Here is a 42393-nt window from a genome sequence, read left to right as displayed (position 1 = left end):
CAGGGCGGGATCGCACTTTGTTAACAAATATGATCTAATAGTGCTAAATCCACAATCACACAGCCATTTTGAACTTAATCGAACACTTATCAGTCGTCCAAGACACTCGGTCAGACATTAATCAGAAGCATGATCTTATCGATGTCATGTTCCTTGTAATTAGCGCCATCGCATCTGGATGTGAAGGATGGCAAGATATTGAATTGTTTGGGAAAGACAAACTAGATTGGCTGAGAAAATACAGAACATTTGAACATGGTATTCCACGTCGGCATACAATAGCCCGTATTTTACGTTCAGTTGTCGCAGAATCTTTGCTAGAGGCATTAGCCCTGTGGATTAACGAGCAACGCACTAGTCAACACAAGCCGATAATCGCATTCGATGGAAAAGTGCTGCGTGGCTCATACCGAAATGACAAAAAAACAGCGTTACAATTGGTTACCGCCTACGACACTGAACGTGGCCTCGTTTTGAGTCAAAAGCCGACTGAGAGCAAAAATGGCGAGATCAACGTTGTACGCCAAATGCTTGATGTTATTAACGTAAAAGGCAGTGTCATCACCATTGATGCCCTGCATTGTCAGCGCGATACGCTCGAGAAAATTGCAGAGAAAAAGGCTCACGTTGTTGTTCAAGTGAAGAACAACCAGCCCAAATTGAGAGTGGCTATTGTGGAGCAATTTCAAGCTGTCTTTGAAGCAGGTAAAGAGAAAATAGTTACCGAAATCAAAGAGAAGCACCATGGCCGCAGTGAAGAAAGATATGTATTTCAGTTAAAGGCTAAGTTACCTAAAGAGCTTGCGGAGAAATGGCCGACAGTACGAAGCATCATTGCGGTGGAGCGGCATCGAGTGATCAACGGAAAAGGAAGTGTAGACACCTCATATTACATAAGCTCTATGTCGCCGAATCACAAAATGCTAGGCCACTACATTCGTCAGCATTGGCGTATTGAAAACAGCCAGCATTACGTATTAGATGTTGTTTTTAAAGAGGATTACTCACGGATCACGCTAGATGGTGCTGTAGAAAATATAGCGTTGTTTAGACGCTTTGTGATGAACATGCTGAAGCAATGCGAATGTGGTGCACCAAGCCAAAAAGTGAAGTTGAAGAAGGCTGCTTGGAACGATGATTATCGGGCACGAGTCTTCTTTGGGTTATAAATTGAACAAAGTGTGCTCGCGCCCTGGGTTGCAGACAATGAGATTGAACACTTTCTATCACATAAGGCGCTGAATTTCAGGGCGACAACAGATAAAGCGGCTTACAAAGATGCTGAGTTTGTCATCATTGCTACACCAACCGATTATGATCCAAAAAATAATTACTTTGATACCAGCTCTGTAGAATCTGTCATCAAAGACGTCATGGAGATCAATCCTGATGCGGTGATGGTTATTAAATCAACGGTGCCGGTTGGCTATACCGAGCGTATTAAGCAAGAGCTGAACTGCGAAAACGTCATGTTCTCACCGGAGTTTTTGCGTGAAGGCAAGGCCCTGTACGATAATCTACACCCATCACGTATTATCGTTGGTGAATGTTCTGAACGCGCTAAAGTGTTTGCGAATCTTCTTGTGGAAGGTGCGGAAAAAGAAAACATCGACGTACTGTTTACTCACTCAACGGAAGCAGAAGCAGTAAAGTTATTCTCAAATACTTATCTAGCGATGCGAGTTTCTTATTTCAATGAGCTTGATTTTTACGCGGAAGCGCATGGCTTGGATTCTCGTCAGATCATAGAAGGTGTTGGCTTAGACCCTCGTATCGGCAATCATTACAACAACCCTTCATTTGGTTACGGTGGTTACTGCTTACCAAAAGACACCAAGCAACTATTAGCAAACTATCAAGATGTACCAAACAACATTGTGGGTGCGATTGTTGATGCAAACCGTACCCGAAAAGACTTCATTGCGGATTCAATTATTAAGCGCTCGCCTAAAATTGTCGGTATTTATCGTTTGATCATGAAGGCGGGCTCTGACAATTTCCGTGCTTCTTCCATCCAAGGGATCATGAAGCGTTTAAAAGCCAAAGGCATCGAAGTCGTCGTGTATGAACCGGTATTGGAAGAAGAGCATTTCTTTAACTCGAAGGTTTATTCTGACCTAGAAGAGTTCAAAGCTGTATCGGATGTGATTGTATCTAACAGAATGGTAGAAGAAATCGCAGACGTTGCAGATAAGGTGTACACACGAGATCTGTTTGGCAGTGATTGATTCGGCTCTATTTTAGCTAATGCTAATTAGACCAGATGTTAACAGCTCGATCTATCCGTTTAGTGGCGATATACTGAACCCCTAAACGGATAGGGATACTAATAACTAATGAAAACACGTGACAAGATTGTTTACGCTGCTCTAGAGCTTTTTAATGAGCACGGTGAGCGTAGTATTACGACCAATCATATTGCTGAGCATATCGAGATTAGCCCTGGTAACCTCTACTACCATTTCCGCAACAAGCAAGAAATTGTCCGTGACATCTTTACTCTCTATTCGACAGAGTTACTTGAAAGGTTCACACCGATTCAAGGCCAACAAGAAAGCCTGACGTTACTAAAGACTTACTTAGATTCTATCTTCACACTGATGTGGAAGTACCGATTCTTCTATGCGAATCTGCCTGAAATATTGTCACGTGATGAAAAACTCCACCTTGATTACATGGCCGTACAAGAAAAGCTGCAAACGAATCTTGTCGATATCATGCGAGCCTTCGTTGAGTTGAACCTGCTCAAAGCAACGGATACGGAAATGAAATCGATGGTCACTTCTCTTCACTTGATCGCATCGGGTTGGTTGGCGTATCAGTCTGCGATGTCTCCAAAAGCCCAAATTACCGAGCAAGTCGTTCATCAAGGAATGCTGCAGATGATAGCGACCGTTAAACCAATTGCGACCGCGCAAGGTTTTGAACAGCTGACATTATTAGAAGATGGTGTAAGGGCGTTGAACTCTAAATAGAAAGAGACGAGTAAGCGGTATACGGGATTCGAAGAAAGATACTCGCATCCCGTATCTGCTCTTTATCGAACTAACCAACTCTTCGGGTTTTGGGCTTGGCTGTTTCTGCGAATCTCAAAGTACAGTGAAGGGCGCGTTTGGCCGCCAGTGTCACCAGCAAGCGCAATCGCTTCGCCAGCTTTAACCTTGTCACCTTCTTTCTTTAAAAGTGCTTGGTTAAAGCCGTAGAGCGTCATATCACCTTTACCGTGGTCAAGTAGCACCACTAATCCATAGCCACGCAGATACTCTGCAAATACCACCGTGCCAGAGTAAACCGATTTTACCTGCTGACCGTACTTGGCGTTTATCACCATGCCTTTCCAGTTAATTTGACCCGTTTGGCGTGAGCCGTAGTTATGCAGAACTTTGTCTTTGATTGGCCAAGGCAGTTTACCTTTGCGTTTGGCTAACCCATCCATAGGGACGGCATTACGTCGTTCTCGAGCCGCTTTTTCTGCTTTCGCTATTTCAGCTTTGAGGCGTGTTTCATTTCGCTGAAGCTCTGCTAGGTAATTCTTGTCACCCGAGATGTTTTTCTTGATGCTGCCAACCGTTTTCTTACGCTGCGTTTGAGTTTTGGCTAACGTATCGCGCTTGGTGGTTTGCTGTTTTAGCAGTGTTGCTATCTGTTCTTGCTCAAGTTGACGCTGTTTGTGGCTTTCTTCTAATTCAAGTTGCGTCTGTTCAATCGTTTTAATGGTTGCGGAGCGAGCTTTGGCAAGGTGCTGGTAATAATGACTGATGCGATCTTCTTCTACACCGGTGTTGAGAATGTGAGAAGAAGCCTTAGCTCGACTCGTCATGTAGTAAGTCTGAATGAGCTGCTCTAACTTGTCTGTCTGGACTTTTTTCTGTGCAGTGAGCGCTTTAATCTTTGTGTCTAAATTAGCAATATTAGCATTAGCAGTATTGAGCTGCTTTTTACTGTCTAGAATCGCTTTTTCAAGTGAAGCGATGGACAGCTCCTGCTTCTTGAGGTTTGCCTGTAGGCTATCGAGTTTCTTTTGCTGGGAAGAGAGCGCTTTCTGTTGACGAGAGATTTCGCTTGATACGCCTTTCAGTTCACCTTGAGATGCAGCAAATGATGATGAAGACAAAAGAGCAACACCAAGGCTGGCAGATATCAAAAGAACAGTGCTCATTGATTGAACGGGTTTCATCATTATCGTCATTTTGCTCTTATTAATAATCAGCATCTGCTGCGAGTCTTTTCGCATCTCGGCTATCGGCTATTCGTCGGATCCCGAATCTGCTCTTAAATCCCATCACCATGGATGAAGTTCTGAGAGCGACCGTTAAACCCCTGATCCATGTCTAAAGATGGCTTATCAGTTTTCGGCTTTCCAACAATTTTTGCAGGAACACCAGCGACAGTCGTATGAGGCGGAACGGCTTGAAGAACCACTGAGCAAGAACCAATTTTCGCGCCTTCACCCACTTCAATATTGCCAAGTATTTTAGCGCCGGCACCGATCATTACACCTTCTCGGATTTTAGGGTGACGATCGCCACCTTCTTTACCCGTACCACCTAAAGTCACGTCTTGAAGGATAGATACATCATTTTCAACTACGGCTGTTTCACCAATCACGATACCGGTGGCGTGGTCGAGCATGATCGCTTTACCGATACGAGCGGCTGGGTGAATATCCACTTGGCAAGCAACCGAAATTTGGTTCTGTAGGTAAGTAGCAAGTGCAATACGCCCTTGCTTCCATAGCCAGTTAGCCACTCGGTAACCTTGCAAAGCGTGGTAGCCTTTCAGATAAAGCAGAGGCATCGAGTACATTTCTACAGCCGGATCTCGAGTAACTGTCGCGCAGATATCACAAGCGGCCGCATCAATGATTGAGTCATCTTCTTCAAACGCTTGCTCAACCACTTCACGTACAGCCATGGCTGGCATCGAAGCCGTCTTTAACTTGTTAGCAAGAATGTAACTGAGTGCAGCCCCTAGGCTTTCATGGTTGATAATCGTGGCATGGTAAAAACTCGCAAGCATAGGTTCCTGCTCAGACTGCTGTCGAGCTTCTTTTACGATGCATTGCCAAACTTTTTGTTGTTCACAGTGTTTCATTTTTCCATCCATTTTATCTATTTCATTCCACGACTTAATAAGCGATGTTATCGCTCTGACTTCTTGTCTCGAGCAAGCAGATCTTGCGCAGCTAAGTGTGCATCCTTTCCTTGATACAGCACTTGATAGATTTGTTCAACAATTGGCATCTCAACACCCATACGTTCGGATAGTAACCAAACTTCTTTAGTGTTGCGATAGCCTTCGACCACTTGGCCGATCTCTTCTTGTGCAGTATCGACGTCTTTACCTGAACCTAAAGCCAATCCAAAACGACGGTTACGTGATTGGTTATCAGTACAGGTTAGTACTAGATCGCCCAGCCCTGCCATACCCATGAAGGTTTCTGGTTGCGCGCCAAGAGCAGCACCTAATCGGCTCATTTCAGCCAAGCCGCGAGTGATGAGTGCGGTACGTGCATTAGCACCAAAGCCAATACCATCCGACATGCCTGCGCCAATTGCGATAACATTCTTCACTGCGCCGCCAAGCTGCATACCAATGAAATCTGAGTTTGCGTACACGCGGAATGTTTTACCGCAGTGAATTTTTTCTTGAAGCTCTTCTAGGAAAACTTCATCAGGTGAAGCTACAGAGATAGCCGTTGGCATGCCCATCGCTAACTCTTTGGCGAAGGTCGGCCCGGATAGAACCGCTAAAGAGTAGCCATCACCCAGCACATCGTGCGCGACATCTTTAAGCAGGCGACCTGTTTCAGGTTCTAACCCTTTCGTTGCCCAGCAGATACGAGAGTTATCAGATAAATGAGGCTTTAAACTATTTAAAACGATGCCAAACACGTGACTAGGGACAACGACTAGGAGGTCACGACTGGCTGTTACTGCTTTCTCAAGGTCTGATTCGATGATCAGGCTTTCTGGAAAGTCGATATTAGGAAGAAACTCATTATTTGCACGCTCTGAGTCAAGACGTGCCATGTGGATAGGATCGTGCCCCCAAAGAACAACGTTTGCACCGTTACGCGCTAGAGATATGGCTAAAGAGGTTCCGTAAGAACCAGCGCCAATGACAGTCATGGCAATTTCTTTGCCGTAAGCGCTGTCTATACCGTAATCGTCTGCCGTGTTAGTCGGGCGAGTTGTATCTGTCATGCTTCCACCTAAAAATAATGAGGGAAATCGAAGAATTCTGGAAAAGCTTCCTAATAATCAGAAGGCTTTCTATCTTAGTACAGTGTAAAGAAAAAATGCACATCGCAGAAGTTACGATGTGCATTTAAGAGTTAACTAGCGTTTGAAACGTTAGGATTAAGTTCTACTTTGAGACTTAAGCCTGCTCGCCTTCAGCTTGTTGAGCTTGGTTCTGTAGGTAGTTCATGAACAAAGCATCGAAGTTTACAGGTGCTAGGTTCAGTTGTGGGAACGTACCTTTAACCACTAGGCTAGAAATCGTTTCACGAGCGTATGGGAACAGGATGTTTGGGCAGAATGCACCTAGGCAATGAGCCAGTTGGCCAGCTTCCATTTCGCTTGCAGAGAAGATGCCACCTTGTTGAACTTCACAAAGGAATGCTGTGTCATCTGCGTTCTTAACAGTGACCGTTAGACGTAGGATTACTTCGTACACACCTTGGCCAAGTTCACGGCTCTGAGTGTCTAGGTCCAGTTTTACATCTGGGTTCCACTCTTTTTGAAACATGTCTGGAGAGTTTGGCGCTTCGAAAGATACGTCTTTTAGGAAGATACGTTGGATTGCGAAGTTTTGTTGTGCGTCTTGTTGTGCTGCTTCAGCCATTTTCTTGTCCTTAAAAATTTAAATTGGGCTTGGTTCGTCATATTTGTCGAACAAAACCCGAAAGTTAGTTTATTAGGTCAGCTTACTTTTTACCTTTTACTAAAGGTAGATTAGCTTCGCTCCAAGCCACTAGGCCACTTTTCAGCACGCTTACGTTTTCGAAGCCTGCTTTAACCAGTAAGTTAGCGCTTTCTTGAGCGGTTTGACCTGTCTTGCATACTACGATGATTGGGTCAGCTTTACGGCTTTCAAGGCTTCCCAAGTTATTTGATTTGATGTCCGACGGCAAAATGTGAAGTGCGTCAGTAATATGGCCCTTTTTGAACTCATCTTTAGTACGAATATCAACCACAACGCCGTTCTCACGGTTAATCAGTTGTGTTGTTTGTGCTGCAGTGATCTCTTTGTACGCTGCGTTTGATGTCTTGATAACGTTCGCAATGATGGCAACAACCAAGCCGATCCATACGATGGCTAAAATCATATTCTCTTGAACAAATGGAACTAACTCTTGCATGTCTTGAACTCTTATTCATTATTGGGCGAAAAATTATAAGGTAGGAGTATAGCGAGGTTTGGAGTTTGGTGTACATAGAGAACTGAATCTTTAAACAGCATCAGGAGCAAAGTTTAACGATTTTTTTTGATTATATTTTCCGTTAGATAGATAATAGCCCTATTTACATTTTTAAATTTTAACGCGTAGTGTGGTTTTCGCTTTGTTACCAAAGGGCGGTAGCGTGTTTGGTAAAGATGCCTACACTATGCACAGTTCATGAATCAAAATAAGTTAGGTTAGGGGTTTTTTGTGAAGATATTAGTCACTGGCGGTGCTGGTTTTATCGGTTCTGCAGTTGTTCGCCACATTATCAGCAATACATCGAACAGCGTTATAAACGTTGATAAACTCACTTATGCGGGGAACTTGGAGTCACTTGTCGATGTTGATTCAAATGAACGTTATGCATTCGAACAGGTAGATATTTGTAATCGTTCAGAACTTGACCGTGTTTTTGCAGAGCATAAACCGGATGCAGTAATGCACTTAGCCGCTGAGTCGCATGTTGACCGCTCTATCACCGGTCCAGCTGCATTCATTGAAACGAACGTAGTTGGAACATATACGCTACTAGAAGCGACACGTGAGTACTGGAATACACTTGAAGATCAAGCGAAAGCAGAGTTTCGCTTCCACCATATTTCTACAGACGAAGTTTATGGTGACCTTCCTCACCCAGATGAGGTTCCAGAAGGTGCTGAGCTACCAATGTTCTTGGAGACGACATCTTATGAACCCTCTAGCCCTTACTCTGCTTCAAAAGCATCAAGTGACCATTTGGTACGTGCGTGGCTTCGTACTTATGGCTTGCCGACTATTGTCACTAATTGCTCAAATAACTATGGGCCATACCATTTTCCTGAAAAATTGATACCACTTGTCATCTTGAATGCTCTAGAAGGAAAAGATCTTCCTATCTACGGTAAAGGTGACCAGATTCGTGACTGGTTGTTTGTAGAAGATCACGCTCGAGCGCTCTACAAAGTCGTGACCGAGGGTAAAGTCGGTGAGACCTATAATATTGGTGGTCATAACGAAAAGCAGAATCTTGAAGTGGTTAATACTATTTGTGACATCCTTGATACGCTAGTACCGAAAGAGAGCAAATACGCAGAGCAAATCACCTACGTTCAAGACCGCCCAGGTCATGACCGTCGCTATGCTATTGACTCATCTAAAATGCAACGTGAATTGGGTTGGACACCGGAGGAGACTTTCGAAACGGGTCTTCGTAAAACAGTACAATGGTACCTAGATAATGCTAAGTGGTGTCAAAATGTACAAGATGGTAGTTACCAACGTGAGCGCCTAGGTGTAGTAGCAGGAGATATGAAGTAATGAAAGGTATCGTATTAGCTGGTGGCTCTGGTACTCGCCTATACCCACTTACACGTGGTGTTTCGAAACAACTCTTGCCGATTTATGACAAGCCAATGGTGTTCTATCCAATATCGACATTAATGCTTGCTGGTATTAAAGATATTTTGATCATCACGACACCTGAAGATAACGCTGGCTTTCAGCGTTTGCTTGGAGATGGCTCTGATTTCGGTATTAATCTTGAGTATGCAATTCAACCAAGTCCTGATGGTTTGGCTCAAGCTTTCATTATTGGTGAAGAGTTTATTGGTGATGACAGTGTGTGTTTGGTCTTGGGTGACAATATCTACTATGGCCAATCGTTTAGTGAGCAGCTGAAGCATGCCTGTGAACTCACAGAGCAAGGCTTGGCAACGGTATTCGGTTATCAAGTCAAAGACCCAGAGCGCTTTGGTGTCGTTGAATTTGATGAGAATATGAAAGCCGTTTCAATTGAAGAAAAACCAACACATCCTAAGTCAAACTATGCAGTAACCGGTCTCTACTTCTACGATAACCGTGTAGTCGAAATGGCTAAGCAAGTTAAGCCATCTCATCGTGGTGAACTAGAAATTACCACTCTTAACGAAATGTATCTAAATGACGGTTCTTTAAACGTAGAATTACTAGGTCGTGGTTTTGCGTGGCTAGACACAGGTACTCATGAGAGCTTACATGAAGCATCTTCTTTCGTGCAAACTATTGAGCATGTACAAGGGCTAAAAGTCGCGTGTCTAGAAGAAATCGCATGGCGCAACGGTTGGTTAAATGATGAGCAAGTTCTGACTTTAGCTAAACCAATGATGAAAAATGAGTACGGCCAGTATTTAACGCGTTTGGTTAATGAAGCAAAGAAAAAGGCTGAGGCTTAATGCGAGTATTAATCACCGGTTGTCACGGTCAAGTTGGTTCTTGCCTCACTGAACAGTTGGCCAACAATGAAAATATAACAGTGTTAGCGCTTGATAGACAGCACCTTGACATTAGCAATCAAGATGCTGTAAATGCAGTCGTTACTGAATTTCAACCTAGCGTTATTATTAACGCAGCTGCACACACTGCGGTTGATAAGGCTGAGGAGGAAGTTGCTCTCTCTTATGCGATAAATCGTGATGGTCCCAAATATCTAGCACAAGCCGCACAAACCATTGGTGCGGCAATTCTGCATATATCCACAGACTATGTCTTTGAAGGTAATAAAGTCGGGGACTATATCGAGACAGATCCGACGAACCCTCAGGGTGTTTACGGTGAAAGTAAACTGGCTGGGGAAATTGCTGTTGCACAATCATGTGAAAAGCACATCATTCTTCGTACCGCGTGGGTTTTTGGTGAAAACGGCAATAATTTCGTGAAAACGATGCTCAGATTAGGTGAGACTCGAGATGCATTAAGCATTGTCGGAGACCAGTTTGGTGGGCCTACATTTGCCGGTGATATTGCAAGTACATTGATTCAAATCGCGAAACGCATTACTCAAGGGAGTGAGGTTGAATATGGTATTTACCATTATTCGGGTTTGCCTCATGTCAGCTGGTTTGATTTTGCTGAAGCTATTTTTGATATTGCTGTTGAGCGAGGTGTTCTTGATAGCAAACCGAACTTGTCGAGTATTACGACTGAACAATACCCAACACCGGCAAAGCGTCCAAGTAACTCGAGACTCAATACTGAGAAAATTTCGCAATACTTCTTTGTTCAAGCGAGTGATTGGAGAAAAGTATTAAAAGTTATTCTAGGAGATGATAATGGACGTCATTAAAAGTAATAAATCACTATTACTTCTTTTTACTTTCTATGGGGCTTTATATGGAATTTGTGTCTTTGCTAATATAAATTCAAAAGAGTTTATGACTATCGATGAGAACTCAATTGTAAGTTCTCTCGAACAACTAACGACAAGTGCATTCTACAACATGAATGCAACTTATCATTCTCAATTTTATGGTTGGACATATTTCTCACTCAATTTTGTTTTAATTTCAATATTGAATGTTATCGGAGTCGATTCAGAAATAGGAGTGAATTTTTCGATAAGAGCTGTTGGTTTTATTATAGGACTAATTGTAATTACACTATTTTATAAGCTAACAATTCGGAGTGTGACGAGGACCAAAGCTTGTATACTAACTGCTTTCTTTATAGTAAATCCTGTAACCGCACATTTTTTTAATGAAATACACCCAGAAATGTTAGGTGTTTTATTTCAGTTAGCCGCTGTGGGATTGTTTTATAGTATTTATGTAGATAAAAAAAATATAAAAGGTGATTTTTACCTTGCTATATTGTTTTTATCTCTTTCTTGTCTAAGTAAGCAAGCATTCGTCGTTGCGAACACATTTATAGCTCTTTCTTTTTTCATATTGTACCATCTTGAAGTGAAAAAATTGCAGTTAGGGGAATTTATAAAAATAATATTTTTCTGCCTTATAGTATTCTTTTCTATATTTTTTATCATTCATCCCTATGCTTTTATCGAATTTGATAAGTTTTTCGAAGCTCAAAGATTTATATCTGAAGAGCACTCTTCGAAAAGCTTTGATATGGTGGCTGATCGATGGGTGCAAGAAATAATAGGCAACCCTCTTGTATTGATTAATTTTTTGCTACTTTTCTCTTTGTTGTGGTGGAGGAAACTTCCGTTATCGTATAATTTGAGTGTGGTATTTTGTTGTTTGGTCACTTCGATATATGCTTATAAATCTAGGCTATGGGTTACCGATAATTATTTTTTCCCAATCTATGTTTTTTACTTCTTTAATATATTTTATTTTATAAATTCAGTATATTTTAAAACTTATAAAAAAGTTAGATATATCATACTTTTTACACTGTCTTTGGTGTTTATTTCAAACCTCAGTGTGTCGATTAACGAACAACAAAAACGCTTCTTTTTACAGTCAACAAAAACTAAAAACATAGCGTGGGAATATTTAAAAGATCTACCTGATAATAAAAAAGTAGCGTATTCACCAAATATAGCAATGCCAGATAACTTGAAGGGTAATGGTTGTCATGCATGGCAAGGGTGTAACTATGCTAAGGATCTTGAAAAATATGATCCGGACATGATTGTTTATAGCCCGTCATATCCTCACTTTAATAGTCAGGAATTTCAACGCTATATAGACGATAACGATATGAAGCTTGTTAAAGAAATAAGTAGCCACAAAGATACTTTAAAACACACCTGTCAAAACCCAAGTTACAATAAATTATATATATTTGATTATTTCTTATTATTTGAGAATATCTCTAGTTGTATTAATTCATATGTAAGTATGGTTAATAACTATATGACTCGAAGCGAAATAACTGGTCTTGACATTAAAATATACGAGAATGATTGATATATGAAAGTAACTGTTTCTATTGTTGTCCCGGTATATGCTGGAAAAGAATATCTCGAAAATCTAGCTTCAAGAGTTTCAAGAGTAAAGGATGAGTGGGAAAAGAACGCTTTTCCTATCGAAATTCAAGAGCTCATTTTTGTCGATGATGATTCAAAAGATGGCTCTAAAGAGGTGCTTAAAAAGCTATCTTCACTGAGTTGGGTTCATATTGTCACGCTATCAAAAAATTACGGACAACATCCGGCAACTGTAGCTGGAATATCTCACTCTTCGGGCGATTGGATCGTGACTATGGATGAGGATCTACAGCATCAACCTGAAGAAATACTAAACATGCTAGAAGTCTGTGTTAAACAGGAAGCCGACATATTATACGTCAACTCTGATACGCCGGTTCACCAGTCTTACTTTCGAGATCTAAGTTCTAAATACTATAAAAAGATAATTCAAAAACTGACTGGAAACCCACATATTTCGAGTTTTAACAGCTTTAGGTTGATTAGAGGTTCCATTGCAAGAAGCGCAGCTGCGGTCGTTGGTCATGAAAGCTACTTAGATGTAGTACTTTCTTGGTTTTCAGATAAAGTTGCGATCCATAAAACGTCATTGGAAGACAAACGTTATATTGAAACTGGCAAGTCAGGGTATAGCCTTCGGAAGTTGCTGTCTCACGCAAGACGTATGCTCATGACGTCAGATGCAAAGCTATTGCGTGGAGCTTCATACTTAGGTTTTATAGTCTTTAATTTATGTATAATGCTATCGGTATACTTATCACTTAAAAAATGGCTTGTTCCTGAAAGCATAACTATAGTTGGATGGGCATCTCAAGTTGTTTTGCTCCTGATGACAATATCGGTAGTCCTTATCATATTAGGTGTAATTTCTGAATATCTATCTACTTTGGTTCAAGAGTCGAATGGGAAACCACCTTATTCAACGGTTAATAGAGAAAAAGACTTATTGATAAAATACTTTTTAGAGGGTGAGGGCATTGTATCTTCTAAGAAAGGAAAATAACCGCTCTATTATCGTTGTTGGTTTGGGCTTAATTGGGCAATCTATTGTTAATGAACTTATTCGTAAGGGCTATAGAATAGATAGGAAACAGAGAGTTAACTGGAAAGAGTCCGTAGACCATATTGTCATAGATATTTTGAATTTCATTAATGAAGCTATTCATGAAAACGTATCTATAATATGGTGTGCTGGTAAGTGTGGCTTTAATAGTGAGGACAGCGAGACCAATATAGAAGACGCTTTCTTTTTAAAGATCATACGAGCTATTTATAATTTGTTAGAAACTAAAGGTGAAATTTTATCATTTTATCTTATTAGTTCAATCGGAGGCTTATTTGAAGGGCAGGTTTCTATTCATGATAAGATGAAGCCCTGCCCTCAAAGAGCATATGGAAGATTAAAGCTCTCACAAGAAAAGACTTTGTTGAAAAGTAGTTTTAGACTTCGCCCTTTCATATTTAGGTTGAGCTCTGTATACGGTTCTATAAACACCAATAATAGAATGGGGCTTGTCCAAGTTCTTATCAAAAATGGTATAGAGAATAAAATAACAAAAATTTATGGAAATGCCGATACGTTGAGAGACTATACGTCTGTAGATGATATTTCAAAGTTTATATGTGGTGTGGTTATAACTTCTTATGATGATGGAAGTAATATCTACCACTTAGCAAATGGAAAAGCCTCATCGATAGGTGAAATAAAAAGCTTAGTTGAAAGGAAAATACGTAAGAGATTATTGTTATCATATGAGAAAAACGCGACTAATAATTTGAATATAGTGTGCTGCACTAATACCTACGGTGGTATTTGGTCCCCATCGTTCATGAATGAGAATATTAGAAAGTTATATGAACAAGCAATTAATAAATAGAGTTATTGGGAACCGGTTGATCAAGTTTTTGACTGTTGGCGCGGTGAATACCATAGTCTCATATGTGACTTTCATGATGCTAATAGAGTTTGTCAATTATAATGTTTCCTATTCAGTATCATACTGTATAGGTATCGTTACATCGTATATATTAAATGGGTCATGGACATTTAATAAATCGCTATCAATCAGAGGATTGATCACCTACCCAGTTGTGTATTTAGCTCAATTTTTTAGTGGTTGGGTTATTTTAAAGGTTGCGGTTGAGGTCTATAAGTTTACTGAGAGCGAAGCTTATATCGCTTCTATGCTTGTATCTATACCCGTTGGTTTTTTAGCTTCTAAACTATATTTTAAAGATAGAAATTGAATAATATTATGAAAATAATTAATACTAGTATTCCAGATGTGAAAATTATAGAGCCAAGTGTGTTTGGTGATGAACGTGGTTTCTTTATGGAAACCTGGAATCAAAAGCAATTTGAAGAGCTCGTAACAGGTAAACCAACGCAGTTTGTTCAAGATAACCATTCCAAATCAAAAAAAGGTATCTTACGCGGCCTGCATTACCAAACCGAAAACACTCAAGGCAAGTTAGTTCGCGTGGTTTCTGGTGAAGTGTTTGATGTTGCCGTCGATATTCGACAAGGTTCGCCAACCTTTGGTCAATGGGTTGGCGAGTATTTATCTTCAGAAAATAAGCGTCAACTTTGGATCCCTGAGGGGTTTGCACATGGGTTCTATGTGACTAGCGATGAAGCTGAGTTTGTTTATAAATGCACAGATTACTATAACCCGAACGCTGAGCATTGTTTGATCTGGAACGAACAAACTGTAAATATTGATTGGCCGATTACTGATTGCGTTACTCTATCTGAAAAGGATAGGAAGGGTCAAACACTCCATGAGCTATTATCTGTAGTTGATTTTTCGAAGTAAACTGGATTTATGGACTCAACACACTGTTAGATGCAATTGCAAGGTAGTAAAATGTACAAATTACCCTTTAAATTTATTCAGGACATTTATGGTAGCCGCGAATTATTAATTTCGATGGCAAAACGTGATATCCAGAATCGATATCTTGGCTCTTTGTTTGGTGGTATTTGGGCTTTCGTTCAGCCACTTGTTACGATTACGATAATATGGTTTGTTTTTCAAGTTGGTTTTAAAGCGCAGCCGACATCTAACGGGGTTCCATTCACCCTTTGGTTAGTATCTGCAATGATCCCATGGTTTTTTATTGCGGAGATGTTGTCAAATGCAACTAACTCAATTATCGAACAAGCTAGTATTGTAAAGAAGATAGTATTTAAAGTTAGCTTGCTTCCAATAGTAAAAATAATATCAGCATTAATAATTCATTTATTCTTCATTCTTATACTTTTTTTTATAGCAACTATATATGGCTATTATCCAAGTATTAATTGGTTGCAAATACCATATTACGTGTTTTGCTCACTATTACTGATGCTAGGTGTTTCATGGATTACATCTTCTATCGTAATTTTCTTTAGAGATATAGGTCAACTTATTGCAGTAACTATACAGTTAGGCTTTTGGGGCACTCCTATTTTTTGGGATATCGCTATGATACCACAAGAGTATCAATGGGTGCTCAAGCTAAATCCTGTATTCTATATCACTGAAGGTTATAGGAATACGCTAACAACCGAGTTATGGTTTTGGGAATCGATGAGTTGGACCGCTTATTTTTGGTTGGTGACTTTGATTACTTTACTACTTGGGACTGTTTGTTTTAAAAGATTAAAACCGCACTTTGCGGATGTGTTATAAAAGGTTTAAATGATGAACGAACTTGCCATAAGTTGTAGAAATTTAACTAAAACTTATCCAATGTACCACAACCCTAAGGATCGTTTTAAAGAAGCTCTTCACCCATTCAGAAAAATCTATCACGAGGACTTTTATGCCCTAAGAGATGTAAGTTTTGATATAAGACGAGGTGAAACTGTTGGAATAATTGGACAAAATGGTGCAGGCAAGTCAACGCTTCTTAAGATAATTACCGGAGTTTTGACCCCAACATCAGGTACTTCCGAAGTTAATGGGGTTGTTTCGTCGATTCTAGAGTTAGGCACTGGATTTAATAATGAGTTAACAGGAATAGAAAACATATACGTTAACAGCTCTTTGATGGGAGTGTCTAAAGAAAACGTTGACAAAAAACTAGATCAGATTATTTCATTTGCAGATATCGGTGATCATATCAATCAGCCTGTACGTGGTTATTCTTCAGGTATGTTTGCGAGATTAGCATTCTCTATAGCTATCAGTATCGAGCCCGACATACTTATTGTGGATGAGGCATTAGCCGTTGGTGACATGAACTTTCAAGCTAAATGTATGACAGCGATGAAGCGAATTCAAGAGAATGGCACCACAGTTCTTTTCGTAAGTCATGATATTAGCAGTGTGAAGAGTTTGTGTGAGAGGGCAATTTACATCAAAAATGGAGTTCTTCATGCTGAAGGTCACGCTGGAGAAATCGCTGAATTATATATGAGAGAGATGCGTGAGGAACAAAGCGATAGTATTTCTAAAGACCTTGCTGTGATTGATCAGCCCGAACTGAATTCTAATATATTACCAAGTACTGATGCAAAAGAGACAAGAGATTTAAAGAGTTTAAAAGTGTTTAAGGACCGCGTTGCAGAATTTCGATATGGTTCAGGCGGCGCAAACATAACTTTAGTTGAACTTTTAGACAAGAATGGCGAGTTAGTGGATGAGGCTGATTTCAATGAAGAAGTTAGACTAAGAATACATATTGAAAGTGATATAGAAGACAATGTGAGTGTTAATTTTCAGGTCTTTGATGATAAGAAAATCAACATTATATCAGGAGGTTGCCTTCTTTCTGAGGGGGAGTTAATTGATATAAAGAAAGGAAGTCGTCATATTGTAGATTATGACTTTAGAGTTCCATTACAATATAACCATTACTCAATCCAAGCCACAATTACGTCAACACTAGTGGAAAATGTGTCCTATAATTTTATAGATGCAATACCTAATGCCTACTTGTTTAAAGTTAAAGTTAGGCCAGAAATAACATTATGGTCCAAGGTTCATGTTTTTCCTAAATTGACGGTAAAAGAGATTGACCAAAATTAGAGGCTACTTGAATTTTAAAGTGGATATATAAATGAGTGCAATTAACAGTAATACAAAGTATTTTTGTATAGGGTTCAATAAAACAGGTACAACTTCATTAGAAAATGCCTTTCGGTTATTTGGTTTTACTTTAGGGGACCAAGCTACAGCAGAAATGCTAATATTTGATTGGAACAATAATCAATTTGAAAAAATACTCAGATTTTGTGAAATGGCTGATGCTTTTCAAGATATTCCTTTTTCTCTGCCTGGAACATATAAAAAAATCTTTGAACAATACCCGAATGCCAAGTTTATTTTGACGTTGAGAGATTCAGCAGAGCAGTGGTATGACTCTCTTACTCGATTTCATACCAAAGTCTTTTCAACTGATGAGACTACCTTGCCCTCTAAGCATGATCTAGATAAATCTATGTATCGCTATAAGGGATATAGTTTGGATGCAATGAAAATTATGTATGATTATCCAAGCGTACCGCTTTATGATAAAAAGCATTACATAGATTTATATGAAAAGCACGAGAAAGACGTAAAGGAATTCTTTAAAGATAAGCCTGAACAATTATTGGTTTTAAATGTTGCGGAGACAAAATCCTATCAAAAGCTTGCAGCTTTTGTTGGGGTTCGTGTTGAGAGCGATGACTCTTTTCCTTGGGAGAATAAGACATGACAATTAAAGTAACACAGCCCTCATTTCCGCCTCTTAGTGAATTTAACCAAATGTTAGAGGATATCTGGGATAGAAAATGGCTTACTAATGGCGGGCACTATCACCAAGAATTAGAAAGAGCCTTAGCTAATCATCTTGGCGTCAAGTATGTTTCTTTGTTTTGTAATGGTACTATTGCTTTATTGACTGGTCTCAAAGCTTTAGGCATAACTGGAGAGGTTATTACCACTCCTTTTACGTTTGTAGCAACTTCTCATGCAATTGAATGGAATGGTTGTACCCCTGTGTTTTGTGATATAGATCCTGATAGCTATAATTTGGATCCCTCTAAGATAGAGTGCTTAATCTCTGAAAAAACACAAGCTATAATGCCTGTTCATGTTTATGGAAACCCATGTGATGTAAAAGCTCTAAAATCTATTGCTGATAAATATAATTTGAAAGTTTTTTATGATGCAGCTCATTCCTTTGGCGTTGAAGTTGATGGTGAGTCTATTTTGAATTTCGGTGACTTATCAATGATGAGTTTTCATGCTACAAAGGTATTCAATACGATTGAAGGTGGAGCTCTAATAACAAACTGTCCTGATATGAAGAAAAAGATCGACTTTTTGAAAAACTTTGGCTTTGCTGGAGAAGAATCAGTGGTTGATATCGGGATTAATGGGAAAATGAATGAAGTACAGGCTGCTTTTGGCTTAGCTCAGTTAAAGTATGTTGAGGAGCAAATCACTTATTGCAAGAGCATTTCTGATTTTTACCGTAAAAAGCTATCTGACGTGCCTGGTATCGAAATTCTGAAGGAATCTGATAAGGTAAAATATAATTACTCATACTTTCCAATAGTAGTTAATGAACACGAATTTGGCATTGATCGTGATATGCTTTATGAAATATTAAAAGATAACAATATCTTATCAAGAAAATACTTTTATCCGCTAGTATCTGATTTTGATGTTTATAAAAATAATCGAGAGATTTTTAGACAAGGCAGTCTTAGTGTTGCAAAGAATATAAGTGCTAGAGTTCTATGCCTCCCAATATACTCTGACCTTTCTATAAATGAGGCGAGTAATGTAATTGATGTTATTAGGGCTTCTCGATGAAAGTAGCAATAATGCAACCCTACTTTTTCCCATACTTCGGTTATTTTGAGTTAATTAAGTCAGTCGACAAATTTGTAATTTATGATGATGTCAACTATATAAAAAAAGGATGGATTAATAGGAATCGTATATTAATATCCGGAGAGCCTAAAATGTTTACAATGCCTCTGGTTAACGCTAGCCAGAATAGACGTATAAATGAAATATTGCTCTCTCCTCAAATATCATTATGGAAGACCAAGTTTCTTAAAACAATAGAGTTAAATTATAAACGAGCCCCTCATTTTGATGAAACTTACGCTTTGGTAAGTAAAATTATTGATTATAAAGCAGAGAGTTTATCCGAATTTATAACCAATAGCATAGTTAATGTTGCTAAACACTTAGATATTAATTCAGAATTCGTTATAAGCTCGTCTAGCTACAATAACTCCCAGTTAAAAGGGCAAGATAGAATTATCGATATATGTAAAAAAGAATGTGCTAGTGTATATATAAATGCCGTTGGAGGGAGAGAGCTCTATACACGAGATGTATTCTTAAATAATAATGTTGAATTAAGATTCATGGAGAATAAATCTTTGGGTTATGAGCAATTTTCTAATGAGTTCGTCAGTAATCTTTCTATCATAGATGTTCTTATGTTCAATGGAAAGACGTACCTGTAATAATTTATTCATGGAGTTATAATGAGTGATTCTCCTTTAGTAATCGTATGGATGTGTACTTATAACCATGCAGATTATATTGAACAAGCTGTTGAATCAGTCATGAGTCAAAAGACAACATTTACATTTAAACTGATTCTTTTAGATGATTGTTCGAGTGATGGTACGAGAGAGAAGTGTTATGATCTTCGACGCAGGCATGGCTCTGAATTGGAGTTGATTCTTCCTGAAAAAAATACAAGGGGAAAATCTGTTATTGATGAGCTTTATCCTAGATGCCTTAATAGTGGTGCTAAGTATATTGCTCTTTGTGAAGGTGATGATTATTGGACTGATGTAAATAAGCTACAAAAACAGTTCGAAATTTTGGAAAAACTACCTGACTACTCCGGTTGTTCACACAATACTAAAGTTATTAAAAAACAGAGTAAAGGCGAATACGAATATATTGTTAATCAAAGCATAAAGAACACTTTTACGATTGATGATTTTACAAAGGGATTAGCATATTTTCATACATCATCGATGTTATATCGAATAAGTATGATGAAAAAAATAGATTTTGACTTCTTTAGGAAAAATCCTGGCGACTGGCTCTTGTTAACATTGATGTCGGAGCTTGGTCCGATTCGCTATATTGATGAATCTATGTCATCGTATAGGATTCACATAAATGGCGAATGGAGTCGGTTAAGTAAGTTATCTCAATTAAAGAAAAACTTAGAAGCAATCGTTAGATATAATCGTGGCTTTGGAAATAGATATGAACAAAACTATATGCCATTATACATTAGATCGTCCTTATCTGAATACAATAATTATAAGCAAGAAATTATTGAAAGTTTAAATAATTTTGAACACAACGAGCTTTTTAAGTTAGTTGAGTATTTCTATGAACATAATCTATCTAGTGAGAAAAGGATTGCTCACGATACTGAAGTAATACAGAGCTTGCAGTTGTCAATTGGCTATCAACAAGATGAAATTAACCTTTTAAAAAGCACAATAAAAGACAAGGAAGATTTCATAGAGGCCATGCAAAAAGAAACAGAAGTGAAAAATTCTGAAATTAAAGTTATAAATGAGCAAGTTATTGAAATGAAATCTATAAACAATCAATTGCTTGAACGTTTAGATCGACCTAATTTTTTAAATAAACTGTCAAGGCTTTTTGTAAAGCTATATAAGCGTTGCCTTGCTATTTTTTCCTGATCTTTTAAGTCAAATTTATTACCTTAGCGATTGAAAACAGTTTTGCTAAGGTCAAATCATAGGGCTAATTATGAAAAATCAACATCTTACGATAATGAAACATTACGAAAAATGTTTAGATTTATATGGTGACACTCATTTAGGTGTCGATTGGCCAAATAAAGAAGACGCGAAGTTACGATATTCAGTTATGAAAGATTTAATTGTACAAGAAGATCTTAACTCTCGTATTTCTTTATTAGATTTTGGCTGTGGGGCTTCTCATTTTTTTGAATACTTGAAAGATATTGAGCTTAATAATGTAGATTATTCGGGCCTTGATATATCAAGGAAGTTTGTAACCTTGTCTAAGGATAAGTTTCCAGGAAACAACTACTATTGTGTTGATATATTAAGAAATGATACCGACTTACCACAGTTTGACTACGCGATTCTAAATGGAGTTTTTACTGAAAAATGTGATCTCTCATTCGAAGAAATGTTTTCTTTTTTCCAAGCCGTACTGACTCGTGTTTTTAAAAAGGTAAATACAGGTATGGCGTTCAATGTAATGTCAAAAAATGTAGATTGGGAGAGAGATGATTTATTTCACCTTTCTCTGGACTTGCTCACGGAGTTTTTGTCAAAAAATATCTCTAGGAAATACATCATACGTAATGACTATGGCTTATATGAATATACAGTCTACGTCTATAAATAGGGGGAGTGATGAAGCCAATTGTTTTATTCGGGGTTGAAGACTTTGCCGAACTTGCGTATTACTATTTGACTACGGATTCACCATACAAAGTAGTTGCTTTTACAGTCCATGAAAAGTATATGAAGTGTGAACGATTTAATAATCTTCCTGTTACACCTTTTGAGGAGTTGGAAAAAAAATACCCTCCAGAAAAGTATGATTTGTTTGCGCCAATGATGGCGAAGAGAATGAACACTTTAAGAGAAAAAGTATACTTAGAAGGTAAAGAAAAAGGATATGACTTCATTTCGTATGTCAGTTCAAAAGCTACTGTTTTTAACAGTGTTATTGGAGACAATTGTTTTATATTGGAGAATAATACGATTCAACCATTTACTGAAATTGGAAATAATGTAGTGCTGTGGAGTGGAAACCATATTGGGCACCACGGTATAGTTAAAGACCATGCTTTTTTTACTTCACATGTCGTAATGTCAGGACACTGTGTAATTGGCGAGAATTGCTTTCTAGGTGTTAATTCGACTATAAGAGATGGTTCCAATCTAGCCAAAGGTACACTCTTATCAATGTCTTCGAGTCTAACTTTAAAAGAAACAGAAGAATGGGGAGTGTATATCGGTCATCCTGCAAAGAAAAAAGGGACTCGTTTTAGCTATGACGTATTCTAATCCTCATAAATGGGAAAAGATGGGGCTGATATATAAACCCGATAATACTATTCCTTGGAGCGTTACTCATGCTCAAGCTCCAGTTGCTGAGTATATTGAAGACAAGAATATTATACGTGTATATTTTGCTACTAGAAATATTGATGGTTTAAGTCTACCAACATTTGTCGATCTTAATGCGGATAACCCTTTAGAGATTCTTCATATTAATGAAAGCCCTCTACTAGACCTTGGAAGCTTAGGTACATTTGATGATAGAGGGGTAATGCCGTCATGGGTTGTTAATCGAGGTGATGAACGATGGTTATATTATATCGGGTGGAATGTTAGGGATAATATTTCCTACCACAACAGTGTAGGTTTAGCTATCGCCTCTTCTTCCGATGATACATTTGTTAGGTTCTCCGAAGGACCGTTGTGGGATAGAGATTGGAAAGAACCTTATTTTTCTGCATCTACTTGCGTTTTATTTGATGATGGCGTTTGGAAAAATTGGTATTTATCCTGTACTGGTTGGAAGGTTGTCAATGGTAAATCGGAACCTCGTTATCATATCAAATATGCTGAGTCTGAAGATGGGATCAATTGGGTCAGAGAAGGAAAAGTCGCCATAGACTATAAAAATGAGGAAGAGGCAGGTATCGTAAAAGCTTCTGTAGTCAAAGAAAATGGAAGATATCTCATGTGGTTTTCATACCGTAATTTCACAAACTATAGAACTGATCCAAAAGCTAGCTATCGTATTGGATATGCCGAGTCGAAGGATGGAATTGTTTGGAATAGAAATGACGACCTTTCAGGAATTGATATTAGCGCTTCGGGCTGGGATTCTGAAATGATAGCATACCCTCATGTAATAAAAGTAAAAGAAAGTTATCTTATGTTTTATAACGGAAATGGTTTTGGTCGATCAGGCTTTGGGTATGCTCGTTTGTTGAAACGATAATTATGCGCGATGTTGAATTGAACGCTTTGGATTAATAGTTTGTAAAATTACCAATGGATCTTATATGTTATTGAGAAGTATATATTATTTGTTCCCTAGATTTATTCGTCACCAATATGTTGACAGTATAATATTCTATCGTCATATTTTTTTTAAAGTAATAAGTTTCTTTAAATCTAAAGAAAACAAACCTGAAGATAATTGCCTTGATGTACGGCTTGTTGAGGGTTTAGAGTTATTGGGGGGGGACTGTGAAATTATCAGACATGTGTCGGAACGTTATGCAAGTGTACAGGGACCACTCTTGTATGTAGATAATCAGGAATGTAAACGTTCATCGCTTGAAGGTAGACTACCTGATACAAAAGTTGTGCGTTTAAGCGGAGTTCAGGTTATTGGTTCTACAGATGCTGTAATTTCCGGAATAAATATGTACCATCATGAATTAAGCCTAATGGAAAATATTCATGATTTAAAGCGGCCAGATATTTTCTTGAAATATGAAGAAAAGGAAGGTTTCGATTTTCAGATTTCGTTTATTCGTGAAAAGTTAACTCTAGATGGATTGGTAGTAAGTTTATTAAAAGAACATTCGAATAATTATTATCACTGGGTTACAGAGGTTATACCAAAGCTAGTTAATATGATGGAGTATATTGGATCTAAAGATGAAAAAATAACCATTTTAGTTGAAGAGGGAACCCCTCAACAAAGTCTTTCCCTTATCGAACTTCTCTTGACTGAGTTAAAAAATACTGAATATCATCTCTGTCACGTAAAAAAGGGTCAGTTAGTTTATTGCGAAAGTTTAATCTATTGTACTCCTTTATGGACTTCTCTTGATAATACTCGGTCTTTGCCTAATCCGAAAAAGGAGTTTTTTGTTTCTTCTGATTGTTTGAAAAAAGTTAAAGATAAATTGTCAAAAAACACACTATCGAACAATTATATTTTGAAAAACAAAAAAATATACTTGCAAAGAGAAAACACCAAACTAAGGAAGCTCAGTAATGTTCTAGATTTAGAGAGGTTACTGTATAAGAAAGGATTCGACTTTGTTGATCCTGGTTCTCTTGATTTTGTTGATCAGTATAGTTTATTTTCACAAGCTGAAGTTATAGTCGGTGCTTCTGGTGCTGCCTTTACCAATTTATTATTCATGAAACCAGGTAGTACAGCTATATCGCTATACCCATCGGCACAAAGCACTAACTATTATGTATTTCAGCCCTTAGCAGATGTTTCAAATGTTCATTTGATTCACTTCCTTACTACTCCTGATGATAACTCAAGCTGTGTTCACGGCGATGCGAAAGTTAATGTCACAGAACTAGAAAAACTATTGGAAAAACTAGATGATTAAAATGTTAGAGTTCAGCGTCCTTGGTGATCAAAGAGGCTCACTGATATCCCTAGAAGAGCAACGCAATATCCCGTTTGATATAAAACGAGTTTATTATATCTATGATACAAAGAATGAAATTTCTAGAGGTTTTCATGCTCACAAAAACTTAGAGCAGGTAGCGATTTGTGTGAAGGGTAGCTGTAGAATTGTCCTCGATGATGGTAGGTTGAGAAAGAGCATCGTACTCGATAACCCAAGTAAAGGGTTGTATATCGACAATAGTAAATGGAGAGAAATGCACGATTTTTCTCATGATTGTGTTTTGTTAGTACTCGCGAGTAATGTTTACGATGAGTCAGATTATATTAGAGATTACGATGATTTCCTATGTTATGTAAAAGGTAATTAATATGCGTGGTAAAACTATATATATAAAATTGGCTACTTTAGATGATGCCGAGTTCATACTCTCTTTAAGGAATAATTCTCAATTGAACAAGCACTTATCTAGAACAAGTGCTGATATCAGTTCTCAAAAGCAATGGCTGTCAGACTATAAAAAACGAGAAGATGCGAAGAAAGAATACTATTTTATTATAAATCGACTTGATGGTGTTCCAATTGGTACAGTCAGGCTGTACGATTTTCTCAATGAACGTAATTCATTTTGCTGGGGAAGTTGGATACTAAATAGTGATAAAACACGTACTTCAGCAATCGAAAGTGCGTTACTAGTTTATGAATTTGCTTTTAAACATTTAGACTTTGAAAACTGTCATTTTGACGTACGAAAAGATAACAAATCAGTAATTCGATTCCACGAAAAATTCGGCGCTAAAATAGTATCAGAATCTGAGTTTGATTATTATTTCGAATATTCAAAGCCTTGTTACAACACCTTTTTCAATGAAAACAAAAAATTTATCGAGTACCAATCATGATCCCATTTTTAGACTTAAAGACACTTAACGAAAGATATAAAGACGAGATTAAAGCTTCCTTTGACAGGGTTGTTGATTCTGGTTGGTATATTATGGGAAATGAGTTAGAACAGTTTGAAAAAGAGTTCTCAACGTACTGTCAAACCAAATATTGTATCGGTGTTGGCAATGGCTTAGATGCTTTAACGCTTACTTTAAAATCTTGGAAAATTATGGGGTTGATTAACGAAGGTGATGAAGTTATTGTCCCTTCTAACACTTTTATAGCATCGGTGCTTGCTATTTCCGAGTGTAACTTGACTCCTGTATTAGTTGATGCAGATCCAAATAACTTTAACATCGATGTTTCCAAAATCGCTCAAAAAATCACATCAAAGACCAAAGTTATACTACCGGTACATCTGTACGGTCAATTAGCTCCAATGAAAGAAATTTGTAAGCTAGCTGAAGACTATGACCTGTTGGTACTAGAGGATTGTGCACAAGCACATGGAGCTATGATTGATGGGAAAAAAGCGGGATCTTGGGGCCATGCTGGTGCCTTCAGTTTCTATCCAGGGAAAAACTTAGGTGCTCTAGGTGATGCCGGTGCAATTACAACAAGTGACGAGAAGCTAAAGGAAATAGTTTCTGCATTAAGAAGCTATGGCTCCCACATAAAGTATGAGCATATTTACAAAGGTGTGAACAGCAGGTTAGATGAAATACAAGCAGCTATTTTAAGAGTTAAGCTTAAGTACATTGATGAAGATATTGAAAATCGTCAAAGGGTTGCACGTTATTACATTGATAATATTAACAATGATTTAGTAACACTCCCTGAATGGAAATATGAAGAAAGCCATGTTTTTCATTTATTTGTTATCAAGACATCTGAACGAGAAAAATTGAGTGAGTACTTGTTAGAAAATGGTGTTCAAACTCAAAAACACTACCCTAAATTTGTCAACGAACAGGTGGCGTACGCTGAAATAGAACACAAAAATGAAGTTAGAGCTATTTGTGATGATATTTTAAGCCTACCGATAAGCCCTATTTTGACTGAATCAGAACAAAAACATATAGTGAACTTGATCAATAGCTGGTCTAATTAATTATGAATGAATCGAGCCTTCCTCTAATTTCAATATGCATGGTTACTTATAATCATGAAAATTACATTTCAGATTCTATTGAAAGTTGTTTATCTCAAAGTTATAAAAACTTTGAGCTAATTATTGTCGATAATAACTCTACAGATGGTACGGTTGAAGTAGTAAAAAAGTATAAATCTGAAAGCGATAAAATTAAATTAATCGCCCTTGATAATAATACCTTTCCTTCTCATGCATCTAACTTAGCAATTAGAAATGCCAAGGGAACTTATATTACTTTACTTTCAGGTGATGACTTTTATTACGATAGCAAACTAGCAATGCAATTGAAGTTGATGCTTGAGAGTGGGGCTCGTTTTTCTTTCTCTTGGGTGGACACTATTGATGATGAGAAAAATGTCTGCGATCATGAATTATCCCGTATATTTAATAAGGAATTTAGTAGTTTAGAGATAAAAAAGCATTTCATTGATTGTGGAAATATGTTGTGTGCGACTTCAGGTATGTTCCATAAAGACATTTTTGAAGAGTATGGTTATTTCGATGAAAGGCTACTTCAACTTCAAGACTACGATCTGTGGTTAAGGTTGTCTTCTACTGAAGATATTACATTACTTAGCCATAAACTGTCTGCGTATCGGGTGAGAGGAGACGGTCAGAATTTGAGTTTGGCTACCAATGACTCAAAGTTTTTCCGAAGTGAGTATGAACAGTTTCGTGTTGAACGTCGCTTTTTGGATTTCGATCTAGAACTTTTGTCATACGTTGTGCATTCTGAATGCTCTGAGTCTTCTAAATATCATAAGTTATATGACTATCTAATTGGTGTCGGTAAATTTGCATCGGCTAAAGCAATACTCGATGAGTTATATACTCGCATTGGTTCCGACATAAACTTTCCTTCTGAAAAATACCAAAATTTTTTTGATTTATACTCAAAATCAGACTTCTTCAGAAGTAAAGTTTTAGATGAAGTAAGTACTTTGACTAATGAAAATAACTCATTAAGTGATAAGGTTGAATCGTTAGAAGAGCAAATCGACTCTCTTGATAGCGCTGTTAACCGTTTAAGTTCCATTGAGAGTTCTAACACTTGGAGAGCTGTGCAGCCAATTATAGCCGTACTTTCAAAAGTCAAGAGAGTGAAGGAACTCGCCCTCTATCTACCTCGAATTATCCGTCAGAAAGGTCTGAGAAATACCTTAAATTATGCTTTTCAAGTCTTTAAATCAGGCGGTTTACGCACTCTAGTACGCACAGCTTTGAGTAATTCAGCGAGAGGACATGTCCATAGTTTTATTGAGAGGGACTTTATCAACAAACCTTCAGTATTAGCTCATGGCGTTTGTCTAAACTCAGTCACAATCATCGCGGAGTTAAGTATACAACAGTGTACTAAATACAGAGTTACACAGAAAAAAGAAATGCTGGAGCTATTGGGCTTTAAGTGTGAAGTGGTCTCTTGGACTGATTACTATAAGTCGAGGATGAGTATATCCCACTCATCAGTAGTTATTTTTTATCGGGTTCCAAGCACTGATACTGTATTGGCTTTGATTGATGAGTGTAAACGCCTCAATGTAAGAACTTTTTGGGAAGTTGATGATCTTATCTTTAACGAAACTATACTCGCAGAGAGTAAAACTATTAGTGATCTTTCGAGCGAAGTGAGAGCTCAAGTATTGGAAGGTGCTAATTCTTATAAGCGTGCACTTCTTGCGTGTGATATGGCAATTGCTTCGACCTCTGGCTTAGCTGATTCAATGAAGGCGGAAGGCGTCGAAAATGTTTTCGTACTTGAAAATTGCCTAGACTCAGAGACTCTTCAACTCGTTAATGAGATATTAAAAAATTCGGACAATGAACAGAAAGTAGACAATAAAATTCGAATTGTGTATGGGTCAGGGACATCAACTCATAATATTGATTTCGAAGAAGCCGCTTTGTCTATTGCGAAAGTACTGAGAGAAAACTCTCAAGTTATTTTTAGAATTATTGGCTTATTGGAGCTACCATCTTGTTTTGACGGTCTTGATGCTCAAGTAGAACGTTTTGAACTTTGTACTTACTCCGAGTATTTGCGTCTACTATCTGAGTGCGATATCAGTATTGCACCCTTAGAGAAATATATTTTTAATGAAGCTAAAAGTAATATTAAATATATTGAAGCATCTATAGTAAAACTCCCGTCTGTATCATCTCCTTTGAGTGCCTTTGTCGATGTAATAAACGATGGCATAAATGGTTATATAGCTAGTGATCAGGTTGAGTGGTTTGACAAGCTTACAAAACTCGTTAGTTGTGAGCAAACACGACAAGATATGGCAATCAAAGCAAATACTACTGTTTTGGCTCGCTATAATACAGAGTCGATTGCAAACTCCCAGTTAATGCCAATTGTAAGAGATTATAGTTGCACTAAGAGCAAACCAAGAATAGTTGTATTCAACGTTTTTTACTCTCCAAGGTCCTTTGGTGGTGCTACGATCGTCACAGAGCAGATAAATAAGCTTTTACAAAGACATAAAGGCTATGAAGTGTATGTGGTTACGACTCTTCCTGTCGATGATGCTCTACGCTCTTATGAACCTATTCGTTATGAAGTAGACGGTGTAACTGTATTTGGTGTGCCTGTACCAAATGAGGATATGGAGCTTTACAACAATAAATCAATTGTAGATCCAGTAGCTAAAATATTAGAAGTTGTTAAGCCTGATCTAGCCCATATGCATTGCTTACAAGGGCTGGGAGTCGGTGTTATTCAAAGCTGTATTGATAATGATATAAACTACATTATCACTGTTCATGATGCTTGGTGGCTATGTTATAAGCAGTTTATGATCGATTCAAAAGGCGAGTTCTGTGGTCAAAATAAAATTGATTTAAGCAAATGTAAGAATTGTACCGAGAATAAAAAAGTGCCTTCGCTTCGGGATTCTGAACTCAGACACTACCTCAAGAATGCATGTGAAGTCTTAGCTCCGAGTAGATATACTGCTGAGCTTCATGATGTAAATAATATGCACACTAAGCCTTTAACCGTTAATAAAAATGGCATTCTTATGCCGGAAGCATCAATAGTTAAAAAATTTAACGGTCGTATAACTTTTGGTTATGTTGGGGGTAATACTCCGATTAAAGGTAGTGACTTAGTAATAAAAGCTTTTTCTAATATTAATAATCCTAACGTTTTTTTAAGAATCGTAGATAATATGATAAACTTAGGGCATAAATCTTATCCGGATCATATTTTATCGGACGTAAATAATTGTACTATCGTTCCTGGGTATAACCAAAATAATATTGATGATTTTTTTGGTTCTATCGATGTATTGTTATTCCCTTCCAGGTGTAAAGAAAGCTTTGGTTTAACCGTCAGGGAAGCTATTGCTAGAAATGTTTGGGTTATTACTACTGACTCCGGTGGTGTTACTGAGTGTATTATTGAAGGTGAAAATGGGAATGTTATTCCATTCTCTTCTGATTCAGAGGAATTGGAGAGTGCAATAAATAATGTTATCACCCAGTATGAAAAAATGAAGCTTGGAGATGATATTGATGTACCGAAAGATTCAATAGCGTATTTTTTCGATCAAGTAGATAATCTTGATAAAATATATAAATCACACCTTTAGGAATAACTGATTAGGTCGGGTTGGATTATACTTCCAGCCCATTCCTTAGTTGGAAATCTGTCTTTAATTTTATTTTTCTCGGTTGTTAGTAGTTTAGCTATAATCAGTTTTTATAAAATAAGATAATGATAAGTTTATGATTGAAAATAAAAAAGAAGTTTCTGCGATAATTATTACGTTCAATCCCGTCCATCAAGAACTGAAGTTATTAGTCGAGAAATTGAAACTACAAGTTTCAAAAATATATATAATTGATAATAATTCATCCATGCCAATAGATATAGATGAATCTGAACAGATCGATGTAACACTATTATCGGACAATATGGGGATTGCATATGCTCAAAATATTGGTATTAATAAGGCACTAAATGATGGCTTTATTGACTTTATTTTGTTTGATCAAGACAGTGTTCCATCTGAATCTATGGTAAAAGAGCTGTTTACAGCTCGACAAGCAGCTCAACTTGAAGGACAAAGAGTTGGTGCAGTCGGTCCTGTTCATATAGATCAAGATACACTTTCTGAATGTTTGTTTATTCGCACATCTAGGTATAGTGTCAATAGATTTTTTTCAAGCGATAGAAGTGAAAACACCTTCTCTCCATGTGACTTTCTGATAGCTTCTGGTTGCCTCATTTCAAAGGATGCGCTTGATGATATTGGTTATATGGAAGAGGAGTTATTCATTGACTGTGTTGACATTGAGTGGGGTTTTAGAGCTAAGTGTAAAGATTATGTATGTATCGCTGCATTTAATGCAAAAATGTATCATAAGGTTGGTGGCACTCCGTTGAAAGTCTTCGGTCAAAGCCTTACAACTCACTCTCCAGTTCGTCACTACTATTATTATCGTAATTTCTACCGCTTATTACAAAGAGCATATATACCATTTGGTTGGAAAGTTTACACTATTATCAGGTCAAGCCTACAAGCGCTCATTTTTTGCGTATATCTCAAACCTAGATTTATGCAGTTCAAATGCATTGTAAAAGGGGTCTTTCACGGTCTAATTAATCGAGTTGGAAAGTATGAGTAAAAAGATCGTTTATATAATAAATGTTGATTGGTATTTTCGCCTTCATTGGCTAGAACGAGCTGAGTATTTCAAGTCTTTAGGTTTTGAGATACATATTGTTAGCAGCTTTTCAAGTGATATTATCAAAAACGAATTAGTTTCTAAAGGTTTCACTTGCCATCAATTATCTGTCAAACGAAAAAGTGTAAATTTTTTCCGAGAGATGACTAGTGCTTATAGCCTTATAAAAATAGTAGATGTAATTCAACCTGACTTAATACACTGTGTAACAATCAAACCTAATATATATGCTGGCTTACTAAATAGACTTTTTTACCGAAAACCAATTATTTACAGTGTTACTGGTTTAGGCGCTGTGTTTAGTTCTAAGGCAATAAAGTTCAAATTGTTGAAATTTATAATTGCTAACCTCTACCGCTTTATATCCTCTTCAAGTTCTCGCTTTGTTTTTGAGAATCACGAAGACTTTGAGCTATTTGGTGAGCTCGGCATTTTAAAGCATAGTAATGGTCGTGTGATCAAGGGGGCCGGGATTGATTTGACTCGCTTTGCCCCGTCATTGGCTCCCTTAAATAAAAATGTTTTATTTGGTGCAAGGCTTTTAAAAGAAAAGGGATTGGAGTCTCTAGTTTTAGCAAAACGTGAGCTAGAAAAGCAAGGATTGAGCTTTACGCTTAACATTGCTGGGATTATTGATGATGATGTTTCTTCTGCTATCCCTCTTCGCCAAGTGAAGGCTTGGGCAAGTTCACGTGATATCAATTGGTTAGGTAACGTGCAAGATATGCCTAAACTTATAAAAGAAAACGATATAGTGTGTTTACCTACAACTTATGGTGAAGGTGTCCCTCGTATTTTGATCGAGGCAGCTTCTTGCCAAAGACCGATAATCACGACAGATGTTGTTGGCTGTCGCGAAATTGTATCACATAACGTTAATGGTTTATTGGCTAGGCCAGACGATGTTGTATCACTCGCTAACTGTTTACGCACCTTACTGGAGAGTGATGAAAAAACGCTTGAGTTTGGCATTCAAGGGCGTAAAAAAGTTGAAGAAGAGTTTTCTCAAGAAATGGTTTTTGAAAAAACTCTCAAGGTTTATGAAGAGATTAGTATTAGTGCTGTTCGTTAGAGTTAGGTTTATAACCAGTTGGTGCATTTAATAGAATTGTCATAATGCATTCTTCGTCAAAGTTATGGCAACACCCGTCGAGTTGTTCTAAAAGAGGCTGCATCTCATTCCAACTTAGCATCTGCTCTTTGGCCGTCATTATTTTTTGATGGCCGCTTCCTTCCACATTATCTCCAATCAAAAGCTCTTCATAAAGTTTTTCTCCTGGGCGCAATCCGGTGAACTTTATAGATATATCGCCCTCTTGAGAATCCCCGTCGACATGCTCTTGCATACCCATCAAATGAATCATGCGTTTTGCAAGGTCCAGAATCTTAACGGGTTCACCCATATCAAGAACAAATACTTGTCCGTTGTGGCCCATGGCACCAGCTTGAATAACAAGCTGAGCTGCCTCAGGAATAAGCATAAAGTAGCGAATGATATCTGGGTGGGTTACGGTCACAGGACCGCCACATTTTATTTGCTTTTTAAACAGTGGAACAACAGACCCAGAAGAGCCCAAAACATTGCCAAAGCGTACCATTGTGAAAGTGGTGGTATTTTGCTTATCAGCCAAAGCTTGAAGAACCAGTTCAGCCATACGTTTGGTCGCGCCCATTACGTTAGTTGGTCTTACTGCTTTATCTGTCGAAATGAGAGTAAAGTTCTTCACACCTGTTTGGATCGCAGCTTCAGCGCACGCAAGCGTACCAAAAACGTTGTTGCGAACACCTTCAACAATATTATCTTCGACTAAAGGGACGTGTTTATAAGCTGCTGCATGGTAAACGGTTTCAACCTCATGTGCTGCCATCAGTTTCTCTAACCGGTTTTGTCTTTGAACGGATCCAAGAGTTGCGACGATTCGAGTCTCGCTTTTTAAGTTTATCTTTGTTGAATTGAGCTCTTGGTCGATTTTGTAAAGATTGTATTCATTGAGCTCAAATAGAACGAGTGTTTTGGGCTTTTGTGACATGATTTGTCGACATAACTCAGAGCCAATAGAGCCACCTGCGCCAGTAACCATAACATTCTTATTGAAAATGTTTTGGGCTAAAAGCTCCTTATCTGGGTCAACTGCGGCTCTACCAAGTAGATCTGCGACGTCAAGATCTTTCACTTCAGTTGCTGTTGCTTTACCCGCAGCTATATCTTCTACCGATGGTACTGATTGAACTGCTATTGGCCAGTGTGACAACTTCTCCACTAGTCTGAGACGTTCGCCTTTATTGATCCCATTAATGGCTAAAAGTAGCTTTACGGGTTGATAAAGTGATTGAAGGTGTTCAAATTCACTTGGGTGATGGACCTTAAGTCCAAATAATATCTGACCTGATTTCGTTGGGTCATCATCAAGTAATACGACTGGATTGTATTCGTCTCCCTGAATTAGGGCATACGTTAAATCGCGACCAGTTGCCCCCGCTCCATAAACAAATACATTGGGTTTTTGGCGTTTAAACCAGTGATAATAAATTGAACGGATGAGTATTCTGGGACCACCTAATGTCAGCGTTGCCAAGCCAGCATATATAAATGGGACACTTCTAGGGATGAATGAGTGGAAAAAAAATCCGCTCATGATTAATGCTAGAGTGGAAATTATGACACCAAAGAAGATGTTGCCAACTGCGGGCAACATCATATAACGCAAGACTGCTCGGTACATTCCTAACTTTACAAAGCTATAAATAGTGATCGATACAGTTACAAATAGTGTTATTAGCTCTTCGACCTCTACTTCAAAAAATGCGTTTCCAAGTCGTAAGGCAATCGCTAAATAGAGTGAAACAACGATAGCAAAAATATCATAGCCAATACTGATGAAGCGCTTGTTCTTGCGTTTGGCATTAAGCAATATATGTATTGGTCTTATCATGGTGTTCCTTAGCGAGCCACTGAGCGTCTTAAATTTGATTGTTATAGTTTTTGGAATGTATTTTAATGTTGTTGAGTGCGGTAAGCTAGTTGTAATTGACGGTTCTGTGTTGCTCAGTAGTTTTGCTGTCATTGTTGTTCATTATTCACTCAATATTTAGATTTTTTGTATTATGAAAATTTTGGTTACAGGTAGCACAGGTTTTGTCGGCTCTAGAGTTGTTGAGTTGGCCAGAAAGCGAGACTGGGCAGTCATTCCGGTTATGCGTAAGCAAATAGATCCACTTACTAATAGCTTGGTTGTTCCTTCCATTGACGCTTCTACCGATTGGTCTGGTGTATTCGAAAGTGTGGATTGTATTGTTCATTGTGCGGCTCGAGTGCATCAAATGAATGAGAGTGAGCTAGATGCCCAAGCTGCGTACCGAGAGATAAACACTCTTGGGACGTTGAACCTTGCAAAGCAAGCCGTTGAAGCCGGGGTTAAAAGGTTTGTATTCGTCAGCTCTATTAAAGTTAATGGCGAATTTACTGAGCCGGGCTCACCATTTCAGCCTGACCTAAGTAATATCCCTCAAGACCCTTACGGCTTGAGTAAGTATGAAGCCGAAGTCGAGTTGAATCAGCTGTCAAAAGAGACAGGGCTAGAAGTGGTTATCATTAGGCCTCCATTAGTTTATGGACCGGGAGTTAAAGCCAACTTCTTATCTATGATGCGTATGATTGATAAAGGTATTCCATTACCGTTTGGTGCTATAAAAAACCAAAGAAGTTTGGTTTATCTAGAGAATCTCTGCAGCTTGATACTGACGTGTTGTCAACACCCCTCAGCTCCCGGACATACGTTCTTAGCTTCTGATAATCATGATGTATCCACTACTCAATTAATGCAAACTATCGCTTTATCAATGAATAAGACACCGAGGCTTTTACCTATCCCAATGTCCTGGATACAATTGGTAGCCTCAGTATTAAAGAAACAACACATTGCACAGAGAATATGCGGTAGCCTTCAGGTTGAGACTCGTTTGACGAAAGAGATCTTGGGATGGGTACCTCCCGTAACTTTTGAAGAAGGGATTAAAAAGACGGTGGATGCCTACTTGAAGTCGCATTGATATGCTTTAAGAGGAGTCTTACGTTCATATTCGTAAGTGAGTAAGATACACTTTATTAATTAACGGCACTTATGCCATTCATCATATTTGTTTAATCAGAGATTTAAGGCATACATTTTGATTCGTTTGTTAGATTTCTTTTTTGCTTTCTTTGGTTTGCTGTTCCTTTGGCCAGCATTTCTCATTATTTGTATCCTTGGTTACTTTGACACGGGGTCGCCTGTCTTTTTTCAAACCCGAGTAGGGCGCAACAAAAAACCATTCACCTTGGTCAAATTCAGAACCATGCCTGTCGAAACCAAATCTGTTGCGACCCATTTAGTTGGAGCGAGTTCAGTGACTAAATTGGGTGGGTTCTTACGCAAGACTAAATTGGATGAACTACCACAGTTATACAATGTTCTGAAAGGTGAAATGAGTTTGGTTGGCCCGCGACCATGCTTATTCAACCAGCAAGAGCTGATCAATGAGAGAGAATCGAGAGGCGTGCTGGCGGTAAGGCCCGGTGTTACGGGGTTGGCTCAAATCAATGATATCGACATGTCGACACCGGAAAAACTCGCGGAGTGGGATCAACGAATGATTAACACGCTGAGTACTAAATTGTACTTTCAATACATCATTCAAACAGTATTAGGTAAAGGCTCGGGCGACCGCGTTTAATTTTCCTCTTGTTTTCTTACCTATCTTTGACGTTTTTTAGAATCAGTTTTGTATGGTAATGAGGCTTAGGCAAGGGGCTAAACGTGTAGTGAATGTGGCTGTTCAGAGCGTAGGTTATTGAATGATAACCACCACTTTACGTAGCGAAGTCAGTGTTCGTTAGTTAATTTTAGTGTTGACGAGAGCCATGAACTGACACCTGTATTTCCCTGTTTTATGGTGTCACTATACTTAAGCCTATAATGTCGCCATGATAGGCTGTTCTCTTTGGTGTTTGTATTCTCATACCTTAGTTCGTTTATTTGGAGCACTGGTTTTGCTTGATTGGTTAATGAATCCTGCTGTTCAGGTACTTGGCTTGTTCGTTGCAACAATTTGCAGCTTGATACGCTTTCAATCTCAGTCTGATAGAGTGTTTGGTGTATTGTTGTTAGTGCTTTTTACCAGCTCTCTTGTTACGACAGAGCAGGTTATCCAAAGCTTTTCAAATATGGGTTTATTAACTTTGATGCTGTTGATTATTTGCTCTGTAGCATTAGAGAAAACGAAGCTACTAAGAGTAGTTACCAACTATGTTATTGGACCTAATTATCGTCTCACCTTGCTCAGGTTATTCAGCTTAACCACTTTTTCTTCAGCGATATTGAACAATACTGCGGTCGTTTCCACTATGTTGGCACCGATCCGCAACAATCCGCACCACAAAGCCAGTAAACTACTTATCCCTCTTTCTTATGCGGCCATACTGGGTGGAACCTTAACCTTAGTTGGAACGTCCACTAACTTAATCGTCAATAGTTTGGTTATCGACTCAGGTTTGCCTAGTTTGAGGTTTTTCGACTTTACCGTTGTGGGCTTATGTTTGGTAGTGGGTTGTGGGGCGCTTTTGTTTGCATTAAGCCCATTATTGCCAGAGTACGATAAGGGCCAAGTTCAGATTCGTGACTATATTATCGATACTGAAGTCGCTTCAGATTCAGATCTAATCGGAAAGTCTGTAGAACAAAATGGTCTTCGACATTTAGAGTCCTTATTTTTGGTTGAAATATTGAGAGAGGGGCGCTTGATATCGCCTGTTACTCCTCAGGAGATTATTGCACCCAATGATCGCTTGTTGTTTAGTGGTGACGTGAAGAAGATAACGATATTAAGGGAGTTCAATGGCCTTTCTTTGTTCGCGAGTAACAGCGGCTTACCTCTTGATAACCTTTCTGAAGTGGTCATTAAACCGGAAAGTAATTTGGTTGGGAAAACACTTAAACATTCAGGCTTTCGTGCTTTGTTTGATGCTGCTGTCGTTGCGATTAAACGCGATGGGGTGGCGCTATCGGGCAAGCTCGGCGAGGTGACGCTTGAGGCCGGTGATTACTTAGTACTTGCAGTCGGAAACGATCACTACTCTAGAAATAATATCCGTAAGAATTTTTACTTATTGAGCGAAGTCGAAACGGATCTGTGCTTAGGTGGCTGGAGAGAAAAGCTGACTGTTGTTGGCTTTCTCGGTTCTATCTTATTGGCAGCGTTAGGTGTTGTGTCTCTTTTTAAAGTGATGCTGATATTATTAGGTGCACTATTGTTGTCAGGGTGTTTAACGGCTAATGAGGTTCTGCAGCGTTTGCCTAAAAATATTTGGTTGATTATATCCTCAGCCCTGCTTTTGTCTCAGGCTTTAACGAATAGTGGTGCTTTGAGTGGGTTAGAAACAATGGTTCATTCATATGACTATTTGTTTACTCCACTGACTGGCTTGATTGTTGTTTATGTATTGGCATGGATGATGACAGAGTTAGTCACTAACAATGCGGCTGCAGCTCTCGTACTTCCTATTGGAGTTGAACTGGCTTCGAGTTTATCTGCAAACCCTCAAGCGTATATACTCGCAGTAGCGTTTGGCGCCAGCGCCAGTTTTATTAGTCCGTATGGTTACCAAACTAACCTGATGGTGTTTAATGCGGGTCAGTATAAACTGCAAGATTTTGTGAAAGTAGGTGTGCCGATGTGCCTGCTTTATGGCGTGATTGTGTTAACCGCAATTCCAGCCTTTATTGGATTGTAATTTAAGGACTTCTTTGAAATGAATATTTCTCCAGAGCGTATGACTCATCTAAAGCAACTAGAAGCTGAGTCTATTCATATCATGCGTGAGGTTGCCGCTGAGTTTGATAACCCGGTAATGCTATATTCTGTTGGTAAAGATTCTTCGGTGATGCTCCACCTAGCGCAAAAAGCATTTGCGCCAGCGACTCCTCCGTTCCCGTTAATGCACGTAGATACCACGTGGAAGTTTAAAGAAATGATTCAGTTTCGTGACTATATGGCAGAAAAAGTAGGTATGAAGTTGATTGTGCATCAAAACCCTGAAGGGGTTGAGATGGACATCAGCCCATTTGTCCATGGCAGTTCTGTACATACTGACATCATGAAAACCCAAGGCTTGAAGCAAGCTCTGGACAAGCATGGCTTTGATGCTGCATTTGGAGGCGCACGCCGTGATGAAGAAAAGTCTCGAGCCAAAGAGCGTGTTTATTCCTTCCGCGATGAGCATCATCGATGGGATCCAAAGAATCAACGCCCTGAGCTATGGGATGTGTATAACGGCAAGGTAAATAAAGGCGAGAGCATTCGAGTGTTCCCTTTGTCAAACTGGACTGAGCTGGATATCTGGCAATACATCTACCTAGAGAACATTGAAATTCCAGGATTATACCTAGCGGCAAAACGTCCAGTGATTAAGCGTGACGGCATGCTCATAATGAAAGACGATGAGCGTATGGAGCTCAAAGAAGGTGAGGTGATTGAAGAAAAGATGGTTCGTTTCCGTACGCTTGGCTGTTACCCGTTGACGGGTGCGGTAGAGTCTGAAGCCGCGACGTTGCCAGAAATTATCCAAGAGATGCTACTAACCACAACGTCTGAACGCCAAGGCCGTGCCATTGATCATGATTCTTCTGGCTCAATGGAGAAGAAGAAACGCGAAGGGTATTTCTAAACTGTTATGACGACTCCATACCAACATAAAAGCAATGACTCGGTGAGTGAAGATGTCGTGTGGCATAACTCAACAGTGACCCATCAAGATCGTGTGGCTCAAAAAGGGCAAAAGCCAGTCATACTTTGGTTCACCGGTTTAAGTGGTTCCGGTAAATCCACCGTTGCAAATGCCGTTGAAAGTAAACTGCTGCAAATGGGCAAGCACAGTTATCTGCTTGATGGCGATAATGTGCGTCATGGTCTTAATAGAGATTTAGGTTTTTCAGATACAGACCGCATTGAAAATATCCGCCGCATCGGTGAGGTAGCTAAGCTGTTTGTTGATGCGGGCAATATTGTGTTAACTGCGTTTATCTCGCCGTTTATTTCTGATCGCCAACAAGTGCGTGAATTGGTAACTGAAGGCGAATTTCTTGAAGTGTTTGTCGATACACCGCTAGATGTGTGTGAAGCTCGCGACCCTAAAGGGCTCTACAAGAAAGCACGCGCAGGTGAGATTAAACACTTCACAGGCATCGACTCAGAATACCAAGCACCGGTAAACCCTGAAATCCATCTGCATACGGCTGAGCTATCGATTGAAGCTTGTGCGGATTTTGTCGTGGCTGAACTTGAGAAAAAAGGTTACTTGCAGTTAGGAGAACAGTATTAATGCATTATGACGTATTTAACGGTGATGCTGATGGCATCATTGCCTTGTTGCAACTGAGATTCGCAGAGCCCAAAGAATCTATATTGGTTACCGGCGTGAAACGTGACATTCAACTGCTGAAGCAAGTGGATATTGACCAAGCAGAATCAGTGACGGCGCTGGATATCTCCATGGAGAAAAACCTACCAGAACTGGAAGTGCTTTTGCAAAACAACGTGAAAGTGTTTTATTGCGACCATCACCGTAGCGGCGATATACCACAGTCAGACAACCTAGATGCACTAATTAATTTGGATGCAGAAATGTGTACCAGTTTACTGGTTAATAATCGCCTAGGCGGACAGTTCGCTAAATGGGCCGTTGCGGCCGCGTTTGGTGACAATCTGTTTGCTTCAGCCAATAAGCTAGCACAAGAGATTAGCTTAACCGAATCAGAAATCGAGTTCTTAAAAGAGCTGGGTACATTGATTAACTACAACGGCTATGGCGCAGTGCTGAATGATTTGCACATTGCCCCGGCAGACCTGTATCAACAATTGACAGCCTACGCAGACCCGTTATCGCTACTCGATGATGAGAGCTCGCCATACCATACGCTGAAAAAAGGCTATGAGCTAGATCGTAACCAAGTGCTGAGCGTCAAATCGGTTCACTCGGACACACAATGTAAAGTGTTTGAGCTGCCGTGTGAAGCCTGGGCAAGGCGCATTAGTGGTGTGTTTGGCAACGAGCTCGCAAATCAAAGCCCTGATTTAGCGCATGCAGTATTAACGCTAAATGCAAGCGAGCAAGATTACACGGTGAGCGTGCGTGCACCATTGAACAACCGTGTGGGTGCGGATGACATCTGCTCATTGTTTCCAACTGGTGGTGGTCGTAAAGCAGCTGCAGGCATTAACGCGTTAACGCTAGATGACAAGCAGAAGTTCATCAACACGTTGTCAGCGTATTACGCTCATTAAATGAAATGTAATTGCGGAAGGTACACAGTCACTTTCTGTAATGTGGAGCAAAAGCTCCCACACTCTAGAGTGCAAAGCATTCGAGTAGACAACCCCATTATACTGGGCATTGAAGCCTGAAAAAGAAGATTAGGAGAACGATATGTCTCACAGCTCAGAACTTATCGCAACGGATATCGAAGCATATCTGAAAGTTCATGAAAACAAAGATTTATTGCGCTTTCTCACTTGCGGTAACGTTGATGATGGTAAGTCTACACTGATTGGTCGTCTGCTTTACGATTCAAAGTTGATTTACGAAGACCAAATGGCAGCGATTGAGAAAGACTCTCAGAAATTCAACACCACCGATGGCGATTTCGATTTGGCGCTTTTGGTGGATGGTCTGCAGTCAGAACGAGAGCAAGGTATTACGATTGATGTAGCATACCGTTACTTCTCAACGGATAAACGTAAGTTCATCATCGCTGATACTCCAGGGCACGAGCAATATACTCGTAACATGGTAACAGGCGCGTCAACATGTGAGTTGGCGATTGTTATGGTAGACGCACGTTACGGTATTCAAACTCAAACTCGTCGTCATAGCTACATATGCAGTCTATTGGGCATTAAGCATATAATTGTGGCTATTAATAAGATGGACTTGATGGACTACAGCCAAGAGGTGTATCAGAAGATTAAAGCAGATTACCGTGAGATGGCGAAGAACTTCAACATCGACGATATTCGTTTTGTACCAATCTCAGCGCTGAAGGGTGACAACGTGGTGACTCCAAGCGAGGAAATGGACTGGTACCCAGGCGCAACTTTGATGAAACTGCTTGAGACGGTGAAAATCGACCAAGACAAAGACTTGGAGCACATGCGCTTCCCTGTGCAGTATGTAAATCGCCCGAACCTGAACTTCCGCGGTTTCTGCGGCACTCTAGCCTCTGGTCTTATTCAAGTCGGTGATGAAGTTACGGCGCTACCATCAGGTAAACAATCTCGTATCAAGTCTATCTACACCTTTGACGGTGAACTTGAAGCCGCACGTCCTGGTCAAGCGATAACTATAACGCTTGAAGATGAGATTGATGTGTCACGTGGCGACATGCTTGTACACAACGGTCATGAGCCAAATGTGACCAACAAAGTGCAAGCGCACGTGGTGTGGATGGATGAAAACCCAATGCGCACGCACAAAGAGTATACCTTTAAGTTTGCGACCAAATCGTGTGCGGGCAAAGTGACCGCAATCCCACACAAGATTGATGTGAACACGCTAGAACAACATGCAGAAAACAGTGAGTCTTTGGAACTGAATGAAATCGCACTGTCAGAGATTTCATTGACTGATAAGATTGCCGTGGACACTTATAAAGCTTTGCCGCAAACCGGTGCGTTCATTGTGATTGACCGCCACACCAATGTGACAGTTGGTGCCGGTATGGTTGAATCTGTGATAGATGGAAGTGAAGAGCAAGGTCGTGTGTATTCTCAAGCAGAGAAAGACTTGAATGCGTATGTACGTAAATACTTTCCAGAGTGGGGATGTTTAGAGATATAACCTCATCAGACTGGAGGAGCGTACTAATTGTATACTCCCAGGTAAAAAAGGGAGGGCTTGAATTGTTCCAAAGAGGTTACATTTCTTTCCTGTTAAGTATTTATTCTCTGGCCATCACAACCTTGTGATGGTTGCTGCTTACTACGTTATACCCAATTAAAAACTATTCGTAGAGCTTTAATTAGGTATACCATTTTGTTTTCTAGTTTCATGATTTATCGATAACTCAGTTGATGCAAGCCATCGCTCATGCTTCGGGGAAGATAACAGGGCGGGATCGCACTTTG

Annotated in this window: 39 protein-coding genes and 1 pseudogene; 34 read left to right on the top strand and 6 right to left on the bottom strand. The window is 39.0% G+C overall.

Annotated features, from left to right (window positions below; all coding sequences use genetic code 11):
- The first annotated feature begins 68 nt into the window (after window positions 1–68).
- The 3 genes and pseudogenes from AB4585_RS05370 (at window position 69) to AB4585_RS05360 (ending at window position 2975) form a co-directional block, all read left to right on the top strand.
- Entirely contained in the window at window positions 69–1169 is a 1101-nt protein-coding gene (locus AB4585_RS05370) for an ISAs1 family transposase (RefSeq protein WP_102319868.1), read from the top strand.
- A 27-nt stretch (window positions 1170–1196) separates the two neighbouring features.
- Window positions 1197–2228, top strand: a pseudogene (locus AB4585_RS05365) (nucleotide sugar dehydrogenase); the annotation flags it as partial.
- A gap of 108 nt (window positions 2229–2336) precedes the next feature.
- Window positions 2337–2975, top strand: a complete 639-nt coding sequence (locus tag AB4585_RS05360) for a TetR/AcrR family transcriptional regulator (RefSeq protein WP_017063104.1) — start codon at window positions 2337–2339, stop codon at window positions 2973–2975.
- A 62-nt stretch (window positions 2976–3037) separates the two neighbouring features.
- Here AB4585_RS05360 and AB4585_RS05355 read toward each other — a convergent pair whose 3' ends face one another.
- From AB4585_RS05355 to AB4585_RS05335, 5 genes are all read right to left on the bottom strand, one after another.
- On the bottom strand, window positions 3038–4189 hold the full coding sequence (locus AB4585_RS05355) for a murein hydrolase activator EnvC (RefSeq protein ID WP_017066282.1): 1152 nt from the start codon (window positions 4187–4189) through the stop codon (window positions 3038–3040).
- Window positions 4190–4272: 83 nt separating this feature from the next.
- Window positions 4273–5094, bottom strand: coding sequence for a serine O-acetyltransferase (gene cysE / locus AB4585_RS05350; protein WP_136974368.1), 822 nt, complete (start codon window positions 5092–5094; stop codon window positions 4273–4275).
- Window positions 5095–5141: 47 nt separating this feature from the next.
- Window positions 5142–6206, bottom strand: a complete 1065-nt coding sequence (gene gpsA, locus AB4585_RS05345; protein WP_372155641.1) for an NAD(P)H-dependent glycerol-3-phosphate dehydrogenase — start codon at window positions 6204–6206, stop codon at window positions 5142–5144.
- A gap of 175 nt (window positions 6207–6381) precedes the next feature.
- The gene (secB, locus tag AB4585_RS05340) at window positions 6382–6849 is read right to left on the bottom strand and encodes a protein-export chaperone SecB (RefSeq protein ID WP_004741403.1); all 468 of its coding nucleotides are present in this window, start codon (window positions 6847–6849) and stop codon (window positions 6382–6384) included.
- A gap of 82 nt (window positions 6850–6931) precedes the next feature.
- Window positions 6932–7366, bottom strand: coding sequence for a rhodanese-like domain-containing protein (locus AB4585_RS05335; RefSeq protein ID WP_004741402.1), 435 nt, complete (start codon window positions 7364–7366; stop codon window positions 6932–6934).
- 291 nt (window positions 7367–7657) lie between these two features.
- On the opposite strand from AB4585_RS05335, the gene rfbB reads away from it, so the two are divergent.
- From rfbB to AB4585_RS05215, 24 genes are all read left to right on the top strand, one after another.
- Window positions 7658–8746 (top strand): dTDP-glucose 4,6-dehydratase, encoded by a 1089-nt coding sequence (rfbB, locus tag AB4585_RS05330; protein ID WP_372155640.1) that lies wholly within the window; start codon window positions 7658–7660, stop codon window positions 8744–8746.
- Window positions 8746–9639, top strand: coding sequence for a glucose-1-phosphate thymidylyltransferase RfbA (gene rfbA, locus AB4585_RS05325; RefSeq protein WP_372155639.1), 894 nt, complete (start codon window positions 8746–8748; stop codon window positions 9637–9639). Before rfbB ends, rfbA begins: the two co-directional genes overlap by 1 nt.
- On the top strand, window positions 9639–10529 hold the full coding sequence (rfbD, locus tag AB4585_RS05320; protein ID WP_372155638.1) for a dTDP-4-dehydrorhamnose reductase: 891 nt from the start codon (window positions 9639–9641) through the stop codon (window positions 10527–10529). The genes rfbA and rfbD overlap by 1 nt, the downstream gene beginning before the upstream one ends.
- Window positions 10516–12117, top strand: coding sequence for a hypothetical protein (locus AB4585_RS05315; protein ID WP_372169408.1), 1602 nt, complete (start codon window positions 10516–10518; stop codon window positions 12115–12117). Before rfbD ends, AB4585_RS05315 begins: the two co-directional genes overlap by 14 nt.
- A gap of 3 nt (window positions 12118–12120) precedes the next feature.
- Window positions 12121–13140: a glycosyltransferase gene (locus AB4585_RS05310; protein WP_372155668.1), complete on the top strand. Its 1020-nt coding sequence runs from the start codon at window positions 12121–12123 to the stop codon at window positions 13138–13140.
- On the top strand, window positions 13115–14014 hold the full coding sequence (locus AB4585_RS05305) for an NAD-dependent epimerase/dehydratase family protein (protein ID WP_372155667.1): 900 nt from the start codon (window positions 13115–13117) through the stop codon (window positions 14012–14014). The genes AB4585_RS05310 and AB4585_RS05305 overlap by 26 nt, the downstream gene beginning before the upstream one ends.
- Window positions 13971–14384, top strand: coding sequence for a GtrA family protein (locus tag AB4585_RS05300; protein ID WP_372155666.1), 414 nt, complete (start codon window positions 13971–13973; stop codon window positions 14382–14384). Before AB4585_RS05305 ends, AB4585_RS05300 begins: the two co-directional genes overlap by 44 nt.
- A gap of 8 nt (window positions 14385–14392) precedes the next feature.
- Complete coding sequence (gene rfbC, locus AB4585_RS05295; RefSeq protein WP_372155664.1) at window positions 14393–14953, top strand: dTDP-4-dehydrorhamnose 3,5-epimerase; 561 nt, start codon at window positions 14393–14395, stop codon at window positions 14951–14953.
- A gap of 51 nt (window positions 14954–15004) precedes the next feature.
- Entirely contained in the window at window positions 15005–15811 is an 807-nt protein-coding gene (locus tag AB4585_RS05290) for an ABC transporter permease (protein ID WP_372155663.1), read from the top strand.
- Window positions 15812–15820: 9 nt separating this feature from the next.
- Window positions 15821–17152 carry an ABC transporter ATP-binding protein gene (locus tag AB4585_RS05285; protein ID WP_372155661.1) on the top strand — a complete coding sequence of 444 codons (1332 nt, stop codon included), beginning with the start codon at window positions 15821–15823 and terminating at the stop codon, window positions 17150–17152.
- A 31-nt stretch (window positions 17153–17183) separates the two neighbouring features.
- Window positions 17184–17822: a sulfotransferase gene (locus tag AB4585_RS05280; protein WP_372155660.1), complete on the top strand. Its 639-nt coding sequence runs from the start codon at window positions 17184–17186 to the stop codon at window positions 17820–17822.
- Window positions 17819–18928, top strand: a complete 1110-nt coding sequence (locus tag AB4585_RS05275) for a DegT/DnrJ/EryC1/StrS family aminotransferase (RefSeq protein WP_372155659.1) — start codon at window positions 17819–17821, stop codon at window positions 18926–18928. Before AB4585_RS05280 ends, AB4585_RS05275 begins: the two co-directional genes overlap by 4 nt.
- The gene (locus AB4585_RS05270) at window positions 18925–19596 is read left to right on the top strand and encodes a WbqC family protein (protein ID WP_372155658.1); all 672 of its coding nucleotides are present in this window, start codon (window positions 18925–18927) and stop codon (window positions 19594–19596) included. The genes AB4585_RS05275 and AB4585_RS05270 overlap by 4 nt, the downstream gene beginning before the upstream one ends.
- Before the next feature lie 21 nt (window positions 19597–19617).
- Window positions 19618–20808, top strand: coding sequence for a glycosyltransferase (locus tag AB4585_RS05265; RefSeq protein WP_372155657.1), 1191 nt, complete (start codon window positions 19618–19620; stop codon window positions 20806–20808).
- A gap of 70 nt (window positions 20809–20878) precedes the next feature.
- Window positions 20879–21508 carry a class I SAM-dependent methyltransferase gene (locus AB4585_RS05260; protein ID WP_372155655.1) on the top strand — a complete coding sequence of 210 codons (630 nt, stop codon included), beginning with the start codon at window positions 20879–20881 and terminating at the stop codon, window positions 21506–21508.
- An 8-nt stretch (window positions 21509–21516) separates the two neighbouring features.
- Window positions 21517–22176, top strand: a complete 660-nt coding sequence (locus AB4585_RS05255) for an acetyltransferase (protein WP_372155654.1) — start codon at window positions 21517–21519, stop codon at window positions 22174–22176.
- Window positions 22163–23122: a hypothetical protein gene (locus tag AB4585_RS05250; RefSeq protein WP_372155653.1), complete on the top strand. Its 960-nt coding sequence runs from the start codon at window positions 22163–22165 to the stop codon at window positions 23120–23122. Before AB4585_RS05255 ends, AB4585_RS05250 begins: the two co-directional genes overlap by 14 nt.
- A 64-nt stretch (window positions 23123–23186) precedes the next feature.
- On the top strand, window positions 23187–24485 hold the full coding sequence (locus AB4585_RS05245) for a DUF563 domain-containing protein (RefSeq protein ID WP_372155651.1): 1299 nt from the start codon (window positions 23187–23189) through the stop codon (window positions 24483–24485).
- Entirely contained in the window at window positions 24478–24876 is a 399-nt protein-coding gene (locus AB4585_RS05240) for an FdtA/QdtA family cupin domain-containing protein (RefSeq protein WP_372155650.1), read from the top strand. Before AB4585_RS05245 ends, AB4585_RS05240 begins: the two co-directional genes overlap by 8 nt.
- Before the next feature lies 1 nt (window position 24877).
- Window positions 24878–25408, top strand: coding sequence for a GNAT family N-acetyltransferase (locus AB4585_RS05235; RefSeq protein WP_372155649.1), 531 nt, complete (start codon window positions 24878–24880; stop codon window positions 25406–25408).
- Window positions 25405–26502 carry a DegT/DnrJ/EryC1/StrS family aminotransferase gene (locus AB4585_RS05230; RefSeq protein ID WP_372155648.1) on the top strand — a complete coding sequence of 366 codons (1098 nt, stop codon included), beginning with the start codon at window positions 25405–25407 and terminating at the stop codon, window positions 26500–26502. Before AB4585_RS05235 ends, AB4585_RS05230 begins: the two co-directional genes overlap by 4 nt.
- A 38-nt stretch (window positions 26503–26540) precedes the next feature.
- Window positions 26541–30137: a glycosyltransferase gene (locus AB4585_RS05225; RefSeq protein ID WP_372169407.1), complete on the top strand. Its 3597-nt coding sequence runs from the start codon at window positions 26541–26543 to the stop codon at window positions 30135–30137.
- A 136-nt stretch (window positions 30138–30273) separates the two neighbouring features.
- On the top strand, window positions 30274–31176 hold the full coding sequence (locus AB4585_RS05220; protein ID WP_372169406.1) for a glycosyltransferase family 2 protein: 903 nt from the start codon (window positions 30274–30276) through the stop codon (window positions 31174–31176).
- Window positions 31169–32308: a glycosyltransferase family 4 protein gene (locus tag AB4585_RS05215; RefSeq protein ID WP_372155802.1), complete on the top strand. Its 1140-nt coding sequence runs from the start codon at window positions 31169–31171 to the stop codon at window positions 32306–32308. Before AB4585_RS05220 ends, AB4585_RS05215 begins: the two co-directional genes overlap by 8 nt.
- Here AB4585_RS05215 and AB4585_RS05210 read toward each other — a convergent pair.
- A complete protein-coding gene (locus tag AB4585_RS05210) occupies window positions 32292–34169 on the bottom strand; it encodes a polysaccharide biosynthesis protein (protein WP_372155807.1) in 1878 nt (625 codons plus the stop codon). The genes AB4585_RS05215 and AB4585_RS05210 overlap by 17 nt on opposite strands.
- A gap of 172 nt (window positions 34170–34341) precedes the next feature.
- On the opposite strand from AB4585_RS05210, the gene AB4585_RS05205 reads away from it, so the two are divergent.
- From AB4585_RS05205 to cysN, 7 genes are all read left to right on the top strand, one after another.
- Window positions 34342–35286 carry a UDP-glucose 4-epimerase family protein gene (locus tag AB4585_RS05205; protein ID WP_372155803.1) on the top strand — a complete coding sequence of 315 codons (945 nt, stop codon included), beginning with the start codon at window positions 34342–34344 and terminating at the stop codon, window positions 35284–35286.
- A 114-nt stretch (window positions 35287–35400) separates the two neighbouring features.
- On the top strand, window positions 35401–35949 hold the full coding sequence (locus AB4585_RS05200) for a sugar transferase (RefSeq protein WP_372155808.1): 549 nt from the start codon (window positions 35401–35403) through the stop codon (window positions 35947–35949).
- 316 nt (window positions 35950–36265) lie between these two features.
- Window positions 36266–38005: an SLC13 family permease gene (locus tag AB4585_RS05195; RefSeq protein WP_372155804.1), complete on the top strand. Its 1740-nt coding sequence runs from the start codon at window positions 36266–36268 to the stop codon at window positions 38003–38005.
- Between the two features lie 18 nt (window positions 38006–38023).
- Complete coding sequence (cysD, locus tag AB4585_RS05190) at window positions 38024–38938, top strand: sulfate adenylyltransferase subunit CysD (RefSeq protein WP_372155805.1); 915 nt, start codon at window positions 38024–38026, stop codon at window positions 38936–38938.
- 6 nt (window positions 38939–38944) lie between these two features.
- Complete coding sequence (gene cysC / locus AB4585_RS05185) at window positions 38945–39592, top strand: adenylyl-sulfate kinase (RefSeq protein WP_372097632.1); 648 nt, start codon at window positions 38945–38947, stop codon at window positions 39590–39592.
- Window positions 39592–40554, top strand: a complete 963-nt coding sequence (locus tag AB4585_RS05180; protein ID WP_372097634.1) for a DHH family phosphoesterase — start codon at window positions 39592–39594, stop codon at window positions 40552–40554. Before cysC ends, AB4585_RS05180 begins: the two co-directional genes overlap by 1 nt.
- A 142-nt stretch (window positions 40555–40696) precedes the next feature.
- Window positions 40697–42106 (top strand): sulfate adenylyltransferase subunit CysN, encoded by a 1410-nt coding sequence (gene cysN, locus AB4585_RS05175; RefSeq protein WP_372155806.1) that lies wholly within the window; start codon window positions 40697–40699, stop codon window positions 42104–42106.
- Window positions 42107–42393: the final 287 nt, after the last annotated feature.

This window comes from Vibrio sp. 10N.222.49.C9, assembly GCF_041474985.1.
Lineage (GTDB): Bacteria > Pseudomonadota > Gammaproteobacteria > Enterobacterales > Vibrionaceae > Vibrio > Vibrio crassostreae_C.
Note: the sequence above shows the minus strand (reverse complement) of the source record. Positions and strands in the feature narration are given on the sequence as shown.

Excerpts from the sequence above, each read along its gene's own strand:
- rfbC (WP_372155664.1), top strand. The coding sequence starts at position 14,393 with ATGAAAATAATTAATACTAGTATTCCAGATGTGAAAATTATAGAGCCA.
- AB4585_RS05180 (WP_372097634.1), top strand. The coding sequence starts at position 39,592 with ATGCATTATGACGTATTTAACGGTGATGCTGATGGCATCATTGCCTTG.
- AB4585_RS05250 (WP_372155653.1), top strand. The coding sequence starts at position 22,163 with ATGACGTATTCTAATCCTCATAAATGGGAAAAGATGGGGCTGATATAT.
- AB4585_RS05275 (WP_372155659.1), top strand. The coding sequence starts at position 17,819 with ATGACAATTAAAGTAACACAGCCCTCATTTCCGCCTCTTAGTGAATTT.
- AB4585_RS05205 (WP_372155803.1), top strand. The coding sequence starts at position 34,342 with ATGAAAATTTTGGTTACAGGTAGCACAGGTTTTGTCGGCTCTAGAGTT.
- AB4585_RS05255 (WP_372155654.1), top strand. The coding sequence starts at position 21,517 with ATGAAGCCAATTGTTTTATTCGGGGTTGAAGACTTTGCCGAACTTGCG.
- secB (WP_004741403.1), bottom strand. The coding sequence starts at position 6,849 with ATGGCTGAAGCAGCACAACAAGACGCACAACAAAACTTCGCAATCCAA.
- rfbD (WP_372155638.1), top strand. The coding sequence starts at position 9,639 with ATGCGAGTATTAATCACCGGTTGTCACGGTCAAGTTGGTTCTTGCCTC.
- AB4585_RS05240 (WP_372155650.1), top strand. The coding sequence starts at position 24,478 with ATGATTAAAATGTTAGAGTTCAGCGTCCTTGGTGATCAAAGAGGCTCA.
- AB4585_RS05360 (WP_017063104.1), top strand. The coding sequence starts at position 2,337 with ATGAAAACACGTGACAAGATTGTTTACGCTGCTCTAGAGCTTTTTAAT.
- AB4585_RS05355 (WP_017066282.1), bottom strand. The coding sequence starts at position 4,189 with ATGACGATAATGATGAAACCCGTTCAATCAATGAGCACTGTTCTTTTG.
- cysC (WP_372097632.1), top strand. The coding sequence starts at position 38,945 with ATGACGACTCCATACCAACATAAAAGCAATGACTCGGTGAGTGAAGAT.
- AB4585_RS05235 (WP_372155649.1), top strand. The coding sequence starts at position 24,878 with ATGCGTGGTAAAACTATATATATAAAATTGGCTACTTTAGATGATGCC.
- AB4585_RS05310 (WP_372155668.1), top strand. The coding sequence starts at position 12,121 with ATGAAAGTAACTGTTTCTATTGTTGTCCCGGTATATGCTGGAAAAGAA.
- AB4585_RS05260 (WP_372155655.1), top strand. The coding sequence starts at position 20,879 with ATGAAAAATCAACATCTTACGATAATGAAACATTACGAAAAATGTTTA.
- AB4585_RS05285 (WP_372155661.1), top strand. The coding sequence starts at position 15,821 with ATGATGAACGAACTTGCCATAAGTTGTAGAAATTTAACTAAAACTTAT.
- AB4585_RS05300 (WP_372155666.1), top strand. The coding sequence starts at position 13,971 with ATGAGAATATTAGAAAGTTATATGAACAAGCAATTAATAAATAGAGTT.
- rfbA (WP_372155639.1), top strand. The coding sequence starts at position 8,746 with ATGAAAGGTATCGTATTAGCTGGTGGCTCTGGTACTCGCCTATACCCA.
- AB4585_RS05265 (WP_372155657.1), top strand. The coding sequence starts at position 19,618 with ATGAGTGATTCTCCTTTAGTAATCGTATGGATGTGTACTTATAACCAT.
- AB4585_RS05335 (WP_004741402.1), bottom strand. The coding sequence starts at position 7,366 with ATGCAAGAGTTAGTTCCATTTGTTCAAGAGAATATGATTTTAGCCATC.
- gpsA (WP_372155641.1), bottom strand. The coding sequence starts at position 6,206 with ATGACAGATACAACTCGCCCGACTAACACGGCAGACGATTACGGTATA.
- AB4585_RS05245 (WP_372155651.1), top strand. The coding sequence starts at position 23,187 with ATGTTATTGAGAAGTATATATTATTTGTTCCCTAGATTTATTCGTCAC.
- AB4585_RS05270 (WP_372155658.1), top strand. The coding sequence starts at position 18,925 with ATGAAAGTAGCAATAATGCAACCCTACTTTTTCCCATACTTCGGTTAT.
- AB4585_RS05225 (WP_372169407.1), top strand. The coding sequence starts at position 26,541 with ATGGTTACTTATAATCATGAAAATTACATTTCAGATTCTATTGAAAGT.
- AB4585_RS05220 (WP_372169406.1), top strand. The coding sequence starts at position 30,274 with ATGATTGAAAATAAAAAAGAAGTTTCTGCGATAATTATTACGTTCAAT.
- AB4585_RS05230 (WP_372155648.1), top strand. The coding sequence starts at position 25,405 with ATGATCCCATTTTTAGACTTAAAGACACTTAACGAAAGATATAAAGAC.
- AB4585_RS05290 (WP_372155663.1), top strand. The coding sequence starts at position 15,005 with ATGTACAAATTACCCTTTAAATTTATTCAGGACATTTATGGTAGCCGC.
- cysN (WP_372155806.1), top strand. The coding sequence starts at position 40,697 with ATGTCTCACAGCTCAGAACTTATCGCAACGGATATCGAAGCATATCTG.
- AB4585_RS05315 (WP_372169408.1), top strand. The coding sequence starts at position 10,516 with ATGGACGTCATTAAAAGTAATAAATCACTATTACTTCTTTTTACTTTC.
- AB4585_RS05280 (WP_372155660.1), top strand. The coding sequence starts at position 17,184 with ATGAGTGCAATTAACAGTAATACAAAGTATTTTTGTATAGGGTTCAAT.
- AB4585_RS05215 (WP_372155802.1), top strand. The coding sequence starts at position 31,169 with ATGAGTAAAAAGATCGTTTATATAATAAATGTTGATTGGTATTTTCGC.
- AB4585_RS05210 (WP_372155807.1), bottom strand. The coding sequence starts at position 34,169 with ATGATAAGACCAATACATATATTGCTTAATGCCAAACGCAAGAACAAG.
- cysE (WP_136974368.1), bottom strand. The coding sequence starts at position 5,094 with ATGAAACACTGTGAACAACAAAAAGTTTGGCAATGCATCGTAAAAGAA.
- cysD (WP_372155805.1), top strand. The coding sequence starts at position 38,024 with ATGAATATTTCTCCAGAGCGTATGACTCATCTAAAGCAACTAGAAGCT.